The organism is Sinorhizobium sp. CCBAU 05631, from assembly GCF_002288505.1.
Taxonomy (GTDB): Bacteria; Pseudomonadota; Alphaproteobacteria; order Rhizobiales; family Rhizobiaceae; genus Sinorhizobium; species Sinorhizobium fredii_C.
Genome location: NZ_CP023063.1, coordinates 1,923,348 through 1,979,720, shown reverse-complemented (window position 1 = coordinate 1,979,720; position 56,373 = coordinate 1,923,348). Strand labels below are relative to the sequence as shown.

55 protein-coding genes, 1 tRNA gene and 3 pseudogenes (1 of these 59 cut by a window edge) are annotated in these 56,373 nt (G+C 61.3%); 40 read left to right on the top strand and 19 right to left on the bottom strand.

Annotation, left to right across the window (positions count from 1 at the left end; genetic code table 11):
* From fabI to SS05631_RS09785, 4 genes and pseudogenes are all read right to left on the bottom strand, one after another.
* Positions 1–405, bottom strand: a pseudogene (gene fabI, locus SS05631_RS09800) (enoyl-ACP reductase FabI) (it extends 380 nt beyond the left edge of the window).
* 18 nt (positions 406–423) lie between these two features.
* Positions 424–1,608 (bottom strand): acetate kinase, encoded by a 1,185-nt coding sequence (locus SS05631_RS09795; protein ID WP_037423428.1) that lies wholly within the window; start codon positions 1,606–1,608, stop codon positions 424–426.
* A 4-nt stretch (positions 1,609–1,612) separates the two neighbouring features.
* Complete coding sequence (locus SS05631_RS09790; RefSeq protein ID WP_037423430.1) at positions 1,613–2,569, bottom strand: phosphate acetyltransferase; 957 nt, start codon at positions 2,567–2,569, stop codon at positions 1,613–1,615.
* Positions 2,570–2,591: 22 nt separating this feature from the next.
* Positions 2,592–4,802: a DUF3141 domain-containing protein gene (locus SS05631_RS09785; RefSeq protein ID WP_037423432.1), complete on the bottom strand. Its 2,211-nt coding sequence runs from the start codon at positions 4,800–4,802 to the stop codon at positions 2,592–2,594.
* Between the two features lie 116 nt (positions 4,803–4,918).
* Here SS05631_RS09785 and SS05631_RS30960 point away from each other — a divergent pair, with 116 nt between their 5' ends.
* From SS05631_RS30960 to eutB, 7 genes and pseudogenes are all read left to right on the top strand, one after another.
* Entirely contained in the window at positions 4,919–5,203 is a 285-nt protein-coding gene (locus SS05631_RS30960; RefSeq protein WP_157213196.1) for a hypothetical protein, read from the top strand.
* Positions 5,204–5,299: 96 nt separating this feature from the next.
* The gene (locus SS05631_RS09780) at positions 5,300–5,971 is read left to right on the top strand and encodes a CBS domain-containing protein (RefSeq protein WP_037423485.1); all 672 of its coding nucleotides are present in this window, start codon (positions 5,300–5,302) and stop codon (positions 5,969–5,971) included.
* Positions 5,972–6,040: 69 nt separating this feature from the next.
* Positions 6,041–7,069 carry an alcohol dehydrogenase AdhP gene (gene adhP / locus SS05631_RS09775; protein ID WP_037423488.1) on the top strand — a complete coding sequence of 343 codons (1,029 nt, stop codon included), beginning with the start codon at positions 6,041–6,043 and terminating at the stop codon, positions 7,067–7,069.
* Positions 7,070–7,102: 33 nt separating this feature from the next.
* Positions 7,103–9,559, top strand: coding sequence for a phosphoketolase family protein (locus SS05631_RS09770; RefSeq protein ID WP_086022788.1), 2,457 nt, complete (start codon positions 7,103–7,105; stop codon positions 9,557–9,559).
* A 43-nt stretch (positions 9,560–9,602) separates the two neighbouring features.
* A pseudogene (locus SS05631_RS09765) lies at positions 9,603–13,474 on the top strand (glycosyl transferase).
* 2 nt (positions 13,475–13,476) lie between these two features.
* A complete protein-coding gene (locus SS05631_RS09760) occupies positions 13,477–14,796 on the top strand; it encodes a glucoamylase family protein (protein ID WP_037423435.1) in 1,320 nt (439 codons plus the stop codon).
* A gap of 35 nt (positions 14,797–14,831) precedes the next feature.
* Positions 14,832–17,183 carry an ethanolamine ammonia-lyase subunit EutB gene (eutB, locus tag SS05631_RS09755; protein ID WP_037423494.1) on the top strand — a complete coding sequence of 784 codons (2,352 nt, stop codon included), beginning with the start codon at positions 14,832–14,834 and terminating at the stop codon, positions 17,181–17,183.
* A gap of 167 nt (positions 17,184–17,350) precedes the next feature.
* Here eutB and SS05631_RS09750 read toward each other — a convergent pair.
* Positions 17,351–17,426, bottom strand: a tRNA-Lys gene (locus SS05631_RS09750).
* A 276-nt stretch (positions 17,427–17,702) separates the two neighbouring features.
* Here SS05631_RS09750 and SS05631_RS09745 point away from each other — a divergent pair.
* The 4 genes from SS05631_RS09745 to SS05631_RS09730 all read left to right on the top strand — a co-directional run bounded on the left by SS05631_RS09745 (position 17,703) and on the right by SS05631_RS09730 (position 21,720).
* Positions 17,703–18,473 (top strand): Stf0 family sulfotransferase, encoded by a 771-nt coding sequence (locus SS05631_RS09745; RefSeq protein WP_037423437.1) that lies wholly within the window; start codon positions 17,703–17,705, stop codon positions 18,471–18,473.
* Positions 18,474–18,669: 196 nt separating this feature from the next.
* The gene (locus tag SS05631_RS09740) at positions 18,670–19,677 is read left to right on the top strand and encodes a glycosyltransferase family 2 protein (RefSeq protein WP_050988333.1); all 1,008 of its coding nucleotides are present in this window, start codon (positions 18,670–18,672) and stop codon (positions 19,675–19,677) included.
* 140 nt (positions 19,678–19,817) lie between these two features.
* Positions 19,818–20,825, top strand: coding sequence for a Tim44 domain-containing protein (locus SS05631_RS09735; protein ID WP_037423438.1), 1,008 nt, complete (start codon positions 19,818–19,820; stop codon positions 20,823–20,825).
* Positions 20,826–21,003: 178 nt separating this feature from the next.
* Entirely contained in the window at positions 21,004–21,720 is a 717-nt protein-coding gene (locus SS05631_RS09730) for a pentapeptide repeat-containing protein (protein WP_037423499.1), read from the top strand.
* A 49-nt stretch (positions 21,721–21,769) separates the two neighbouring features.
* On the opposite strand, the gene SS05631_RS09725 is transcribed toward SS05631_RS09730, so the two are convergent.
* The 4 genes from SS05631_RS09725 to SS05631_RS09710 all read right to left on the bottom strand — a co-directional run bounded on the left by SS05631_RS09725 (position 21,770) and on the right by SS05631_RS09710 (position 23,788).
* The gene (locus SS05631_RS09725; protein WP_037423439.1) at positions 21,770–22,264 is read right to left on the bottom strand and encodes a hypothetical protein; all 495 of its coding nucleotides are present in this window, start codon (positions 22,262–22,264) and stop codon (positions 21,770–21,772) included.
* 48 nt (positions 22,265–22,312) lie between these two features.
* The gene (locus SS05631_RS09720; protein ID WP_037423441.1) at positions 22,313–22,576 is read right to left on the bottom strand and encodes a hypothetical protein; all 264 of its coding nucleotides are present in this window, start codon (positions 22,574–22,576) and stop codon (positions 22,313–22,315) included.
* Entirely contained in the window at positions 22,576–22,902 is a 327-nt protein-coding gene (locus SS05631_RS09715) for a hypothetical protein (protein WP_037423442.1), read from the bottom strand. The genes SS05631_RS09720 and SS05631_RS09715 overlap by 1 nt, the downstream gene beginning before the upstream one ends.
* A gap of 208 nt (positions 22,903–23,110) precedes the next feature.
* Positions 23,111–23,788 (bottom strand): helix-turn-helix transcriptional regulator, encoded by a 678-nt coding sequence (locus SS05631_RS09710; RefSeq protein ID WP_037423501.1) that lies wholly within the window; start codon positions 23,786–23,788, stop codon positions 23,111–23,113.
* Positions 23,789–24,090: 302 nt separating this feature from the next.
* Between SS05631_RS09710 and SS05631_RS09705 the strand changes: the two genes are divergently transcribed.
* The 4 genes from SS05631_RS09705 to SS05631_RS09690 all read left to right on the top strand — a co-directional run bounded on the left by SS05631_RS09705 (position 24,091) and on the right by SS05631_RS09690 (position 26,638).
* Complete coding sequence (locus tag SS05631_RS09705; protein ID WP_037423446.1) at positions 24,091–24,591, top strand: helix-turn-helix domain-containing protein; 501 nt, start codon at positions 24,091–24,093, stop codon at positions 24,589–24,591.
* A 133-nt stretch (positions 24,592–24,724) separates the two neighbouring features.
* Positions 24,725–25,333 (top strand): hypothetical protein, encoded by a 609-nt coding sequence (locus SS05631_RS09700; RefSeq protein WP_037423447.1) that lies wholly within the window; start codon positions 24,725–24,727, stop codon positions 25,331–25,333.
* 196 nt (positions 25,334–25,529) lie between these two features.
* Positions 25,530–26,024, top strand: a complete 495-nt coding sequence (locus SS05631_RS09695) for a BA14K family protein (protein ID WP_083854219.1) — start codon at positions 25,530–25,532, stop codon at positions 26,022–26,024.
* A 245-nt stretch (positions 26,025–26,269) separates the two neighbouring features.
* Positions 26,270–26,638 (top strand): BA14K family protein, encoded by a 369-nt coding sequence (locus SS05631_RS09690; RefSeq protein WP_050988334.1) that lies wholly within the window; start codon positions 26,270–26,272, stop codon positions 26,636–26,638.
* Positions 26,639–26,666: 28 nt separating this feature from the next.
* Here the strand turns inward: SS05631_RS09690 and SS05631_RS09685 are convergent, their stop codons facing one another.
* Positions 26,667–26,846, bottom strand: coding sequence for a hypothetical protein (locus tag SS05631_RS09685; RefSeq protein WP_037386694.1), 180 nt, complete (start codon positions 26,844–26,846; stop codon positions 26,667–26,669).
* Between the two features lie 196 nt (positions 26,847–27,042).
* Positions 27,043–27,237 (bottom strand): hypothetical protein, encoded by a 195-nt coding sequence (locus SS05631_RS09680; protein WP_037423450.1) that lies wholly within the window; start codon positions 27,235–27,237, stop codon positions 27,043–27,045.
* A gap of 887 nt (positions 27,238–28,124) precedes the next feature.
* On the opposite strand from SS05631_RS09680, the gene SS05631_RS09675 reads away from it, so the two are divergent.
* Complete coding sequence (locus SS05631_RS09675) at positions 28,125–28,490, top strand: hypothetical protein (protein WP_083854223.1); 366 nt, start codon at positions 28,125–28,127, stop codon at positions 28,488–28,490.
* Between the two features lie 70 nt (positions 28,491–28,560).
* Here SS05631_RS09675 and SS05631_RS09670 read toward each other — a convergent pair whose 3' ends face one another.
* Positions 28,561–28,962, bottom strand: a complete 402-nt coding sequence (locus SS05631_RS09670; RefSeq protein WP_037423452.1) for a hypothetical protein — start codon at positions 28,960–28,962, stop codon at positions 28,561–28,563.
* Positions 28,963–29,306: 344 nt separating this feature from the next.
* On the opposite strand from SS05631_RS09670, the gene SS05631_RS09665 reads away from it, so the two are divergent.
* Complete coding sequence (locus SS05631_RS09665) at positions 29,307–29,462, top strand: DUF3309 family protein (RefSeq protein WP_037423507.1); 156 nt, start codon at positions 29,307–29,309, stop codon at positions 29,460–29,462.
* Positions 29,463–29,495: 33 nt separating this feature from the next.
* Here the strand turns inward: SS05631_RS09665 and SS05631_RS09660 are convergent, their stop codons facing one another.
* Positions 29,496–29,837, bottom strand: coding sequence for a GFA family protein (locus tag SS05631_RS09660; RefSeq protein WP_037423455.1), 342 nt, complete (start codon positions 29,835–29,837; stop codon positions 29,496–29,498).
* A 159-nt stretch (positions 29,838–29,996) separates the two neighbouring features.
* Between SS05631_RS09660 and SS05631_RS09655 the strand changes: the two genes are divergently transcribed.
* From SS05631_RS09655 to SS05631_RS09595, 14 genes are all read left to right on the top strand, one after another.
* Positions 29,997–31,427 carry a terminase large subunit gene (locus SS05631_RS09655; RefSeq protein ID WP_037423457.1) on the top strand — a complete coding sequence of 477 codons (1,431 nt, stop codon included), beginning with the start codon at positions 29,997–29,999 and terminating at the stop codon, positions 31,425–31,427.
* Positions 31,427–33,481 (top strand): hypothetical protein, encoded by a 2,055-nt coding sequence (locus tag SS05631_RS09650; RefSeq protein WP_037423460.1) that lies wholly within the window; start codon positions 31,427–31,429, stop codon positions 33,479–33,481. Before SS05631_RS09655 ends, SS05631_RS09650 begins: the two co-directional genes overlap by 1 nt.
* A 528-nt stretch (positions 33,482–34,009) precedes the next feature.
* Positions 34,010–34,246 (top strand): hypothetical protein, encoded by a 237-nt coding sequence (locus SS05631_RS09645; RefSeq protein ID WP_037423463.1) that lies wholly within the window; start codon positions 34,010–34,012, stop codon positions 34,244–34,246.
* A gap of 157 nt (positions 34,247–34,403) precedes the next feature.
* A complete protein-coding gene (locus SS05631_RS09640; RefSeq protein WP_037423465.1) occupies positions 34,404–35,348 on the top strand; it encodes a hypothetical protein in 945 nt (314 codons plus the stop codon).
* A gap of 147 nt (positions 35,349–35,495) precedes the next feature.
* On the top strand, positions 35,496–36,491 hold the full coding sequence (locus SS05631_RS09635; protein ID WP_037423468.1) for a DUF5309 domain-containing protein: 996 nt from the start codon (positions 35,496–35,498) through the stop codon (positions 36,489–36,491).
* Between the two features lie 66 nt (positions 36,492–36,557).
* Entirely contained in the window at positions 36,558–36,734 is a 177-nt protein-coding gene (locus tag SS05631_RS31380; protein ID WP_172900177.1) for a hypothetical protein, read from the top strand.
* Positions 36,731–37,054 carry a hypothetical protein gene (locus SS05631_RS09630; RefSeq protein WP_037423469.1) on the top strand — a complete coding sequence of 108 codons (324 nt, stop codon included), beginning with the start codon at positions 36,731–36,733 and terminating at the stop codon, positions 37,052–37,054. Before SS05631_RS31380 ends, SS05631_RS09630 begins: the two co-directional genes overlap by 4 nt.
* Positions 37,051–37,647: a hypothetical protein gene (locus tag SS05631_RS09625; RefSeq protein ID WP_037423472.1), complete on the top strand. Its 597-nt coding sequence runs from the start codon at positions 37,051–37,053 to the stop codon at positions 37,645–37,647. The genes SS05631_RS09630 and SS05631_RS09625 overlap by 4 nt, the downstream gene beginning before the upstream one ends.
* Positions 37,644–38,246, top strand: coding sequence for a hypothetical protein (locus tag SS05631_RS09620; RefSeq protein WP_095677966.1), 603 nt, complete (start codon positions 37,644–37,646; stop codon positions 38,244–38,246). The genes SS05631_RS09625 and SS05631_RS09620 overlap by 4 nt, the downstream gene beginning before the upstream one ends.
* Positions 38,243–39,871 carry a hypothetical protein gene (locus SS05631_RS09615; RefSeq protein WP_050988335.1) on the top strand — a complete coding sequence of 543 codons (1,629 nt, stop codon included), beginning with the start codon at positions 38,243–38,245 and terminating at the stop codon, positions 39,869–39,871. Before SS05631_RS09620 ends, SS05631_RS09615 begins: the two co-directional genes overlap by 4 nt.
* Positions 39,868–40,314, top strand: coding sequence for a GNAT family N-acetyltransferase (locus tag SS05631_RS09610; RefSeq protein WP_037423512.1), 447 nt, complete (start codon positions 39,868–39,870; stop codon positions 40,312–40,314). Before SS05631_RS09615 ends, SS05631_RS09610 begins: the two co-directional genes overlap by 4 nt.
* A 7-nt stretch (positions 40,315–40,321) precedes the next feature.
* Positions 40,322–41,671, top strand: a complete 1,350-nt coding sequence (locus SS05631_RS09605) for a tail fiber domain-containing protein (RefSeq protein ID WP_037423514.1) — start codon at positions 40,322–40,324, stop codon at positions 41,669–41,671.
* A 90-nt stretch (positions 41,672–41,761) separates the two neighbouring features.
* Complete coding sequence (locus tag SS05631_RS09600) at positions 41,762–42,976, top strand: hypothetical protein (protein WP_037423517.1); 1,215 nt, start codon at positions 41,762–41,764, stop codon at positions 42,974–42,976.
* A complete protein-coding gene (locus SS05631_RS09595; RefSeq protein WP_037423520.1) occupies positions 42,976–43,446 on the top strand; it encodes a hypothetical protein in 471 nt (156 codons plus the stop codon). Before SS05631_RS09600 ends, SS05631_RS09595 begins: the two co-directional genes overlap by 1 nt.
* A 101-nt stretch (positions 43,447–43,547) precedes the next feature.
* On the opposite strand, the pseudogene SS05631_RS09590 reads toward SS05631_RS09595, so the two are convergent.
* Both SS05631_RS09590 and SS05631_RS09585 read right to left on the bottom strand, forming a co-directional pair.
* A pseudogene (locus SS05631_RS09590) lies at positions 43,548–44,548 on the bottom strand (glycosyltransferase family 2 protein).
* 57 nt (positions 44,549–44,605) lie between these two features.
* Positions 44,606–45,448 (bottom strand): glycosyltransferase family A protein, encoded by an 843-nt coding sequence (locus SS05631_RS09585; protein ID WP_083854226.1) that lies wholly within the window; start codon positions 45,446–45,448, stop codon positions 44,606–44,608.
* Between the two features lie 330 nt (positions 45,449–45,778).
* Here SS05631_RS09585 and SS05631_RS31375 point away from each other — a divergent pair, with 330 nt between their 5' ends.
* The 3 genes from SS05631_RS31375 to SS05631_RS09570 all read left to right on the top strand — a co-directional run bounded on the left by SS05631_RS31375 (position 45,779) and on the right by SS05631_RS09570 (position 47,300).
* Positions 45,779–46,597, top strand: a complete 819-nt coding sequence (locus tag SS05631_RS31375) for a membrane protein (RefSeq protein WP_037423522.1) — start codon at positions 45,779–45,781, stop codon at positions 46,595–46,597.
* 120 nt (positions 46,598–46,717) lie between these two features.
* On the top strand, positions 46,718–46,969 hold the full coding sequence (locus SS05631_RS31855; RefSeq protein WP_244412286.1) for a hypothetical protein: 252 nt from the start codon (positions 46,718–46,720) through the stop codon (positions 46,967–46,969).
* Positions 46,962–47,300 (top strand): DUF1515 family protein, encoded by a 339-nt coding sequence (locus tag SS05631_RS09570; protein WP_037423526.1) that lies wholly within the window; start codon positions 46,962–46,964, stop codon positions 47,298–47,300. The genes SS05631_RS31855 and SS05631_RS09570 overlap by 8 nt, the downstream gene beginning before the upstream one ends.
* 76 nt (positions 47,301–47,376) lie before the next feature.
* Here SS05631_RS09570 and SS05631_RS09565 read toward each other — a convergent pair whose 3' ends face one another.
* Together SS05631_RS09565 and SS05631_RS09560 are read right to left on the bottom strand one after the other, a co-directional pair.
* Complete coding sequence (locus tag SS05631_RS09565) at positions 47,377–47,667, bottom strand: hypothetical protein (protein ID WP_037423529.1); 291 nt, start codon at positions 47,665–47,667, stop codon at positions 47,377–47,379.
* A gap of 32 nt (positions 47,668–47,699) precedes the next feature.
* Positions 47,700–47,978: a membrane protein gene (locus SS05631_RS09560; RefSeq protein ID WP_037423532.1), complete on the bottom strand. Its 279-nt coding sequence runs from the start codon at positions 47,976–47,978 to the stop codon at positions 47,700–47,702.
* 333 nt (positions 47,979–48,311) lie between these two features.
* On the opposite strand from SS05631_RS09560, the gene SS05631_RS09555 reads away from it, so the two are divergent.
* From SS05631_RS09555 to SS05631_RS09540, 5 genes are all read left to right on the top strand, one after another.
* Entirely contained in the window at positions 48,312–50,087 is a 1,776-nt protein-coding gene (locus SS05631_RS09555; RefSeq protein WP_037423535.1) for an SLC13 family permease, read from the top strand.
* Positions 50,088–50,106: 19 nt separating this feature from the next.
* Entirely contained in the window at positions 50,107–50,262 is a 156-nt protein-coding gene (locus SS05631_RS30955; protein ID WP_157213197.1) for a hypothetical protein, read from the top strand.
* Positions 50,259–50,819 (top strand): DUF924 family protein, encoded by a 561-nt coding sequence (locus tag SS05631_RS09550; protein ID WP_037423538.1) that lies wholly within the window; start codon positions 50,259–50,261, stop codon positions 50,817–50,819. The genes SS05631_RS30955 and SS05631_RS09550 overlap by 4 nt, the downstream gene beginning before the upstream one ends.
* A gap of 87 nt (positions 50,820–50,906) precedes the next feature.
* Positions 50,907–51,374 carry a GFA family protein gene (locus SS05631_RS09545; protein ID WP_037423541.1) on the top strand — a complete coding sequence of 156 codons (468 nt, stop codon included), beginning with the start codon at positions 50,907–50,909 and terminating at the stop codon, positions 51,372–51,374.
* 202 nt (positions 51,375–51,576) lie between these two features.
* Positions 51,577–54,183, top strand: coding sequence for a mechanosensitive ion channel family protein (locus SS05631_RS09540; RefSeq protein ID WP_037423544.1), 2,607 nt, complete (start codon positions 51,577–51,579; stop codon positions 54,181–54,183).
* 349 nt (positions 54,184–54,532) lie between these two features.
* On the opposite strand, the gene SS05631_RS09535 is transcribed toward SS05631_RS09540, so the two are convergent.
* Entirely contained in the window at positions 54,533–55,165 is a 633-nt protein-coding gene (locus SS05631_RS09535; RefSeq protein ID WP_037423547.1) for a TerC family protein, read from the bottom strand.
* A gap of 376 nt (positions 55,166–55,541) precedes the next feature.
* On the opposite strand from SS05631_RS09535, the gene SS05631_RS09530 reads away from it, so the two are divergent.
* A complete protein-coding gene (locus SS05631_RS09530) occupies positions 55,542–55,805 on the top strand; it encodes a hypothetical protein (protein WP_037386477.1) in 264 nt (87 codons plus the stop codon).
* A 79-nt stretch (positions 55,806–55,884) separates the two neighbouring features.
* Here SS05631_RS09530 and SS05631_RS09525 read toward each other — a convergent pair whose 3' ends face one another.
* A complete protein-coding gene (locus SS05631_RS09525; RefSeq protein ID WP_037386466.1) occupies positions 55,885–56,304 on the bottom strand; it encodes a CBS domain-containing protein in 420 nt (139 codons plus the stop codon).
* Between the last annotated feature and the right edge of the window lie 69 nt (positions 56,305–56,373).

Below are 56,373 nucleotides of genomic sequence, written 5' to 3'. Positions count from 1 at the left end.
GATGCGCCATGCGGATGAAGGACCAGCAGGAGATCTCCATCGTCGTCAGGAAGCCGTCGCGGGGGACGTCGGTCACCCGCCCGCCGAGCGCATCCTTCGGCGAAAAGGCGATCGAGTGGACGAGGAAGTCGAGCTCTCCCCAGGTCTCCGCGATGCGCTCGAAGACAGCCTCGATCTGGCCGGCACGGCGACGTCCAGCGGCAGAAAGAGCGGCGCGTCGAGCTCGCGCGCCAGGGGCTCCACATGGGGCCTGGCTTTGTCGTTGAGATAGGTCACCGCGACTTCCGCCCCGAACGCATGGAATGCGCGCGCACAGCCCCAGGCAATCGAGCGGTCGTTGGCGATGCCGACGATGAGGCCCTTGCGGCCTTCGAGAAGCTTGGCCTTTACGGCGGGAATGGACATCTCGGCTTTCCTCCGAGATCAGGCGTTGGGGGCACTGATCAGCGCGAGCGTGTGGCGTGCGATCATCAGTTCCTCGTCGGTCGGAATGACATGAAGCGCGACGCGGCTCGCAGCAGTCGATATCAGCGCGGCGCCCCCCTCGTTTGCGGCTGGCTCGAGTTCGGCGCCAAGCCAGGCGAGGCGCTCGGCGATCCGTGCGCGGATCGGCGCCGAGTTCTCCCCGACACCCGCTGTGAAGACGAAAGCATCGACACCGCCGAGCGCCGCGGCGAGCATGCCGGCGCTGAGGCTGCAGCGGTGCACGAAATGGTCGATCGCGAAGGAGGCGCGCTTGTCGTCGCTCTCCAGAAGTTCGCGCATGTCGTTCGAAATGCCGGAAAGACCTTTTAGGCCGGCATCATGATAGAGGAGGTCAGACACGGCCTCGGCACTCATGCCCTTTTGCGAGATGAGGTAGAGCACGACGCCCGGGTCGAGTTGGCCTGGACGTGTTCCCATCGGCAATCCGTCGAGGGCAGTGAAGCCCATCGTACTCTCGACGCTGCGGCCGTCGCGTAGCGCGCACATCGAAGCGCCGCTGCCGAGATGCGCGACGATGACTTTGCCGCGCGCTGCGTCCGGCGCGATTTCGCGCATCCGCTCGGCGACGTATTCGTAGGAAAGGCCATGGAAGCCGTAACGCCGCACGCCCTGGTCGTAAAACGCCCGTGGCAACGCGTAACAATCGGCATGCTTCGGGTGCCCGCGGTGGAAGGCCGTATCGAAACAGGCGACCTGTGGCACGTCCGGGTTAATCTCCATGGCAAGCCGAATGGGCGCGAGATTGTTGGGCTGGTGCAGCGGCGCCAAATTCTGATAGCTGGCAAGGCGGTCGAGCACTGTCGCGTCGATCAGTACGGGCTGCGCGTAGTCGGGGCCGCCATGGACGACGCGATGGCCGATTGCGCAAAGTTCGACACCCTCAAGCGTCAGCAGCCATTCGCGTGCGGACGCGATGGCGGCCGGAAGGTCGCGAACGGCCTCCGCGGCGTAGTTCTGATCGATCAGGATTGCCCCATCGGCGCCTTTGGCATAGAGGCGCGGTCGCGAGCCGATGCCGCCGATCTGGCCGCGCACCTGCCGCGTCAGGCTCGCCCCGCCGACGCTGAAGACCTGGAACTTCAGGCTCGATGAACCGGCATTGACGACGAGGATCGCGTCCATGGCGCTAGACCGCCGCGACTTGTGCTGCACGCCGCCGGGCCGCGAAAAGCGCGGCGACGGCGCAGGAAGCGAGGCGGGTTCTGATCGAATCCGCCCGCGACGTCAGCACGATCGGCACGCGGGCGCCGAGGACGATGCCGGCTGCATCCGCATGGGAAAGGAAGGTCAGGTTCTTTGCCAGCATGTTGCCGGCCTCCAGATCCGGCACGACGATGATCTGGGCGTGGCCGGCAACCGGCGACCTGATGCCCTTGATGCGGGCCGCTTCGGGATCGATTGCGTTGTCGAAGGCGAGCGGCCCGTCGAGCAGGCCGCCGGTGATCTGGCCGCGCTCGGCCATCTTGCAGAGCGCCGCCGCTTCGATCGTCGATGGGATCTTCGCCGTGACCGTCTCCACCGCCGAAACGATCGCGACCCGCGGCTCGCCGAGGCCGATCGTCACCCAGAGATCGATCGCGTTCTGAACGATGTCGCGCTTGGCTTCGAGGTCCGGGAAGATATTGATCGCTGCGTCGGTGATGAACAGCGTCTCTGGATGACCGGGGACGTCCATGACGAAGACGTGACTGATCCGCCGATCGGTCCTGAGGCCGGTGGCGGCGGCGGCGACCTCATGCATCAGCTCGTCGGTATGCAGGCTGCCCTTCATCAGAAGTTCGCCCTTGCCCTCGCGAACGAGCGCAACCGACTTGGCAGCGGCGGCATGGCTGTGCGGCGCATCGACGATTTCCCAGCCGCCGATTTCGAGCCCATGCTCGGCCGCCACAGAACGGATCCTCACTTCCGGCCCCACGAGAACAGGTTTGATGAGCCCCGTTTCCGCCGCTTGAAGCGCACCGCGCAGCGAAGTCTCGTCGCAGGGATGAACGACAATCGTCAACGCCGACGTTTCGGCCTGTGCGGCTGCGATCAGGCGGTCGTACTTGGACGGCTCGGCCGTCAGTGCAGTGACCTCGGACACTTCGAAACCTCCAAATGGTCGATCAGGACGTCTTACGCTCGCGTGCGCTCTTGCGCGCCGCGAACGGCACCGTTTCGCTGCCGAGGCCAAAAAGCCTCTCGACGCGTTCCATACGCTCTGCGGCTGCCCCGGCAATGGCTCCGGATGCCTCCAGCACCTCACGCAGGACATCGAAGGCGGAGCGGCGTTCATCGAGGTCTTCCGGGAGCAATTTTGGGATCGCTGCGAGTGCCGCTTCCTCGTCGATCAGCAAGATGAAGTACTGCTTGCGCAACAGCGCCTTGAACTGCGGAAGCGTCAACTGGCTTGCCGTCGGGTGGGCGCGGCGCAACCGGCGGATTGCCTCGAAGCCGCGTTCGTCGGCGCCGCCGCGCGCTTTCCCGACGAACAGCAGGGCCCTGGCAAGGGCCTCGCGCAGCCCGCCCTCGGCGATCTCGGCTCTGAGCGAAGCGATCCGGGTTTTGACAAGTTCCTGGTGCAGAGGGCTCTTCGCCGGTCTGCGCGGGCGATCGGATGTGCTGTCGATGCCGAGCGCGGTCTGCAGGACCGGGGAGCCGTAGATGGCGCGGAAGGTCTCCTCCGAAAGTTGCTCTACCGTCCTTCGCCAAGCCTCAAGACCGCTGACGATCTGTTGCGACATGTTTTCCTGCAGGGCGAGGAACGGGTTCTCGGCGACTGCCGGCTTGCGGTTTTCGCGGGCATGCTCCGCGGCCGCCTGGATCCAGGCCATGAAGGGATTGCTCGACCCGAAGAGCTCGTATTGCAGGCGTAGCGGATGCGTGCGGCGCATCGCCTCGGCAAAGGTCGGCGTGACCATGGCTCGGACCGCGGGCTGCAGGAAGGTGCGGTAGAGGGCGAGATTGACCTCCGAGAGCTTCGCCGCCGCGGCAAAGCGATGTTCGTCTTCGATGTCATTTCCACCGAGGGCACGGATATCGTCCAGCGTTCGCGCTTCGCAACGCATCACCCATTCTCCGGCAACCAAGGCCCGGCCCTCGGCGACTTCGCTCGCCGGCTCAAGGACTGCCTCGTAGAGGCCGGGCGGCAGCACGTCGATCAGATCGATGTTGGACGCGAACTCGTCGTGTTCCTTCCGGGCGACCCCGGCCGAGACAAAGATGCCGAGGTGGCCGATCCTGTCGTGCACGGCGTAGACGATCGTCTGGCCGTAGGCACGGATCTCGTCGACGCTGTCGTAAAGATCGAGGATCCAATCGAGCGCCTGCTGTGGCGGCGTGATGTTGTCGCCTTTCGAGCAGAAGACGACGATCGGCGAGCGAATGTTGCGCAGGTCGATGGCGGTGCCGTCGGAGGTGCGAATTTCGCCCGCGGCGAGCTTGTTGCCGACGAAGAGTTCATCGACGATGAACTGCATCTCCTCGGCATTCAGCGTCACATGGCCGCCCCACCAACGCTCGAAGCCGAGGTAGCGCTCGGGCTCCGTGTCTATCTTCGAGTAGAGATTGTACTGCTTGCTCCAAAGGGTATTGGCGGGATTCTGGTTCTCGAAATTCTGGACCAGCCAGGCCCCGTCGAACAGGCCGCCGCCAAGATCGCCGGTGAGCGCCGTCAGCCAACTGCCGCCAAGCAGTCCGCCCGAATAGCGCATCGGATACTGCCCCCTGACGCCGGCCCAATAGGAAAGCGGCGTGCCGGCAATGATGATCGGACCGAAGAGCTCCGGGCGCAGGGATGCGAGGATCATCACCGCCCAGCCGGCCTGGCAGTTGCCGATCACGCAAGGCTTGCCGTCGGCGTCCGGATGCCGGGCCATGACCGCCTCGAGGAAAGCCGCTTCGGCGCGGGCGATGTCCTCGATCGTCTGGCCGGGGACAGGTACGGGGAGGAAGCCGATGAAATAGCAAGGGTGGCCGGCCCTCATCGCCACGCCGATCTCGCTGTCGGCCTTGAACCCGCCGATGCCGGGCCCGTGGCCGGCGCGCGGGTCGACGACGACGAACGGACGCTTCAGCGGGTCGAGGACGATGTCTTCGGGAATGCCTTCGGGCGGGATTATCCGGACGAGTGCGTAGTTGACCGGCCTATCAAGCGTCCGGCCGTCGAGGACAAGTTCCGCGTCGTAGCTCAGCACGTGCGGAGCGGTTTGCGCAGCATGTTCCTCGTACTGTTCACCACGCTGGCGCATGACATCGAGAAATAGGATGGAACGCTGCCAGGCATCGAGCGAATAGGCGAATGCGTCTGCAAAGGACGGGATGGTCGGCTGAGCCATTAGGTCTACTCCTCGGCTTGAACGGAGGGCGGTCCCAGTCTCTGATCGCACATACAGCAACGCTGCCTGTAGAGCATTGATCTCTGTCAAAATCCACGCGAACCGGATGCGGTTTCGTGGTCGCTGAGTGCGATAGGCGCACGGCAGCATTGCACCGTGGCATCCACTGGGCGACGCTGCCGGGAAACGTCTGGCAATACGCCAATATTGACGGCATCAGCTCGTTCAGAACGTCTCGATTCGCCGAGCAAGTGTTCATATTGATTGCGGTCAATGCCGGCCGGTTTTTTTTGGCTTATCGTTCGTTTGATCAATTCGGCGAGAGGCATTTTTCCGCAGAAACTCGTTTCATGCCGAATTCGTCGAACGGCGAGGATACGCCACCAGGCGGGGACTCTTGATGAGCCACGCTTGAGATCGGCGCTAGGCAGGCTGGAGGCAGAGTTAACTTAAGGGTTCGCTGATCAGAAGGGGGCCCTTACCGGAGTTTGATCGATATGCTTGTCAAGGATGTGATGACGACAAAGGTCGTCAAACTGTCGCCTGACAACAGCGTCAGACAGGCAGCCAAGCTGATGTTCGAGCATCACGTTAGCGGCATTCCCGTCGTCGACGACGAAGGGCACTTGCTCGGCGTCATCAGCGAAGGCGACCTGATCCGCCGGACGGAACTCTGCAGTGAAGCATCCGCCTTGATGGCGGACATGAGCCTTGCCCCCGATGACAGAGCCAACGACTTTGTGAGGCGGTGCTCGTGGAGAGTCGGCGACGTCATGACAGCCGATCCCGTGACCATCGACGAAGATGCGTCCCTTGCGCGTGTCGCAAGGCTCATGCAGGAACGCGGCATCAAGCGCATCCCCGTCATGCGGAATGGAGAAATGGTCGGCATCGTCAGCCGCGCCGACCTGCTGGAGGCGATTTTCGCGTCAAAGCAGGACGAAACAGCAGCCGGCGACGACGCCATTCGACGCAGCATCCTTGTTCGCCTCGGCGAGAACACCGGTCTGGAAGGATTGGATGTGACGGTCACGGTGACCGAGGGGATCGTGCACTTTTGGGGCAAGGTCGATCCGGCCGCTTGCAGGAAGGCCGCGCACGTCCTGGCTGAGAGCGTTCACGGCGTTCGGGGCGTGGTGGAGCATTTCCCAGATCCTTATACTCAATAGCTTGCCCGCCTGATCATACCGACCCCGCGAAGCGTCTCTGTACTCATGCGAGATGAAGGGGAAATGGAAATGGCACAGATGATGAAGGCGGCTGTCGTTCGGCAGTTCCGCACCCCGCTCACGATCGAGGACGTGGAGGTCCCAGCTCCTCGATCGGGGCAGATACTCGTGAAATATGAAGCAACCGGCGTGTGTCACACCGACCTGCACGCGGCGAACGGCGATTGGCCGGTAAAGCCAAGCCCGCCCTTCATTCCGGGGCATGAGGGTGTCGGCTTCGTCGCTGCTGCGGGCGCCGGCGTGAAAAGAGTAAAGGAGGGTGACCGGGTTGGCGTGCCCTGGCTCCACACCGCCTGCGGCTATTGCCCCTATTGCCGGACCGGTTGGGAAACCTTGTGCGCGTCGCAGTCGAACACCGGGTACTCGGTGAATGGCACATTCGCGGAATTCGGGCTGGCGGACCCCGACTTCGTCGGCAGCCTTCCGGATGGGTTGGAATTCGGAGCCGCTGCCCCCGTTCTCTGTGCGGGGGTGACCGTTTACAAGGGGCTGAAGGAAACGGAAGTCCGTCCGGGTGAATGGGTGGCCATTTCGGGTGTCGGCGGTCTGGGCCACATGGCGGTGCAATATGCCAAGGCGATGGGCATGCACGTCGTAGCCGCCGACATATTCGAGGACAAACTGGCCCTGGCGAGGCAACTCGGCGCCGACATCACGGTCAACGGCAAGGCAGCCGATGCCATTGAGCAGGTAGCAAAGGCCACCAACGGCGGCGTTCATGGAGCGCTCGTGACCGCGGTCTCGCCCGCCGCGATGGAACAGGCCTTCGGATTCATGCGCTCGAAGGGCACGATGGTCCTTGTCGGCCTTCCGCCCGGGATGGTTTCCCTGCCTGTGTTCGAAACAGTCCTGAAGCGCATAACCGTGCGCGGATCGATCGTCGGCACCCGCCAGGACCTGGAAGAATCGCTCCTCTTCGCGGCGGAGGGCAAGGTGACGCCGCATTACTCCTGGGAAAACCTGGAGAACATCAACGACATCTTCCATCGCATGGAAGCAGGCAAGATCGACGGCCGCATAGTCATGAGACTGCAATAGCCTTGCATGACGGATTTGGATGGGGAGGCTCAGATGGCTGAAACGGCAGTGATGAACGAAACAGCATCAGGCAAGTCACAGGCAGCGACCGCGCTGTCATCGGAGGAGCTTCGCCTGATGGACGCCTACTGGCGGGCTTCGAACTACCTCTCGGTCGGCCAGATCTACCTGCTCGACAACCCCCTGCTGCGAGAGCCGTTGAAACGCGAGCACGTAAAGCCACGTCTGCTCGGCCATTGGGGAACGTCGCCGGGCCTGAACATGCTCTACGTGCACCTCAACCGGATCATCAAGCGCGACGATCTCAACATGATCTACGTCATCGGTCCGGGGCACGGTGGGCCGTCGCTGGTGGCGCATGCCTATCTGGAGGGGACATACAGCGAATTTTATCCGGACATCGGCCAAACCACCGAGGGAATGCAGCGGCTCTTCAAGCAGTTCAGCTTTCCCGGCGGCATTCCCAGCCATGTCGCCCCGGAGACCCCCGGCAGCATTCACGAGGGCGGCGAGCTCGGATATGCGCTGAGCCACGCCTATGGCGCGGCATTCGACAACCCCGACCTGATCGTCGCTTGTGTCGTTGGCGATGGCGAGGCCGAGACAGGACCTCTCGCGACCGGTTGGCAAGGCAACAAGTTCCTGAACCCGGCGCGCGACGGCTGTGTGCTGCCGATCCTGCACTTGAACGGATACAAGATCGCCAATCCGTGTTTTCTCGCCCGGATACCTCATGATGAATTGCGGAAATTCTTCGAGGGCATGGGTTACAAGCCCTATTTCGTCGAAGGCCATGAGCCGGGTAACGTTCACCAGCAATTGGCCGGCGTGCTCGATACAGCCGTCGCCGACATTCGCGAAATCTGGGACGGCGCCCGCACCAGCGGCAATCTGAAACGCCCGGCATGGCCGATGATCGTCTTTCGCACGCCGAAAGGCTGGACCTGCCCCTCAGAGATCGATGGCAAGAAGTGTGAGGACTATTGGCGATCGCACCAGGTGCCGATGGGCGAGATGGACAAGCCGGAGCATATCCTCGTCCTCGAGCAATGGATGAAAAGCTACCGTCCGGAGGAGCTTTTCAATGACGAGGGGCGGCTGAAGCCGGAACTGGTCGCGCTGGCACCGAGCGGACGTCGTCGAATGAGCGACAACCCCCACGCCAATGGCGGGCTGCTGCTGCGCGACCTCAAGATGCCGGCATTCCGGGACTATGCCGTGGATGTTCCGCGCCCCGGAGCAACGACGGTGGAAGCCGCGCGCCTCATGGGCAAGTTCTTGCGGGACGTGATGAAGCTCAACATGGACAGCCGGAACTTCCGCCTGTTCAGCCCGGACGAAAACAACTCCAATCGATGGCAGGACGTGCTCGAGGTCACCGATCGTTGCTACATGGCCGAGATCCTTCCGGAGGACGACCACCTGTCGCCGGATGGCCGCATCATGGAGGTCCTGAGCGAGCACCAGTGCCAGGGCTGGCTGGAAGGCTATCTGCTAACGGGCCGCCATGGGTTCTTCTCCTGCTATGAAGCCTTCATCCACATCATAGATTCGATGTTCAATCAGCACGCCAAATGGCTGAAGGTGTGCAACGAGATCCCGTGGCGCAGGCCGGTCGCCTCCCTGAACTATTTCCTCAGTTCCCATGTCTGGCGGCAGGATCACAACGGGTTCAGCCATCAGGATCCCGGGTTCATCGACCACGTCGTCAACAAGAAGGCCGACGTCATTCGCGTCTACCTGCCGCCGGACGCCAATACGCTTCTTTCCGTGACCGACCATTGCCTGCGCAGCCGCAACTACATCAACGTCGTCGTTGCCGGCAAGCAGCCCGCTCCGCAATGGCTGACCATGGAGCAAGCCGTGCGGCATTGCAGCATGGGCCTCAGCATATGGGACTGGGCGAGCAACGACAGAGACGGCGAACCCGATGTCGTCATGGCCTGTTGCGGCGACGTCCCGACGCTTGAGACCTTGGCTGCGGTCCAGTTGCTGCGCGAGCACCTGCCGGAGGTGAAGGTGCGGGTCATCAATGTCGTCAACCTGATGAAGCTGCAGCCGGCGGAGGAGCACCCGCACGGGCTGTCTGACCGGGATTTCGATGGCCTTTTCACCAGGGACAAGCCGATCATCTTCGCCTTCCACGGCTATCCGTGGCTCATCCACCGGCTGACCTATCGCCGGACGAACCATGGAAATCTTCACGTGCGCGGCTACAAGGAAGAGGGCACGACGACGACGCCGTTCGATATGGTTGTCCTCAACGAGCTCGATCGCTTCCATCTCGTCAGCGACGTCATCGATCGGCTGCCGCAGCTCGGTGCACGCGCTGCCTATTTCAAGCAAGCCATTCAGGCAAAGCTGATCGAGCACCGGGAATATATCGAGAAGTATGGCGACGACATGCCGTCCATCAGCGGATGGCAATGGGGCGTCAAGGGCATGGAGCAAGTGCGGGGAGCGACATCCACGGAAGGCGACAATGCCTAGCTGCGACAGGAGCTCTGCCCGCATCGATTGAGGGATCGGTCTGATGGCCCAGTCGGTTGACAGGAAAGAAGACGTCGCTGCGGCGCATCCGGTGGGGTCGCGCCCCGACACGGCCTTGCTTTCGAACGGCCGATACAGCCTGCTCCTTACGGAGTCCGGTGCCGGATTTGCATCCTGGTGCGGCCACGATGTCACCCGTTGGCGGGAGGATGGCACGCGAGATTGCTGGGGCCAGTTCTGCTACATCCGTGATCTTGAGGACGGGAAGGTGTGGACAATCGGCCGGCAGCCGATCTGTCGGGCGGATGCCATTTACGAGCGCAGCTTTCGCGGCGACCGCGCGGAGTTTCGCTGTTCGGCCGGGGACATCGACATTTGGTGGGAGGTCTGCGTCGCAACGGATTGCGATGCCGAGGTGCGTCTGCTCCGGCTGTTCAACAGGGGCACGACGGCGAAAGAACTTGACCTGACGAGCTGTGCTGAAGTCTGCCTGAATGGCCGACGCGCCGACAGTGCGCATCCGGCCTTTGCCAAGCTCTTCGTCGAAACGTGGTTCGACGAACAAACTTCCGCATTGTTCGCCCGGCGCCGACCACGCAGCGCATCGGAGAAGCCGATCTGGGCGGTGCACGTTTCCGCAGCGAGCGCGGATGACCAGCCTGCGGTCGAGTACGAGACGGACCGCCGCAGGTTTCTTGGCCGCGGACGGACGCCATCGAACCCCAGCGCACTCGGACGTGGAAAGAGCCTGTCAGCCACGACGGGTCCCGTGCTCGACCCAATCTTCAGCCTACGCAGGAGAGTTCTTCTGAAACCCTCTGAAACGCAGCGTATCGCCTTCGCGACGGGCGCGGCTGACAGCGAGGCGGCGGTTGCAGCCATCGCAAAGCGGTTTGCAGACGTCAATGCCGCTGGCCGGGCGCTGTCAGATGCGTTTGAAACCTATGCCACGGAACTCGCGTCCTCTAAGCTCTCCCCGGAAAAGGTGGACGTCTGCAATCAACTCGCAGGAAGCCTGGCATTCTTTGATTCCGATCTTCGAGATAGCGGCGCTCTGAGACAAGAGCCGCTGAGCACTGGGAACCTGTGGTCGGTGGGGATATCCGGCGATCTCCCTATAATGCTGCTGCGCATCGACAAGACGGATGCAAACGCGCTCGTCGAGGAGGTTATCGACGCTCACGCCTTCATCACCAACCGTGGGCTTTCCTTCGACCTGGTCCTGCTCGACGAGAGCGGCGCGATCGAGGCGATGCAGTTGAGCGACAAGGCGAAGGGCCAAATGGAGAGGGCGCCTGGCGGCCCCGGAGGCGTTCACGTCCTGTCCGCGTCCGCTATTTCGAGTGCCGCAGCGGATGCCATCGCCGCCGCGGCGCGCGTCCTCCTTTGTTGCAGACGAGGATCGCTTGCCGATCAGCTCGAGCCGAAGTCGACGGCCAAGCTCTCCGCTTCGAAGCACACCGAGACGAACTTCCGTGACGCTCCCGTAAGACAAAGCGGCGCAGCCCGGACCGACTTGCATTTTTGGAACGGTCGCGGGGGATTCACCCGGGATGGGAGCGAATATGTGATCGCCACGGGCGACGGGGCAGAGACGCCGACGCCCTGGTGCAACGTCATAGCCAATCACGCATGTGGCTGCATGACCAGCGAAAGCGGCCTTGGCTACAGCTGGGCGGGCAACAGCCAATTGAACAGGCTCACGCCCTGGTCGAACGATCCGGTGTCGGATCCCCCGAGTGAGATCATCTACCTGCGCGATGAGCGAACCGGAGAGCTCTGGACGCCGACGCACTTGCCTCTTGGGCATACTTCGACGAGCACTGTTAGACATGGGCAGGGTTACAGCCTCTACGAGAGCGCCGACAGGCTGCTGCACCAGGAAATGACGGTCCATGTCCCGGTGTCGGAACCGATCAAGATCGTCCGCCTCGCCATACGCAACGAGGGAGCGGAAACGCGCACGCTTACTGCCACCTATTTCATCGAATGGGTTCTCGGTACGCTGCGTGAGAACGCTTCCGGTCGGGTGGAATGTGAGTTCGACACCCATACCGGTGCCGTTATTGCGCGGAACGTCTGGGAAAGCGATTTCTCCGGAAAACTGGCATTCGTTGCCTCGAGCGCGCCGCTGCGGTCGTTTACCTGCGACCGGCGTGAGTTTCTCGGCAGGAACGGCTCCGCATTTCTGCCGGCGGGACTGGAGGGTCCCAATCTCAGCGGCAGCGTCGGATCCCCCATCGACCCCTGCGCTGCGCTGATGGTCGAGGCGTCGGTTCCACCCGGCGAAAGCGTCGAACTGGTTTTCGTGCTCGGGCAAGCAGATAGCCTCGATGATGTCCGCCGGCTGGTTCGCGAATATGCCGCGCCAGAGAGTGCCCGAAACTCTCTGGCGATCGTCACTCGCCAATGGGACCGGCTGCTGAGCTCCGTTACGGTTCGAACGCCCGACACCGCCTTTGACCTCATGATGAACCGCTGGCTGATTTATCAGGTGTTGTGTTGCCGCGTCTGGGCTCGAACGGGCTTCTATCAGTCAGGCGGCGCATACGGATTTCGCGATCAACTCCAGGATGTGGCGCCCTGGTGCATTGCGCGCCCCATGAAGCGCGCGCCCACATCCTTCGAGCCGCTGCGCGTCAGTTCACCGAGGGGGACGTTCAACACTGGTGGCATCCTCCGTCGGGCGTCGGGGTGCGGACGCGCATGACCGATGACCTCTATTTCCTGCCCTACGTCGTCCAGCACTACGTATCGGTCACAGGGGACCACGGGCTTCTGGGCGAGCGGGTTCCTTTCATCACCTCGCCGCTGCTAGCCGACGATCAGGAGGAGAGCTTCGGCGTTCCGCAGGTGAGCGAGGAAAGCGGGACCATATATGAGCACTGCTGCCGCGCGCTGGATTGGGGTTTCCGGCTCGGCAGCCATGGGCTTCCGCTTATGGGAACGGGCGACTGGAACGACGGCATGAACAAGGTGGGCGCCGAAGGCAAGGGCGAGAGCGTCTGGAACGCCTGGTTCTTCCTGACTGTGCTCAACTCTTTTGACGCCATCGCGTCGGCAATGGGAGACGAAGAACGCGCCGCGTGGTGCCGCGAGTCCGCCGAGGCGTTGCGCACTGCCCTGGAGGCCGAGGCCTGGGACGGCGACTGGTATCGGCGTGCCTATTTCGACGACGGTACTCCCCTTGGCTCACACCTGAATGACGAGTGCCAGATCGACGCCATCCCTCAGGCATGGGCGGTGATCTCCGGTGCCGCTGATGCCGAGCGGGCTTCCAGGGCAATGCGGGCAGTCTGGGAGCAGCTCGTTCGTTCCGACGACAAGCTGATCCAGCTTTTCGATCCGCCCTTCGACAAGGGGGCGCTGCAGCCGGGTTACATAAGAGGCTATGTGCCGGGAATTCGAGAAAATGGCGGGCAATATACCCATGCGGCCGCCTGGGTTGTGTGGGCGACTGCATTGCTGGGGGATGGAGATCGGGCGTTTGAACTCTGGAGCCTGCTCAATCCCATCAACCATGCCCTTTCTCCCGAGGAAACCGAGCATTACATGGTCGAACCCTATGTGGTCAGCGCCGACGTCTATGGTGCGTTTCCGCATACGGGCCGCGGGGGCTGGACCTGGTATACGGGATCGGCCGGCTGGCTCTACCGCGTCGGCCTTGAAGCTATTCTCGGCATCCGCCGGGAGGGAGCTCGTCTTTTCGTCGAGCCGTGCATTCCGGCGCGATGGCCCGGGTACGAGGTGGACCTTCGGTATGGGGCAGCCACCTATCGGATACGGGTCAACCGCGAAGCCGAAGCTGGCGGAAGGCCGCGCCCGCTGACCCTTGACGGCAAGGACCTCGCTGAACGGTATGTTCCGCTCGTGGACGACGGACGAAACCATGACGTCCACCTGGTGGTCGGCTAGCCATGTCGCAATTGCTTTCGACCGATCCCGACCTGAACCGGATGCCGACCGATCAGGATCTCGCTCGGCTGCAGTTCACGACGCTCCTCTACTATCTGCACTGCACCAACCCGGACAACGGGCTCGTTCGTGACAAGACGCAGGCCGAGGCTCCGGCAAGCATTGCCGCGATCGGCATGGCCCTTGCCACAATCCCCGTGCTCGTGGAGCGGAGGATTATCATCCGCAAGTTCGCCTCGAAGATAGCGCGCCGAAGGCTTAGATGTCTCCTGGAGTGCGCCCAGGGACCTGATCCCGACGCGTCCGGCTACAAAGGCTTCTTCTATCATTTCCTTGATATCGAAACCGGCAGACGTGTGTGGGAGTGCGAACTGTCCACGATCGATTCAGCCTTCCTGTTCGCAGGTGCACTGACAGTCGCCGCCTATTTTGACGGAGACGCGGATGAAGAAATCGAAATTCGCCGCCTGGCAAACGCGCTCTACGAACGCGCCGACTGGAACTGGGCCTGCGATCACGGCCTGACGCTGACCCACGGCTGGAGGCCGGAGGACGGGTTCATTCCCTATCGGTGGCGCGGCTACGACGAGGGCTTGCTCCTCTACATCCTTGGCCTCGGTTCACCCGCTCATCCGCTGCCGCCGGAATCCTATGCCGCCTACACCGAGAGCTACGAGTGGCGGAACCTTTATGGCCGGGACCTGCTCTATTCGGGACCGCTGTTCACCCACCAGCTCTCGCACATGTGGATCGACTTCCGCGGCATCCGCGACGAATTCATGCGGGAGCACAACAGCGACTATTTCCAGAACAGCCGGCATGCGACCTTTGTCCAGCAGGAATACGCCATCCGCAATCCCCTGAACTTTGTCGGCTATGGCGAGCACTGCTGGGGGTTCACGGCCAGCGACGGGCCTGGCTGGACCAAGAGAAACATCGACGGCGTCGACAGGGAGTTCTTCGACTACATCGCCCGCGGCGCGCCATACGGACCGGACGACGGGACCGTATCCCCGTGGGCAGTCGTCGCTTCGCTGCCATTTGCGCCAGAGATCGTCATCCCGACCGTTTGGAACTGTGCGCGCATGAATCTCGGCATGACGCGGCTTTACGGATTCAAACCCTCGTTCAACCAGACCTATGCGGTGGAAGACAGCGAAACCGGGTGGTGGGTCAGCCCCTATCATTTCGGCATCGATCAAGGTCCCGTCGTTCTGATGATCGAAAACTACAGAACCGGATTGCTGTGGAACATCATGCGTCGCTGCGAGCCGCTGGTCGTGGGACTGAGGCGAGCCGGGTTCTCGGGCGGCTGGCTATGAGGTCGATGCAACTCAATGGGCGGAAAGGAATGGCCATGAACAAGGGCTTGCTCTTCGATCAGCATGAAGGGATTTCCAGAAGAGATCTCCTCGTGATGGCGGGAACTGCCGCCGCTACGCTCGCGAGCTATCGCCCTAGCGCCAGAGCGGCGCTTGGCGAAGGTGCTTTTGCAATTGAGGAGGTCAAGCAGGGCGAGGACGTCTTTGGCTATATCGGCAGGATTAAAGGCGGGTTTGACCAGACGGCTTACCAGCAGGTGATAGGCGCCGCGAATGCCTTCAAGGAAGGAGATGAGGCTATTGAAGTGGGGGCCGAAGATGAGACGACGCGACGGAATGCGCGCGCCCTTCTGGCAAACACGAAAATCAATGACCTCCACCAGCGCCCGCTGTTTGAGGATGATCTGCATAAATTGATCTGGCAGACGACGGACCGGGCCCAGTACGAAAAGGTCAAGGACTGGACCATGGGACAACTCAAGGAATTTCTTCTGGCCGAACCAGAGGAGAACATCAAAGGCATCATGAATGGCCTGACCAGCGACACGATCGGCTTTGTCCCGAAACTGATGAGCAACGAGGAACTGGTCTCGCTCAGCCAGAAGATCTTCAACGTAATGCCTGGCACCAGGATGGGAGCCAAAGGGTACATGGGCGCCCGGATCCAGCCCAATTCTCCGACAGACCACCCCGATGACATCGTCTGGCAGGTTTTCGATGCCTTCTCCTATGCAACCGGGGACATCGTCATCGGTACCAACCCGGTGGACAGCACGGTCGCGAGCGTCGTCGCCGTTCAACGCGCGCTCAAGGATATCGTCGATACGTTCGGGCTTGGCGAAGTGATCCCTTGGTGCGTGCTCGCACATATCGATGTCCAGGCCGAAGTCAGCGACAGTTTCCCGGGAACAGTCTCCACGATGTTCCAAAGCCTTGCTGGGACGGATGACTGCAACAAGATTTTCGACATCACGAATGAGAAAATCCTGAAATATGCGCGCGCAAAGGAGGGAGAAAGATACGGCCTCTACTTCGAAACCGGGCAGGGCTCGGAATTTACCAATGGCGCAGCAAACGGCGTCGACATGATGGTGCTCGAGTCGCGAAAATACGGCTTCAGCAGAGCGGTCGGCCTCGAACTCGCAAAGGTACAGCCGAGCGGCGCATGGCTGCATGTCAACGATGTTGCCGGTTTCATTGGACCGGAGGTCTTCAAGAGCCGCGAACAACTGGTGAGATGCTGCCTCGAAGACATGGTCATGGGCAAGCTCCATGGGCTTACTATCGGTCTGGATATCTGTACGACCCTGCACATGACGGTCAGCCTCGAAGACCTGGATTGGTGCCAGGACCAGATCATGCCGGCCAATCCCGCCTACCTGATTGCGCTGCCCACCAAGAACGACCCGATGCTGAGCTATCTCACCACGTCGTTCCAGGATCACGTCCGGATCAGGGAAAGATTTGGCTTCAAGGTCAACGATGCGATGTGGGACTTCTACAAACGGATCGGGATCGTTGGCGAAGACAACAGCTACACAGCGAATTATGGAGATCCCCTCTGGGTGTATTACCAGTATCGCCTCGCCAAAGGGGATGGGCGTTCCAAGGATGCTATTTACGTCGAGGGCGGCCGGAAGATGCGGGAAGTTGAAGCAAGAGGTGTCGACCTGGCCACGGGGCACGGGGAGAAAATCTGGGACCTCAATCCAACGCTCGCGGCCAAGGTGAAGGCCCTCTACGACGACGCCAAGCAGTCTCTATGGGCCGAGCTCACGCCGGAATTTATCGCCGCCGTACCCGACGTCGTGCCCGTCCGCACCCTGTCCAAGGACCGCAACGATTACATTGCCCACCCGAACACAGGTGAAACGCTCGGTCCCGAAGCAGTCGCGGAGATCGAAAGAATAAGAGATGCGTGGGGAGACGGCATGCCCAGGGGCCAGATCGTCATCTCGGACGGTCTGAACGCCAAAGCCATCATGGACGAAGGACATCTCGCGCCTTACCTCGAGGAAATGCGCCGGTTGCTCGCCGAGGCGGGTGTCACGATGGGCGACAAGAACATCATGGTCACCAGCGGAAGGGTGCGGGCCGGCTACCGGATTGGTGAAGTGCTTTTCGAAAATGCGGATCCCAACAGCTTCAGGGGGATTCTTCACATCATCGGTGAGCGGCCCGGAACCATGCACCACGCCTACTCGGTCTACATCACCGTCGCCAAGGGCAAGCAATGGTCCGAGAAGAAGATCGACCATGACATGACGAAGCTGGTGAGCAATGTCGCAGACACGGCCTTGGCACCAAAAGAAGCCGCCAGGGAAACCCTGACCATTATCCGTGAGATCGTCGGCAAGGACGTGAATGGCAGCCGTCGTTATGGGTAATGCCAAATCGCGCTAACGTCGATGCGAAAGCCAGCTCGGCGGCAAGGCGTTCGTCGATACGCATTCGGCGTGCCAGAGATGCAGATTTCGGGCCTCGCCAAATGCGAGCGATAGCCAGGAATATTCCGGCTATGATTTCTGTAAAGCTCTGGTTTCTTAGAAGTTTTTGGTGGGTGATCACGGGCTCGAACCGTGGACCCGCTGATTAAGAGTCAGCTGCTCTACCAACTGAGCTAATCACCCGTCCAAGACCGCGTCGCAGCGATCTGGTGGGGCGTATAATGGCGTTGGCCCGGCTTGTCCAGCACCCTCTGCAAAATTCTTGGCAAAAAATTCTTCGCCCTTCGGGACCAACGGCCCCGCAAGCGCGCTCCGCGAATTTTTCGGTGGTCGGCGTCAATGCTCCAGTTGGCGGTGCTCTCCCGCTGAAGCGGACGGTACGCTCCAAAAAAACGCCGACATTTTTGACTAGAACACGCGCCGGCTGGGGAGGCTGCACGGCGAATCGAATGGAGAATTATGCGCGGCTATCTACTTTTGACCGAGGCGAGAAGCGGCTCCAACTGGCTCGGCTCACTCATCAATGGTTCGGGGAACATGGGGCGGTCGAGCGAATGGCTGTCGCCGAAAATCCATCGTCTGGATGCCGGTTCATTGTCGTGGGAGGTGTTCTTCGACCAAATTATTAGAAAGAGTTCCAGCGATAATGGAAATTTCGGGCTGAAGATCTTCCCCAATCATCTTTTCGTCACGCGTGAAAAATACGGCATGGACTTCATTCAATATTGCCTGTCCGTGCATGACGTGGCGCTCATCTTCTTGCGGCGCAAGGATACGCTGCGCCAAGCAATCTCCTATGCCCGGGCAAGACAAACGCGCAGTTTCGCTGCTCATATCGAAAGCAAGGCCGAGCCCCAATACGATTTCGAAGAAATCGCGAAATGCTTCTTCTATATCCGCGACAGCAATAGCTTCTGGCAGAGCTATCTCGAACTCACGGGCGCGAAATTCACCGAGTTCGTCTATGAGGAGCTTGTCGCGGACCCAACTCCGTTCGTCACTTGCGTTGCGGAACATCTGAGAGTGCCTCCTCCGATTGAGCTTCAAACATCGATGGCGGTTCAGCGTGACGACCTGACCGACGAATGGGTAGCCCGGTTCAACAAGGACCGCAGATCTGCACACCTGCTGGACGCCTATGATCGCCGCGAACACATCCCCGGCAAGATCAAGAACTTCTTCAAGCTGGCGACGCGGAGTCTCGAGCCGCGCTATCCTTTCGCGTTTTGACGGGAGAGGTTCGCAATCTGGAAGCGGCGAGCGGGCAGGGTGCCGCTACGCTCCTATTCCCGTGGAGTTGAATTATCGACGCGATGCCGATAAACGCTCGCATCGTGGCAGCCGACTGGAGCGCATGGTGGGCGATCTTCATTATCCTTTTCGTCTTTCCGGCACCGGGCGGAGCCAAAGGAGCCTTCTGGACCGGTTGCTGACCCGTTACGAGACCCACAAGCTGACGGCTCGGGTGCGCAAGAGAAAACGGGCGATCGAGATCGTCTGCCTTCGGGAAGGTGGTCATCGGCCCCTCGCGAAGAATGATATTCCGCTCGTTTTCAATACGCACAACGACATAAAGCTGATGCCGTCCTTCCTGGCGCATTACAGGAAGCTTGGCGTTTCGCGCTTCATCTGTGTCGATGACGTTTCATCGGACGGGACACGCGAATACCTGCTTTCTCAAGCCGATGTCGATGTGTGGCGGTCACCCCTGCGTTACCGCGACGCTCGACGCGGCCGCGAGTGGCGCGAAGCCCTGTTCGATCGCTACGGCGGCGATCGTTGGTATCTCAATGTCGATTCCGATGAATTCCTGATCTATCAGGATTGTGAGCATCAACGTCTCGACAGGCTCATACAGGTTCTCGAACGGCGGGGCGAAAAGCGCCTCGCTGCTCCCATGATCGACATGTATCCGATCGAACCGCTGGGCTCGGCCACGTTTGGCACCGATGACCAGCGCATGCCGTGGGAAATCGCCGATCATTTCGATGGCGACGGATATGAAATCGGCTACACCAAGCGGGCGATAAGCATCACGGGCGGCCCGCGCAAACGCAAGTTCGCGCATATATTGGAGCTCATCAAATACCCGCTGATCTTCTGGGACAGGAATTGCAGCCTTAGCGTCAGCATCCACCAGCCGCTGCCGTGCGAGCGAAACTTCCTGGAGATTTGCGGGGTGCTGCTGCATTTCAAGTTCTTTTCCGACTACCGAGAGAAGATCGAGCAGGCGGTCAGCGACGGACAATATTTCGATGGGGCTGCGATCTACCGCAAGATGCTGGATGACCTGGAGAAAGCCGGCGAATTCGATTTTGCGCATGAGCATTCCGTCCGGTTCTCCGGGTCAAGGCAGCTGCTTGAACTCGGTTTCATAGCGCCTATCCCATTTGAGCGAGACGCAGCGCGGGAAGCAGCGCGGCAGATGAGGTAACGCTACAGCGCTGGGCGCTTTAGCGTTGCACCCGCGACCGCCTATAATTCGCACGAAGCTCTTAAACTCCCGCACCGCAAGCTCTATATGCCCCTTGCGTGGCCGCCTCGCGGTCGGGATTTGTAACGGGAAGCAGAAGAATGCAGCGTATTCTGTCGATAATGGCGGTTGCCCTTGTGGTCATGGTGACGGCGGTGGACTTCGCCGAGGCACGGCGGGCGGGCGGCGGCTTTGGCTCACGCGGTAGCCGGACGTTCTCGACCGCGCCGGTGACGCGCACGGCGCCCACTCCGGCCGCGCCGATCGAGCGGACTATGACGCCGCGGCAGAATGCGCCGGCCGCGACCAGCCCGACAACCCAGAATCCAGCGGCAAACCGTCCCGGCTTCTTCAGCGGTTTCGGAGGATCGATGCTCGGCGGTCTGCTCATGGGCGGACTGTTCGGCATGCTGCTCGGGCACGGGTTTGGCGGCGGCATAGGTTTCCTCGGAATGCTGCTGCAGCTTGGCCTGATCGTCCTCGTCGTGTCCTTCGCGATGCGGCTCTTTGGCCGCGGGCAGAGGCCGGCCTATTCGGCACCCTCGGCTTCAGCGTCCTCCTCACAGTCCCCTGCATCCGCTGCGGCGCCCGGATCCTTCCGCATTCCGCGGATCGGGGAGGGGCTCGGCGGGCTTGGCGCGAGCGCCGCCGCGGCTTCCGCAACGGCGTCTGCGGCCCCCACGAACGGGAAGACGGATGAGATCGGAATCGCCCAGAACGACCTCGACCGGTTCGAAGCCATGCTAAAGGAGTTGCAGGCGGCCTATGCTGCGGAAGACTACGCAGCCTTGCGCCGGCTAACGACGCCCGAAGCCATGTCCTATCTCGCCGAAGAGCTTAGCGAAAACGCGACGAAGGGCCTCAAGAACGACGTACGCGACGTTCATCTTGTCCAGGGCGATGTCGCCGAGGCTTGGCGCGAAGGCAGCAGCGACTATGCGACCGTCGCCATGCGCTACGAGAGCATCGACGTGATGCGCGACCGGGCGACCGGTCGCGTCGTCAGCGGCGATGCCGAACGCCCGACCGAAGCCGTGGAACTGTGGACCTTCCTGCGCAAGCCGGCTGGCGACTGGCAGATTTCCGCGATTCAGGCGGTCGAGGAATAGGCAAGGGCCAGGCAGACGCTGGCGGTCGTGTCCGCATTTTCTTTAGCAAGAATGGCGGCGTTCGGGATATCCGGAGCAGCGGCGGACTTTCGTCGGGGCGTGTTCGGTAATAAAATAGCATTCCTCTCAAGGAGCGGACTATATGGTCTTGTGGGCGGGGACATCGGCCGAGCATGCGATGACTTCACGCGAGGCCGTCAAACAGCGCGGCCTCATTGCATGCCTTGTCGCTTTTGCGGTGTCGGGCTTTGCCAGCGGTGCGGCGGCTGCGGATTGCAAGAGCCTGCCGGGACCGGGGGTGGACTGGCGGCAATGCAACAAGCGGCAGCTGATGCTCGGTGGCAGCAACCTCCAAGGCAGCAATCTGGTCGATACGGATTTTGCCGCCACGGATCTGAACGGCGCCGATCTTACGGCGGCGAATCTGGAAAAGGCCACATTGGTGCGTGCCTCGCTTGCCGGCGCCAGGGCCGATAAGGCGAATTTCTCCAGAGTGGAGGCCTATCGCGGTGACTTCTCCGGCATTTCTGCCGAGGGTGCGCTGTTCGTCAGTTCCGAGCTGCAGCGTGCCGATTTCACCGGCGCAAAGCTGAAGGGGGCCGACTTCGAGAAAGCTGAACTTGGCCGTGCAAACTTCGACAAGGCCGTTCTGACCGGCACGCGCTTCTCCGTTGCGAATCTCTCGCGGGCCAATTTGAGCGGAGCTCTTTTCGAGGGGCCGATCGATTTCGACCGCGCCTTCATGTTCCTGACGAGGATCGAGGGACTGGACCTGGCGGCCGCGAAGGGGCTTAGCCAGGAGCAGGTCGATCTCGCTTGCGGTGACGCCGCAACGAAGCTGCCCACTGGCCTGACTGCCCCCGCCAAATGGCCGTGCCCTCCCGATGACGACTGATGATGTTTGGTCAATCAGGCGACTGAGAAGACGCGAGCCGCGGAAGAATTCAGTTGATGCGTTTGCCGAAGGAACGCTCGGGGAACAGGCAAAACATCGGCTTGCAGCGAAGCGCGATCGCCGATCTCGCGCGTGAGGCCAGCCACCGCCGCACGGCGTCCTCGGCAGTTTCGTCGCTCGCCACCTCGATCGATCGGCCCATGAGGTCGAGGCGGCGGCCGGAATAGCCGGCATCCGCGGGATGCCTGCCGAAACGCGACGGACCGAGGTCGCTGCACCAGCGTCTTCGGTGCGGAAATGGCTTTGCGGGCCCGGCCTCGAAGAATGCCCAGACGTCGAAGTCCTTGATGCCGTTCGCGCCGTCGAGGTAGTGGAGCGCGCTTCCCTGTGCGAGAGCCAGCAGGATCAGACGGTGGCGGTGGAGGCCGGCGACCGCTGCACGATCAAAAATAGCGCAAAGTTCCCGCATGGCGGCCGAGGCGAGCATGCTCAGATCGGCCGAGGTCAGCGGTTCGTAGGACCTTTCGGTGACGTCTCCAATCACGTCTGCTCCTGCCGGTTCCCTGGACATCGCGCAACTATATCTGAATTCCTATTCCACGAGTGCGTTGGGCACGAGCCTCAGGCCACCGTTGGCTGACGGACGGCTTCCCTTTAGACCCTCCGCGGATATGTCGCCTGGAACGACCGCGGTCACCTCATATCCCAACGCCGTGGCGACCTTCTTCAGCATTTCGCGCGCCCGGAACTCGTGGCGGGCGGCAGATTCCTCTTCCGTGACGAAATAGGCGGCGCTCACGGCTTCGATGAGGTTCAAGGCAGCGAGATTGACGACGGCATATGTCTCGGCGTGCATTACAACGAGCCCCCGAATTGCTGGCGATGATTGTGTGTTCCGTGTGATTTCTGCGGTTGATCGTCTCGCCCAGCTGAAAACTGATCCTCGAGATTTCTTTCGAAGTAAGCCTCGTCGGCGATCTCTGCCGCAGGGACGGCCTCGCGCTGAAAAACGTGGCCGTCGGCGCCAAGGTGCCAGGTCAGCGAGGCGAGGCTTGAATAGGTGCAGGAGAGAAATGTCTTTAACGCCCTCTGATTTTCCGCGTCGCTCGAGCGCAGCAGATCGGCGGAGAAGAGTTCTTCCACATGGTCGTGGAGATTGGATCTTATTACGGGAATGGACATCCGGCGCTCCTGTTGTCTCAGCCGGCAGGAACCCCGCCGCCGCCGAGATGTTGTGTCGAAGACAGCATTCCGCACAACACGACTGATGTCAACATTATGCATGTTGTTTTTTGTGTTGCAGCGCGGGCGGTTGTGACAGCCTGGGCAGGATTGGACGTCCGCTTCTTGCGATATGCTGGCGTTCAGTGACGCAGGCAGGCAACGAACTTCAGGCGTTTCCGGCGAGGGCGATGTAGTGGACAGAGTGCACTGTGTGAGCCTCAAAGCGCAGTTCTTTTTGCGGGTTGAACTGCTCGAGCACCAGCTCGGAACTATTGTGCCGGACGAATTTCTTCACATAGGCGAGCAGGGCGCCGCCCTCTTCCAGGCGGATCTGGGCGATCACATAGTCGCCCTTCCTGACGCGGCGCTCGGGGTCGACGAAGCAAACTTCGCCGTCTTCGTAACGGGGAGACATGGAATCGCCGGATACCGAGACAGCATAGGCTCCTGAGATGTCTGAAAGAATAGGCGGCGCCATGACTTCGTACAACATGGTACCGTTCATCAGAAACTCACCATCTACACCGCCGACGGCTTGCCCGAAGACAGGGATTTTCTTGCCCTGTCCGACCACCTTCGCGCCCACCTCGGCGTTCGGTGGGTCGATCACTCGTGTCGAGGGGATAGAGATCGGGTCCCCGGCCTTGCCACGCATGAGCCAATAGGGATCGACGTTGAACTTGCGGGCGTAAATCTCGGCCTCGGCAAGCTCGAACTCATTCTGACCGTTCTCATGGGCGCGATAGGTCGAGGCGACGATGCCAAGGGCGTTCGCCGCATCGGAGGCGAAGCGGTAGCCCGCCCTGATGCGCGCCTGCCGTAGTCGTTCAGCTTTTTCATTCATGACATGGGGCATAACAACATGTATAACATAAATCATGTTGACATTGCAACATTCGTGGTGTCATTGATGGTTAGGTCAGACAATGGAGACGCCTATGAACAGCCCATATCCGATCTCCACAGGGGAGGACGCGATTATCCAGCGTGCCATCGAGTAACGTGGGAATCGGGCCCGGAGCGACCGACCTTCGGGCTGCAGCATTTGCCTCCTGCGGATGGCTTCGACGCGGACCTCTTTCTTGAGAAGTCGAGGATGGAACGGGCAGGGCGTCGAGCGGCGCTTGGGACGTTAGAGGAGGAAACATGACGAACTCGCAACTCGCAAGGCAACACCGGCATTATCTCGCGGTGCGCGAGCGACTGGCCGGCTCTACCGCAGCGCCAAGCCGATCGGCGGCAATAGCCGAACTCGAAATGCAGGTGGTCGAACTCGCCACCGAAAGTGCAGCAAAAACACGCCGGATCGCTGCGCTCGAGGAGGATTTGGCCGATGCGGAAGCGCGACTGCTCGCGCAGGCTCAAATGCTGCTTTCCGGCAGGCTTGCGGATGACAGCGACGGCGAAGCGAATGACGAGCAATCCTCGATCGAAGAGATCGTTGCCGCCGTCCTTGCGGATTTCCCAGGGGTGACATGGGCGGACATTATCAGCGTGCGGCGCGATCGCCGGCTGGTGAAGCCACGGCACGCCTGCATGCGGGCGGTATATGAGAAGCGCAAGGATTTGTCGCTGCCGCGGATCGGCCGCATCTTTCATCGCGACCACACGACGGTGCTTGCGGCAGTGAAAGGCGCGGCTCCCTAATCCACCTCACTTGGCACAATTTCGATCTACGACCCGTGGCCGAGGCTGACACGCTGTCGGTCCGCGCCGAGGCCGTCCTCAAGGACGGAAATCGACTGCCATTTTTCTCGTTCCGATATCGAAAGGATAAAACATGATGAGCAAGGCTCAGAAGCTCCGTGCCAAGCGAAAAGCGCAACTTGGACGTCCGCGCAAAGCAAACGCCGAGCGCTTCGCCTGCGGCAAGATCAAGCCCGGTTGGTCCAAGCGGGAGAGCGAGAAGGAGGCGATGGCGGTGGCGCTTGCGGCGCGCAAGCGCATGCACGGGCTCGAAACAAGCAGCAGCTTTGCCGGCTACACGCTGGGACGCCTGTTCCTCGACGGGCGGATCACCGAGGCGCAAAGGGAAGCGGGAGATGACTATGCGAAGGGGATGGCGCGATACTATCACCTGACCGGTATCCCCTTTCCAAGCGTCCGCGCCCAAGCGATCGACCGGGTGCGGGGACATGCCCCCGAAACGAACGAGGAGCGCCATCGTCAGATCAAGCGGGCGTCCGATAAAGTGATGCGGCTCGAAGGCGTGTTGCTCGGATGCGACGAGGGGCGACAGGTCAAGACGACCGTCTTCAACGTGTGCGTGATGGACTATGAAGGCTTGCGGATGATGCCGGAGGCGCAATTGCTGTGGCTGAAGCGTGGCTTGAACGCCCTTGTCTCCGAAAAGGGCTTGCGCGACTACGGCGAGAGAGTATCCATTTAACTAATGATAGGAAAATAAACCTACTGATGGATTTCGAGAATCGGCCGGCCGGAAACTGAGCTGTAACCAGTCCGGCCAGGCCAGGCTGGTCGAGACCGATCAACACTTCGTGATCGGTCTCTAGGTGCTGGCACAAAAACAGAATTCGGCCATTCTCTCTTTCGAAGGGATTAATATCCTACGAAAGGTGTAGGCAATGAAAAGGCTAGCAATCATTGCCCTGTCGCTGGCGACGGCGATGAGCAGCGTTCCTCCTCCCGCAGAGGCGTTTCCAACAATGCCCACGATAAGGGCTGAGACCGCCGATGTTCAGCGGGTGCAGTTTTCCTACGAACGGGGCGAACAGTTCAAAGGGCGGGGATGCCGATATCCGTGTTTTCGCGGGCGCGATTATCGGCGCGGGCACTACAGCAACCGCCACTATCGGAACGGATACCGTCGCCATCACTATCGCCATTACGATGACGACGATGACGATATAGGCGCGCTGTTCGGCGGTCTGGCGGCCGGCGCACTGATCGGCGGGCTGCTCGCGCAGCCGCGATACTATGCTCCTGCGCCACGATATTACGCCGGCGGCAATGGCCATACCCAATGGTGCTATGCACGCTATCGGTCCTATCGGGCATACGACAATACGTTCCAGCCCTACTACGGTCCGCGGCGACAGTGTGTTTCACCTTATATGTAAGGTGAGACCTGCTTAGCCCGAACTCCATGATCGCCGCCCGTCTCGTGAATTTCGAGGCGGGCTGGCTTCGGTTCTATGTTTTCCGGCCCCTAAAGGCACGCCAGGAAATGAGGGGAAGGGCGGCTGACAATCTGCTAATATCGAAGCCCGATCAAGGCTGCGCCTGGGGCGATCTCCGGCGTAGGGGCATTTCTGCGAGACTGACGGCTAGGCCTGTGAAAACATCATCAATCATCTCCCTGGCGATGTTGAGTGCGCTGGCAGTTGCTGCCCCGGTGGAGGGGCAAACATGCATCGGCATTTGCGGGGGACCTTCCAAGCATGAACTCTTTGTGGAGCGGCAATACAGGGACTTTGTCCTGCCCCGCTACCCAAGCTATGGCATGCGCTATCAAGGGCAAAGACCGGATATCAGCATCGGGCCGGGGGCGACGGTCGGCGGGCCTTTGCCCGGGGCCGCCGGGACGCGGATGCGCCCCCGCCGCGAAATCCGCCTCGACTTGAACGCCCATCTGCGCTGGTGCCTCGAGCGCTATGCCTCATACCGCTTCGACGACAACAGCTATCAGCCCTTCCGTGGCCGTCGCCGCCAGTGCAATTCGCCCTACGACTGACACGCGAAGCGAGCCGAAAAGGCGCTCGTCAGCCGCGCCTCTCAAGCAATTTCATTGCGGCCTGCGCCGCCGCTTGCGCCTGAAGCTCGCTGCCAAATTGGCCCTGGGCAGGGTAGGTCACCCCGCGATAGGTGAGCACGAAGGCCCAGCGGCCGTTCATGCGCTTTTCGACCCGGATCGTCGCAGCGGGTTTCTTGTCAGAATTCAAGGCGGACTCCCTCGCTTCCACTGCATGTTTTCTTCAATCGGAGCCGTGAAGGAAACATGCAGTATTTCCAATTGCTACAAGCGACTTTGCTCGTCCGAAAGGACGCGCGGCGCTTTAGTGCCGGCAGGTTGCGAGTACCTTGCGCATCCTTCTCAGAAACGCAAGAGCGCTGGAGGACGAGGAAACCGTGGAGTCGTTACTCTACCGCTGTGGCAGGGCCGAAGCGCTCCATGACGAACGAGGTCTGGATGGTGGGCGCATGCAGACGGCTGGTTTTTTCGAGCTTCAGGGTGACCTCCTGGACCGGCGGCGTGCGCTGCCAGGCAGTCGAGAGAAACAACGCAGCGCCGGCGATAAATCCGATGGCGACATAGATCCAATGGTTGCGCATGTGGACAACTCCTTCTCCCGCGAGGCAATGCGTTGAGGGCCTTTCTGGTTCCCGGCGCGACCGGGACGCGGGCAAAATGTTTAGCTTCTAAAAATAACCGCGGTTGGCACCGCGTCTTGGCAGTCAGTTTAAATAGCGCCGTCAGCTTCCGTGGGGGTGCTGACGGCATTCAAATGATAGTATGGCTCGCCCGGAGAGGGCATCAGTCCAGCGTCCGCAAATCGGTGCGATGCCGGGGTATTCGTTAGCGTCATGCGGTTTGAAGCATTCCTCAAGAGACCTAGGCCCAAGCCCTTTTGCATCAACCCTTCGAGGATTGAAACAGAGCCCAATGTATTATGCAAGCAGATTGTAATATACGCCTGTATAACAGCATTGGCTGAGGATAATCGGCGAGCATCACCCCGGAGAAGGCAGGGAAAAGGCGCACGCCGCGCTTCATGACTTGGCGGTGCAGGCTGCTCGCACAATTCTGTGGCTAACCGGAAAATCGAACCGAAAGCCGCGGCGCGCGGCTTGCGCGTTCAGGGTTCTCGGAGTATTCCTTAAGTCAAGGATAGGAATTTTGTCCTCCTCCTGCAGCAACAGCAGTTGATGCCGGCACTTCGACCCGGGATAGGTTGTCAGTCCAGCACTGCGTAGTTTTCTACTAATCAAAGCTTACGGCGGCCAGCGCGTGTCTAGACGCCGCGGTGCCGTATGCGGCCGGCGATGCGTCTTCGCGTCGATCCGAATCCGCATGGCGGTTCGGAAGTATTACGGTGCGTGGCTCGCTCGATGCCTGCTCTTCCAGAGAGCGGCACGCGAGCTGGCGGCATCGCCGGCCGCGATGTCGACGCCAGCGTTTTGGCGCCGCGAAAGGGATGACGAAGACGAGCGGGGTCGCAATGGTGGGTCATGAAACGCAGCCGGCTACAGAAACGGCCGACGATCTGGCGGTCGCGGAGGGACTTGCTTCGAAACAGGCTGCTGGTGGACGTGGCCGACTTGGCGGTGCATTCCTGGATGCTGTTCAGGCGGACTTCGCTGCGCACGGCGCTGGTGTGATCGCTCGCATTCGGGAGGAGAAGCCGGAGACTTACTTGAAGCTCGTTGCTGCGGTCACGCCGAAGGATTTGAGTGCAAGCACGAACGCCATGGACGAGCTTTCGAACGAACAGCTAATCGAACGGATTCGCGCGCTGGACACGGTGATACGGCCGTTGCTCGAAAAGAAGGCGCGCGCCCGGCGAAAGCCGACCTCCAAGCCCTGATCGCCAGTGCGTGAGAGGCAGCGACTAGGCGCCGCTGGGTGCGGCGCCATTATCCGTCGTGGAGCACTGATCAGCGTGCTGGAGATGCCGCAACCGCGACAGGCTCGTTGCTCGAAAAGATGATCACGGCGAACAGGAGAACTCCGGCAAAGGCGATGAGCGACGAGACGGCGACAATCGGCTCCATCGCGCTATTGCCGGAGAGCAACAGATAGAGCGACGGGATCAAGACGGCCACGCCGAATGTGTAGACGGCGTATTGAATCGTCGCCAGACGTCTTGCCGCCTTCTGCGGATTGAGCGCGTGATAGCCGCCGAAGATCGCCATCGTGACCCAGCCGAGCAGGTTGGCATGCGCGTGGGCGCCAGTGGCGGCGTGATTCCCCGAAATCGACATATGGAGCCCGATCGAGATGCCCAAGATCAAGAAGACGATGGCGGTTCTGAAATAAAGATTTGCAATAGGTGGCATTTGGATTCCTCCCCCGTGTAGCCAAGAGAACATTAGCACGCTCTCAAAATGCTGAGAATGAGCCCATAGGAGCGCCTTTTCAGCTTCTCGGCTGTTCCCGACGGTACAATTCGGACGATCCGATGTCGTTGGGCGCGTTCGATGCTCACCGCCGCGCCGCGCTCTCATGAAGGTGCGGGCTTTCCCGTACGGAACTAACAGAGACCCTTCGGCATTCCGTAAGCGTGAAACACTGGTTGCAGCGCGCCGTCCTCTTTCAGGACGCGACAAAATCGCTGCAGTAACTTGGAATGCTGCATGAAATTTTCGCCAAAATCGCGAAACGTGCAGCGGAGGATCGCGATATGCTTGGAACCGTCCTTCTTATTATTCTGGTACTGCTCCTGATCGGTGCCATTCCGGCCTGGCCCTATTCGGCCAACTGGGGGTATGGCCCTTCCGGGCTGCTCGGAGTGGTGGTCGTCATACTCCTGATCCTGTTGCTGATGGGCAGGATATGATGTGCGGCGGGTCCGATCAGGACCCGCCGGCTTTCACCAAGCCGCGCCGTCGATAAGGCGGTGCGGGATATCTTCCCAGACCGAGCGATCGAACATCCGCAGGTTCACGCCCATCTTCGTCGCGCTGCGACCGATCGGCGACCAGTGGGTGATGCAGCCGCAGATGCTGCAATGGAACATGGTAAGCGTCTTGTCGCCCTGGACATAGCCGACGAGGCGCTTCTCCTCATCGCTGACCGTAACGTCGCTCGGGGCGTAATAGCCCCAGAGCCCGCCAACCCTGCTGCAGAGCGAACAATTGCAATCACCGAGCGTTTCAGGGCGGACCGGCACGGTGATGCGAACCGACCTGCAATGGCAATGGCCTTCGATCATTTTCGAGTCTCCCCATCGGCGCCCCGTGAGCGGGCAGTCGTCGATTGAGGCATTATCGACCTTATCCGACCGCAGTCCAGCGGTGCCACCTCGGCCGACATTCCTCTGCTGACGAACGACACGCGCGCGGACCTCTATCCAGACAGGGCATCGCCACGGATGACACCCTCCAGCACATCCGCCGCGGGCGCGCCCGAGATTTCGGCGATGCTGAAAGAGCAGGCCATGCTCATGGCGGAGCTCGACCGGCGTCGAAGGACCGATATTCTGGCGCGGTACCGGCCGTACTCCAAGCAGAGGGACTTTCATTCGGCCGGAGCCAGCTATCGCGAGCGGCTGTTCATGGCGGGCAACCAGCTCGGCAAGACGCTGGCGGGAGCGGCCGAAGCGGCGATGCATCTGACGGGGCGTTACCCGGACTGGTGGCAGGGGAGGCGCTTCGAGAAGCCGATCGTCATGCTCGCCGGCTCGGAATCCTACGAGCTGACGCGCGACGGCGTGCAGCGGCTGCTCGTCGGGCCGCCGTTGACCGAGGAGGACTGGGGCACGGGCTTCATTCCGAAGGCGGCGATCCATGCGACAACCCGGCGCTCCGGCGCGTCCGGGGCACTCGACAGCGTAACGGTGCGGCATGTCTCCGGCGGCGTCTCGACGCTGCTTTTCAAGGCCTATGAGCAGGGGCGCGGCAAGTGGCAGGCGAACACGGTGGACTATGTCTGGTTCGACGAGGAGCCGCCGGAGGACGTCTATTTCGAGGGCATCACCCGCACCAATGCAACGCGCGGCTCGGTTGCCGTGACCTTCACGCCGCTCAAGGGCCTGAGCGGCGTCGTGGCGCGATATCTCATGGAAAAGTCGCCGGATCGCCAAGTGATCACCATGACGATCGATGAGGCCGAGCACTATACGGCCGAAGAACGCCAAAGGATCATCGACAGCTACCCTGCCCATGAGCGCGAAGCGCGCACCAAGGGGGTACCGGCTCTCGGCTCCGGCCGCATCTTTCCCGTGACGGAGGAGGCGATCCGCGTCGAGCCCTTCGATGTGCCGAAACATTGGGTGCAGATCGGCGGCATCGACTTCGGCTGGGACCACCCCTTCGCCGCCGCCGGCTGTGCCTGGGACCGCGACGCCGACGTCTTCTATGTGACCAAACTCTATCGCGAGCGGGAGGCGACGCCGATCATCCATGCGGCGGCGCTGAAGCCCTGGGGAGCCTGGCTGCCTTTCGCCTGGCCGCATGACGGGCTGCAGCACGACAAGGGCAGCGGCGAGCAGCTTGCCGCCCAATATCGCGCACAGGGACTGGCGCTGCTTTCCGAGCGGGCGACCTTCGACGACGGCACCAACGGTGTCGAGGCCGGGCTTTCCGACATGCTGCAAAGGATGCAGACCGGGCGCTGGAAGGTGTTTTCCACCTGTACGGAATGGTTCGAGGAATTCCGTCTCTACCACCGAAAGAATGGCAGGATTGTCAAGGAGCGCGACGACCTGATCTCCGCCTCGCGCTACGCGCTGATGATGAAGCGCTATGCGAGAGCGAACAACGGCAACGCAAACTGGAATTTCACCGCCCGAAAGGTTCTCTGATGGCCGCGATGACCGATGAACGCCTGTGCGCCCTTGTGAGCGAGCTCGTCAAGGACTGCGAAAACTATCGCGATGAGCTTGCGATCGATCGCATCAAGGCGATGGAATATTACGACGGCACGATGAAGGACGTGCCGGCCGATGCCAACCGCTCGAAAGTCGTCTCTCGCGACGTGCGCGCGGCGATCAAGAAGGTGCTGCCGTCGCTGATCCGCACCATTCTCGGCAACGACAAGGTGGTGGAATACGTCCCGGTCAATGAGGGCGACGAGGCGGCGGCAGAACAGGCGACCGACTACATCAACTATGTCGTCTTTCCCGAAAGCAATGGTTACGACGCCGTGCAGGACGCGGCGCATGATGCGCTGAAGCTCCGGAACGGCGTGATCCGCTGGTGGTATGAGAAGGAGGCCACGGTTCAGGTCTCGACCCATACGGGGCTCGACGAGGCGGCGCTGATCCAGCTTGTCGGCGACGACGCGGTGGAGGTGCTGGAGCAATCGAAAACGGTCGAAGTGCTGGAAACGCTACAGGGTCCGGTCGAGCAGCCGCTCTACAATGTGAAGATCCGCCGCCGGAGCGAGCAGGGCACGCCGCGGCTGGCCGGGGTGCCTTTGGAAGAATTCCTGATCCATCCGGATGCGATTTCGATCGAGGACAGCCCGATCACCGGCATTGCCACGCGCATGCGCCGCACGGACCTGATTGCGATGGGACACGACCGGGATCTCATCGAGAGCCTGCCGGCTTCGACCGGCGACGGCGGCTGCGACGACGAGGAATTCACCCGCCGGCGCGGTGCCTTCGAGGCCAAGGATGCGGTGCCGAAGGCGCTCGAGGAGGTGGACTATTACGAGCTCTACGTGAAGGTGGATGCCGACGACGACGGCATCGCGGAGCTTCGCCGCATCGTGCTCGCCGGCGGCACGGGCGAGGACAACCTCATCTCCAATGACGAGTGGGACGAGGTGCCCTTCGCCGACCTGATCGTCGAGCGGCGCCCGCATCAGCGCGAGGGCGGCTCGGTGACCGACGACTTGGCGGAAATCCAGCGGGTGAAGACCGTGCTGATGCGCCAGACGCTCGACAATCTCTACTGGCAGAACAACCAGCAGCCGATCGTCCAGGAGGGCGCGATCGCCAATCCGGAAAGCGTGCTCAATCCGAAATTCGGCCAGCCGATCCGCGTCAGCCAGGGCATCGATGCGCGCGCCGCACTCGGCTACACCATGGTGCCATTCGTCGCGAAGGAATCCTTCGCGATGCTCTCCTATCTCGACCAGGAGGCGACCGACCGCACCGGCATTTCGGACGCTTCGAGCGGGCTGGCGCCGGACGCGCTCACGAACATGACGGCGCGGGCGACGGCGCTGATCGAGCAGGCGGGGATCGGCCAGACGGAGCTGATGGTGCGCACCTTCGCGCACGGGCTGAGGCGCGTCTTCAAGGGCCTGCTTCGGCTCGTCATCAAGCACCAGGACCGGCCGCGCATGGTGAGGCTGCGCGGCCAATGGGTGAGCTTCGACCCCCGCCACTGGAACGCCGGGATGGACGCGACGGTGAATGCCGGGCTCGGCGCCGGGACCCGCGAGCGCGACATGATGATGGTGCAGATGGTCCAGCAGCTTCAGGAAAAACTGCTGATGACACTCGGGCCGGACAACCCCTATGTCTCGCCGGACAACCTTTATAACGGCATCGCCAAATCGGTGGAGGCCGCGGGGCTGAAATCGCCCGACCTCTATTTTTCGAAGCCCTCGCCGGAGGAGATCCAGCGGCGGATGCAGGCGAGCGCCAACCAGCCGAACCCGGAAATGCAGAAGCTTGAGATGCGGGCACACGTGGACGCCGAGAAGGCGCGGCTTTCAGCCGAAAACAACCGGCGGAAGCTGGAGATCGAGCGCGAGCTGACGCTTGCCGAACTCCAGCAGAACGGCGCCCTGAAGCGCTACCAGATCGACGCCGAGCTGAACCTAAAGCGCCAGCAGAGCCTGGCGGAGGCAGTGAGCGGCGAGCCGGTAACGTCGGTCCATATCGGAGGACGAACAGGATGAAAGTTGGGGGGTTGAAACCCGCTACGCCTCAGAATATGCCTACTGCATGAAAAATGTTCGCTACCTTTGCTTGTTCTTTGCAACGCTCCCTTTCATCCTTGCATCTTGCAGCGAATCGACTGTGCCCGCACGTGCAGCGGTCAAGGCCCAAGCGCTGGCAACCAAAACGGCGGGCAAGCCGAGTCCCCGACAATGCTCGACACCGGCCCAAGTCTGCCCCTATGGCACCGGTTCCGCCGGTGAGCCATGCTCCTGTTGGGCAACCGACGGCACGCCGGATGTAGGCGTTACGACGCTAGGCGCGAAGGTTTCCCCCGAGACGCGTGACTAAAAGCTGATCGGAGGCACCTTTCGTCGGGGTGCCCGCTCGTCTTTGGGAAAATCGACGACGGCTCTTTTTGGCTCGCATCCTCGCGCAGCCGAGGGTGTCTGCACCACTCCTTTCCGAGCAACTGGTAGAGAATCAACATACTGCCGTGTGCCTGCTCGGTTGGTCCGTCGGGCTGCTCGCAAGAAAGAGCACTGGATATGAAGGCAGAAGAAAAAAAGGCGGCTGCGCGAGCGCTTCTCGACAATCCGCTGTTCGAGCGCTTGATGGAGGAGTTGGAGGCGGCGGCCATCAACGGCTGCATCAACGCGAATCTCACGGACCACGAAGCGCGCGCCGCCTTCGCGGCAGAAGCTCGGGCAGTCCGCAACTTCCGCGCAAGGCTGAAGTTCTTCGCGGAGCAAGCCAAATCCGAAGGCATGAACGCCCCGGTGTGAAGGTGTGCACCGCGCGGCAGGCCTGCCTTCCTGAAGCGCCTCATTGTCAAACTGATTCATGAAATCGGGGCGGCATCTGAAATCTCCCCAAATTTCTCGGTGCGGGAGTGCGCGAAAGCGGCACCTCCGCTCCGAATCTCTCTCAAGAGGTCTTTCCATGATGAACGATAGTGCCAACCCGCCTTCCGGCGGGAGCAAAGCCGTTGTCGACTCGCATGAGCTCCCAAGTATCGACAACCTCGACTTCTGGGAGCCGCACAAGGCGAACCCGCACGACGAGGAAGAGCGGCACGGCGAGGGGGCCGTAGACGACGAGCGAGACGAGGCCCACGTCGAAGGCGAAGAGCCAACCCTTCCTGATGAGGAGGAGGCAACGAATGAAGCCGAGAACATGATCGTCACGCTCAAGGGCGGGGAAGAGGTTCCGCTCAAGGAATTGAAGCTCGGCTACATGCGGGACCGCGACTATCGCCATAAGACTCAGGATCTCGCCAAGCGGGGGCGGGCCTTGGAAAGCATGAGCAGCAGGGTCGCCGCAACTGCCAGTGCCGTTGCGGAACTGGTTGCGGCCCAAATCCCCTTGGAGCCGCCGGAGGAACTGCGGGTCCACAATCCGGATGCCTATCAGCGACAGTGGGCGCTACACCAGGCCGGGCGGGAACAGCTTGCGCGGGTGATGGCCCTGGGCGAAGAACCGGCGGACGTTGCGGCGGAGCTTCAGGCCGCGGCGAGCGAGGAGAGGCTGAAGGCAGAAAATGCCAAACTCCTCGAGGCTTTCCCGCAGACCGGGCATGACGAGGGTCGGCAGGCCTTCTTCGCCGAAGCCTTCGAGGCGGCGAAGGACCTCGGCTTTTCCGACGAGGAGGTGCGCGAGGTCGTCGATCATCGGCTGTTCAAGCTCGCGCATTACGCTCGCCTCGGCCTGCTTGCGGAACGGTCGCGGGCAAAGGCCTTGCAGAAGGTGGCCGCGGCGCCTACCGCCGCGCCGCGCATGAAAGCAAAGAACCAGGCGCAGCGGCAGCAGCGCGAAAGCCGCGAGGCAATGCAGCGACTTGCAAGAACGGGATCGATCCGCGACGCGATGGCGATCGATTTCGAGTAATTCGACAAGCGTTGGCCGAGCGGCAAGCGTTCACGAAGCGCTGCTCAGCGATCGCTCGCATGCACCTTCATTCGACACAGTGACCGCCTTCCATGTGCCTGTCCGGGCGCGTGGCGACGGATCACGTCACCACATAAGGACCATCAAATGGCAGTTCTCACCAATACCTTTCAGACAACGCAGGCCGTCGGCAACCGCGAGGAGCTTTCCGACGTGGTGTCGCGGATCACTCCAGAAGATACCCCCATCTATTCACTGATCGAAAAGGGCAAGTGCACGACCTATCACCCGGAATGGGAGACGGACGAACTTGCCGCGCCCGGCGCAAATATCCGTGAAGAAGGCGAGGAATACGCCTTCGGCGCGATCACTCCGCCGATGCGGCTTGGTAACTACACCCAGATCATGCGCAAGGACTGGATTATCTCCGCGACGCAGGAGGTGACGGCTGAGGCTGGTAACGTGCAGAAGCGGAAATACCAGAAGCTAAAGAAGGGCGTCGAAATTCGCAAGGACGTGGAGTTCGCGATCGTCGATACTAACGCAACGGTCGCCGGCAGTACCCGTGAATTCGGGTCGCTCAGCACTTGGACAATTAGCAACGTCTCTCGCGGTGCCGGTGGCGCAAATGGCGGCTTTAACGTTGGCACCGGTCTGACTGTGGCGCCGACCGAAGGGACGCAGCGTCCCTTTACCAAGGCCATCCTCGATGCTGTGATGCAGCAGGGCTATCAGAACGGCGCCAATTTCCGTCACGTCTCCGTCTCTCCGTATGTGAAATCCGTCTTCGTCACCTTCATGTCCGACAGCAACGTAGCGCCTTTCCGCTATGCGGTGTCGCAAAGCGGTGAGCGCAACACCATTGTCGCGACGGCGGACTATTACGAAGGCCCGTTCGGCACGGTGATGATCCACCCGAACCGGGTCCAGGCGGTGAACGGCGGGGTCGCCCGCGACGCCTTCTTCATCGACACCGACATGCTCTCCTTCCTGTGGCTGCGCCAGATCCAGGAGGATCGCGACGTTGCCAAAACTGGCGATGCGGACAAGGGCGTCATCATCGGCGAGGGCACGCTGAAGGTGCACAACGAGAGGGGCCTGGGCGTTGCCGCTGACCTCTTCGGACTGAGTTCCGCCAGCTAGTTCCAGGTTCCCAATTTCGACGCAAGCGCACCAACTGCGCGTCGGTCCCTGTCTCGGGAGAAATGAATGACAGACACAAAGACCACCACGGTACCCGTTAAACTTCTCTATGATACCTGGGCGATTGACGAGGAACGGATTCCAGCCGGCACCGTACTCGACTTGCCGGTCAAGGCGGCGAAAATCCTGATCGCCCAGGGCAAAGCCGAACGCAACGATCCTCTTCCAGGTGAAGAGGGATGATTGTACGCGACGGCGACTGGAAACTCTTCGACTATGATTTTCACACCGGCCGCTCCGTCTGGGTGATGGACGATGGCGACAGGACCCATTGGCGGACGGATTACCCGGTCGAAAACCTCGTCCGCCAGAACCAGTTCACGCGTCATGCGACCGCCGGCAACGCCTTCGGCGAGTGGACCAAGGTCGCCTCGATGCCGCTGAACCTGGCGCATTCCGAAAACCTCGTCCGGGCGCATTCCGAAGGCGACGACCGCTATGTGAAGCGGTGGCTCAACAACGGCGACAACCGCGCCTGGCGCAGTTTCGAGGGACATCTATGACCATATTCGATTATGCGTCGCTCCTCGTCGACGCCGGCGACTACTCCGGCCGCGATGACGTCGCGCATCTTTTCCCGCGCTTCCTCGCGCTTGCCGAGCTCAAGCTCAACCGCGTGATGCGCGTTGCCGACATGGAGAAGACGGTGGCGGTGCCGCTGACGGAAGGCGAAGGCAGCCTGCCGGCGGATTTCCTGGAGGCGCGGCAGGTGCTTGCCGCCAGCGGCCGGGCGCTTCGGGCGCTGCCGCTGCAGGAACTCAGCAATCACGTGACCTCCGACGGTGCTCCGATCGGCTACGCGATCGTCGGCAGCGCCATCAAGGTGCGGCCGAAGCGCGGCGAGAACATCCACCTGACCTATTACGCGAAAATCCCGCCGCTGACGGCCGGTGCGCCAGGGAGCTGGCTGATCGAAAGGGCGCCGGACGTCTATCTCTACGCGCTCGTCGAGGAGATAGACATCTGGGAGCGGGACGCAGCCAAGGCGGGTGCGGCCGAGGCGCTGAAGCGACAGGCGATGGCCGGGCTCGGGCTTGCCGACGAGCGGCTGCGCTTCGGTAATGCTGCAATCTCCATCGGAGGGCTGACGCCATGACGCTTCTGACCGTGATCAACGAGGTCGCGGACATCGTTTCGCTCGACCGCTTCGACAGCGTTTACGGCACGAACGATCCGAATGCGCAGACGATGGTGGCGCTGGCCGAGGAGGCGGGCGCGGAGATTGCGCGGCGCGCCGACTGGAAGGGGATGCTGAGGACGCATGCCGTCTCCGCTTCGCCGGAGCTCCTGCCTGCCAACTATCAGCGGCTGGCGCCCGGCGGGGCGGTGCGGGCGGCTGACGGCCACTTCTTCCGACCTATTACCAACGGCGCGCAATGGGCGGTGATCGTCGGCATCGCCTCGGCAGAGCCCTACTGCCACCTCCGCGGCAGGGAGATGCATTTTTCGCCGGCCGCTTTCGCCGCCGGTGCGACGATCGAATACGTCTCGAAAAACTGGGTACTCGGCGATCCTTACGAGGAGCGGGATACCTTCCGGGCCGACGACGACACGACGCTCATTCCCGAGCGGCTGCTGAAGAAGGGGCTGATCTGGCGCTGGAAGCGCCAGAAGGGCCTCTCCTTCGAAGACAACCTCGCAGAGTTCGAGGCGGATCTCCTGCAGGAGATCAACGCGGACAGGGGAACATCATGATGACAGTTCGCACGAATACAGTTCGGCCGGGCCGCCTAGCGCAGACCAACCGGGGGCAGGCGAGTATCGGCCGGCCGCAGGCCTCGCAATCGGTCACATTCCCGGCTCCGAAAGAGGGGCTCGTCACGACCGCTGACATGGCATCGCAGACCCCAGGCTCGGCTACGGTGCTCACGAACTTCCTGCCGACGCTTGCCGGCTGCAGGATCCGCGGTGGCTCGCGCAAGGTCGGGCTTGCGGCCGGCGGCGGCGCCATCCGCAGCGCCTTCAAATACAAGTTCGGCAGCAACGAAAAGCTGTTCATGGCGACGGAGAGCGCGATCTACGATATGACCGGGCCGGCCGCTCCGCCGGCAACGACTGCGGCGGCGGTGGGCGGGCTTTCCGGCGGCGACTGGTGCGCCTTCCAACACACGACCGCCGGCGGCTCGTTTCTCGTCTGCCTCAATGGCGCCGACACGCGCCGCATCTATGACGGCACCACCTGGACGACGACGCCGACGATCACATTTTCCGACTCGACCACCATGGCGCAGCTCAACTACGGCTGGCTGTTCAAGAACCGCGAATTCTTCCTGAAAAACGCGACGCTCGACGCCTACTACCTGCCGGTGAACGCGATCGGCGGCGCGGCGGCCGTGTTTCCGCTTGGCGGGGTGATGAAGAAGGGCGGGTCGCTCATCACCGGCTTTTCCTGGTCGCTCGAAAGCGGCGACGGGCTTTCCGATCTCTGCGTCTTCGTCTCGACGGAAGGGGAGATCGCCGTCTATGCAGGCTCTGACCCCTCCAGCGCCAGCGACTTCGCGTTGAAGGGCGTCTACCAGATCGGCAAGCCGCTTGGAAAGAACGCCTGGATCCGCGTTGGGGGTGACGTGCTGATTGCGACTTCGGACGGGCTGACGCCGATGTTGCAGGTGTTTCAGCGCGACCGGCAGGCTCTGATCCAGGTCTCGGTCTCGCGGTCGATCGAGGACGACTGGCGGCGGGCGGCGAACGCCACCGGCTCCGGCTGGACACTGAAACCGTGGGCCGAACAGAACCTGGTCTTCATCGCCTTTCCCGAGAACAGCGTCGTCAGCGACAAGACCTTTGTCCTGAATGTGCTCAGCGGGCGCTGGGCGACGATCAGCAACTGGCGGGCCAACTGCTTCGAGACGCTGCAGGGCGGACTCTTCTTCGGCTCGCGCGAGGGCTATTGCTGGCAGGGCGACACCGGCGGCACCGACGACGGGCTGACCTTCGCGGCCACCTATCTCTCGCAGTTCGCGCCGGTCGGACAGTTCGGTCAGCGGACGGCGGCGACGATGGCACATATGTATTTCCGCGCCAAGACGAAGCCAAAGGTGCAGCTCTTCGCCCGCGCCGACTTCGACCGGAGGGTGCCGCCCTTCGCCCGGGTGACGGAGGGGGATGCGGGTTCGCCGGAATGGGATGTCGGCCTCTGGGATGTGGCGCGCTGGGACGGCGTGTCGGAGGCGCTGCGCTACGATTTTCGCCAGAATGTGCGGGCGAGCGGCGACATGCTGGCCGTCGGTTGCGTGATCACCTCAGGCGGCGCGGTGAAACTCGACATCGAAGTGGACCTCGCGACGTTGCAAGTAGCAGCGGGGGAGGCGAGCGCTTGAACATCATTTGGGGCGGGGCGGGCGACCCTGCAACCAATCAGGCGATCGCCGCTTTTGTTGCCGACCGGATCGACGGCTGCGAGAGGGGCTTTGCCGACTTTACGGCGCTCGGCGTGACGGAGGAGGGCAGGCTCCTCGCCGGCGTCGTCTTTCACAACTATTCGCCCGAAGCGGGCGTCATCGAGCTTTCGGCCGCGGCCACCAGCAAACGCTGGCTGACGCGGCCGGTGCTGAAGGCCATGTTCGGCTATCCATTCGACGAGATCGGCTGCCAGATGGCGGTGCTGCGCGTCTCGGAAGAGAACCGCGGCATGGTCTCGATCGCCCGCCGCTTCGGGTTCACGAGCTACCGCATCCCCCGCCTTCGCGGGCGGGAAGAGGCGGAAATCATCTTCACTCTGACAGACAACGACTGGCGGGCACATCCCGTCAATCGAAGGTAGGTGTGCTATCGGAAAGTCAAAAGCTCCCACGCCCCCCGATCCGAAGGCGACGGCGGCGGCACAGACCGCCACCAATATCGGCACTGCCGTTGCCAACGGATATATGGGCAATGTCAACCAGGTGACGCCGGACGGCAACCTCAGCTACAGCTACACGACGCAGAAATGGACCGATCCACTGAGCGGCAACGTCTATGATCTGCCCGTGGCGACGGCGACGCAGAAGCTTTCGGAGATGCAGCAGAAGATCAAGGATCAGAACGATGTGGCGAGCCTCAACTTAGCGACGCTCGCCACATCGCAATCGAGCCGGCTGAACGATCTGCTCGGCAAGCCGATGAACATATCGAAAGCTCCGGCCGCCGGTGACCCTTCGAAGCTGAGGTTGCCGCAATACCAGCAGTTTGCTGCTGGGCCCAAGCTTCAGACCTCCATCGGCAATGCCGGCGACATCACGCGCAGCTACGAGACGGATTTCGATACTTCGACATACGAGAACGCGCTGATGGCCCGGCTCAATCCGCAGCTCGAGCGCGACCGCGCGGCGCTGGAGACGCGGCTTGCCAATCAGGGCCTGCAGCCGGGGTCTGAGGCCTATAACCGGGCGATCGACGAGGCGAACCGGACGTCGAACGACGCCCGCATCGCCGCCGTGCTCAATGCCGGCCAGGAGCAGACGCGGCTTGCCAACGTCGCGAACCAGAAGGCGAGCTTCGAGAATGCGGCGCAGGCGCAGGCCTACGGACAGGCATTGCAGAACGCCGATTTCGGCAACAACGCAAACCAGCAGATGTACCAGAACGGCCAATCGGCGACGGCGGCCAACAATGCGCTCCAGGACCAGAGCTTCAACGCTCAGCAGGCGCAGATCAATGCCCAGAACACCGCCCGCTCGAACTATCTCAACGAGCAATATGCGAGCCGCAACCAGCCGATCAACGAGATCGCGGCGCTGCTTTCAGGCGCACAGGTGACGAGCCCGAATTTCGTGCAGACGCAGGGGCAGTCGATCCAGCCGGTCGATTATGCCGGGTTGGTGCAGCAGAACTACCAGAACCAGATGGCGGCCTATAACGCCCGCCAGCAGGCGGGCGGCAATTTGCTCGACTCCCTGCTGGGCTTTCTTCCGAAGTCCGACCGCCGCGCCAAGAAGAACATCGAGAAGGTCGGCAGGCTCAAGGGCCACAACCTCTATGAGTTCCAATACAAGGGCGAACCCACCTCCGGGCCGAAGCATATCGGCGTGATGGCGCAGGAGGTGGAAAAGACCCGGCCAGAGGCGGTGCTGCGCGGGGCCGACGGTATGCGCCGGGTGGATTATGGCCGGCTTTTCGCGGCGGGGAGGGGGCGGAAGTAAAGGCAGCCGCGGCAAGGTGCGGAGGTGGCGGGCGCCATTCCAATCCATGTTCCATTCGTTTCGCGGGCCTCCCATCGGGGGTCTTTTTTCATGGAGGCTATCTTGCCAAGAACAGGCGGAGTCTATTCCCCACCGGCCGGCACCAAGGGGGTGCCAAACACCACGATCCAGAGCGTCCCCTACAATGCGCTGATCGACGACCTGACGGCCGACGCCAATGCGGCGCGGCCGATCACCGCGGGCGGAACGGGCGCCACAAGCGCCAGCGCCGCCCGCGCAGCTCTCGGCGCGCAGGCTGCGAGCGCGGCGCTCGCCTCGATTGCCGGACTTGCAACCGGCGCCGACAAAATGATCTACACGACCGCGGCGGACGCCTATACGACGACCGCTTTGACGCCGTTTGCGCGCACACTTCTGGACGATGCGACTGCCGGAGCCGCCCTTACGACGTTGGGCGTCTCAGCTTTTGCGCAGACTGTGCTGGACGATGGCGACGCTGCCGCGGCAAGGGCAACGCTCGGTGCCAACAACGCATCGAATCTTACGACGGGTACGATACCCTCAGCGCGGATCGATGGCGCCTATGTCGACTTCACGCAGATTGCCGTAACAACGGATGGCGAAGCCATCAAACTCGTGGGCTCGGCGACGGGCGACCCCTATGTCGGGTTCTGGAAGGCGGCGGCGCGCCAGGGCTATTTTCAGCATCGCGACGGCACGGCGAATGGCGACGGTCTTCGCGTTGCCAACGACGTGACCGGCGACTATCTGTACCTTTCGAATGTGAACAGCACCGATGCGTTGAAATTCTACGACAGCTCCGTTGCGGCGCATAACACCGTCTGGCATTCGGGCAACCTCGCTGCTGCAGACGTCAACGCGCTCTATGGCTACACGCCTGCAAGCAATGCGGTACAGGTGATCGCCGGCAGCGGGCTTACCGGCGGCGGCGCGATTTCGGCAAACCGCACGCTGACGCTGGGCACGCCATCCGACATCACCAACTCAACCACCAATTCAGTTAGCGGGACGAGCCATACGCATGCGCTGGGGTTTGTAGCGGCGGAGGTCTCCACGGCGACCAGCAGCAGTACGACGAGTTTTCCGTTGGGGCACGTGATCAGTTGTTATTCGGCCGCGGGGATAGCAAGACGCGCCCCCATGGCTCCATGCCTATATAGCGCCGACACGATGCAATACGTCGCAAGCGGCACCTCTGGGGCAGGTACTTCCTTGTCAGGGACGTGGCGATCTTGTGGTGTTGTGGGCGGTACCGGTCGTTACATTTTGCAAAGGGTAGCTTAATGCAATTAAACCAAGTGCATTCTGTCAGGGCGACGCAGAACCAAGATGTCTACGAGCTGTCGTGTAATATTACGGACATCACTGGAGCTAGCTATGACACCATCTATTTGAGCCGCCCGGAGGATCCCTACGGTCTCAATCCATCTATCCGGAAATGGCTGCAGGAAAATCTGGACGCAACGATTGAGCCGTATGTTCCGCCGACGAGTGAGCAGATACGGGCCTGGATGCCGCCTCTGACTGCGCGGCAATTGCGGCTTGGCCTGCTCGCAAGTGGGATTTCGGTGCGCCAGGTCTCGGTGGCGATCGGCGCTATGCCGGCCGGCGCAGACAAGGATCGAGCGCAGATAGAGTGGGAATATGCGAGCACCTTTAACCGCACCCATCACCTGATTGGCGCTATTGGCGCAGTCCTCGGGCTCCCGCTTGAGCAGATCGACACAATGTGGGAGGCGGCAGCTTTCTTATAAACTGCGGCTGGATTGATTCACTTAGGGTCGGCCACCAGTCCGCCGCCATCCCCGCGAGTGCATTACCATCCCGCGGCGCCAAAAGCCGTTCCAGCCCTCAGTCACAGGCTCGAGTAGCCCCAATTCCGTGTGGGGCCAATCCGCTCATCGTCCGGATCAAATTCAATCGTTGGCATAAATCCCAGCTCAATCAATTGTTCCGGACCATAAAATCGGATCGTCGATTCTGCAGCAAATTCGATAGCGCCAGACTTATCGATCTCTCTCTTGAGCGCTTGATAATGTTGCGAACTATTATAGTGCTGCTTATTTGTAACGGCTTCGGCGATCTTTTCTCTGTAGTTCGTGAAGAACTTGAAGTGCAGCAACACGCCCCTATCGGCGAAAAATTTCGAGTGTAAGGGAGCGGACGATGGATACTGCTACCAAAGTAGCAATCCTTGTCCCAGTATATAAGCGGGTATTTAATCAGCTCATTCTCCTCGTTGAAGAGCCGCTTTCTTGGGCCTCCTTTTACGCTTATCCCGCGTTTAAGAAATTCTACTTCATAGCCGTCGCGATCGATATTGTCGACGGTATGCCACGGCATGTTGCCGTTTCCGCTCTTCGCATCAGCAGATGGATAAAAATCCAGCATAGGTGCTGGAAGTCTCTTGATGTCGTGCTCGTCGAGCACTGCTATCAGCGCTTTGAGCGGTTCGCGGAGGCATTGGTCGTAGATTAGGAGTTCGTCGGAATCGACGTTCACGTACCAGCGATTGTAGCCATAACGCTCGAACAACGCTTCGCGCCACCGGCGCCCTCGTCGAGCTGCTTCAAAACGAATCGGAGATGTCCAGACGTCGACGTCCGGCTGGTCCATCAAATGATCACGGGTCCCATCCGTCGAAACGTCATCAAGGCAAATAAACCGAGTGACGCCAAGCTTCCGATAGTGGCTTAGGAATGCCGGGACGAGCGCCATTTCATTGTGTGTGACGAATACGAGCGGTAGATCCGCGGCGTCCAGCGGACGCACGGCCTTTACCGGGGAAATGGGGACTTTCTCGCCGTTCCTGCGCTCCCTAGTGGTGACCCGCCAACTGTCGTAAAAAGTTTGCAGACGAGCAACGATATTCCTATGCGGAAAAGAAAAATTACGCTCAAAGGGATATCTCATCTATAAAACCCAGAAAAGCTTGTATCGCGTCTTTCGCCGTGCATCGTTCCAGCACATCCTGAAAAACTTTAATCTTGTCATTAAGCTTACTTTTGGAAGTTTTCTTGTTAACTTGTAACATCCCAATGTGTATTTCAGCCTTTGATCTAGCTTCTCACGGAAGCTCTTTGCGCCATAACGTTGCTCTGACCCAGAACCCTCTGTAAAGTCGTATGTTGGTCCTTCGACGTACGCCACTAGATCCAGAACTACTAGTTCTGAGACGACGTAGGATGAGAAACACCAAGGATTACCGAGTTCGTACCAGCGTGCCATCAGCATGTCTTTTGCGCTGGCTCTGTACAAGCCGTAGATCCACTCAGCCGGGAAAGTAAGGTTTCTTGGGACGTGGCCAGATGCATACGCTCTTGTGAAATCAAATACGGCTTTATCAGGATACTTGATTCTGCTCCCGTTCGGTCCAACCAGTTTTGTAGAGCATGCTGCAAGTAATTTCTGGGGATCCTGATCAAGTGCTCCGACCAGGCGCGCTAAAAAATCCGGAGAGGAATGGTCATCGCATGCACGAAGACAGAAATATTCTCCACGAGTTGCGCCGAGTTGGACAGCGCGAGCGAAGTTCACTAGCGCACTTACATGCTGTTCTGTTCGGACAATAGAGAAACGACTATCCATTTTGCAAAATTGCTCAGCGACCCGGAGTGTGTCGTCTGTCGATTTATTATCGAGAATAATCGCTTCGAAATCTCTAAATGTCTGATCAGCGATGCACTGTAGACTGCTGCTGAGAGTTCTTTCGCCATTGTAAACGGGAAAGACGACCACGACTTTAGTTTTGGCCATTTATATTGTCTCGGGATTGGAATTGTGTTGCTCATACAGAATGTTGCCACCACCCGCAACAGGACACATCCGCACCAGCATCACCCACGACATCCGGTTGCCCCGGTCATGACGTCCGTCCCACGGCATGCACTGAACCCCCGGCTTCGGAGATAAACTGTGGGATGTGCCGGCCGAGAAAGCCGCTTGCCTGAAACAAGGACCCTATCCACGAAAAGATGCCCCGCCTCAACAAAAAGGCATCCCTACAGCAACTCGCGCGGAAAGAGAATACGCCAGTCTCAATCCATAAGGGATAGATCATCCTTTCCCCAGCAAAGGCAATCCACCATGACCCACACCATGCCTCCCGGCGCGGCGCTTCTGCTTGGCTTCATCCGCGAAGCGGAAGTCGGCAGAAGGGATCGCGCCTCCTATGAGGTGATCTATGCACACAGACAGAACTGCCTGAAGAAGCCGCTGACCGCCATGACGCTTGGCGAGGTGATCGCCGCCCAGAAGACCTGGTCGAAGTCGCATGGATCGAGTGCGGCCGGCGGCTACCAATTCATGCGCGCGACGCTGATTGGGCTGCTCCGGGACGTTCCGTGGTTGGAGGAGGACCAGTTCTTCGAGCCCGGCTTGCAGGACAGGCTGGGGCTTCATCTCCTGAACCGCAGGGGCTTTGCAAGCTTCCTTGCCGGCGAGATTACCCTGGCCGAGTTCGGCCGGCGGCTGGCGATGGAATGGGCATCGCTTCCGGTGCTTGCGGAGAGCGACGGCGACCGGCGGCGCGTGAAACGCGGCCAGTCCTATTACGCCGGAGACGGGCTCAACAGGGCGCTGGTGAAGCCGGACAAGGTCGAGGCGGTGCTTCGCCAGGTGTTTTCCGCCGCTCGACCAGCGGATGCGACGCCGGGGCCAGCGGAGGACGTGCCGGCCGCGATCGCGCGGCCCGAAGGACGGCGCAAACCCGTTGCCCGTTCGGGGCGGTTCTGGACATGGCTGCTGACCGCCGGCGGAACGATCATCACGGCGCTCAAGGAATTGAACCTCGTGGCGCTCGACTGGCGGGTGCAGCTTGCCATCCTGACGACGATCGTCGGCTTCGCGGTCTACGCAATCTCATCGATGCCGGCGGTCCGCGATGCCTTGGGGCTCGGGCGATGAGTTTTCCCTGGAGCAGGTTTCTGGGCGGCATGCTTGTGCTTGCCGCCCTCTCCTGGGCTGGGCTGGAAATCCGCGAGAACGGTGCTCAGGCGGTCCGCAATTCAATCGAAAGGCAAAACAATGAAGCGGCGAACGGCGCTGATGCGAAGCGCCTTGACTATGACGCCTGCTCTCATTCTGGCGGGTTGTGGAACTTCGGCGCCGGCAAATGTGAGCGGCCTGCGCGGCGTGGTCGGCACTGACCTCGTCGGTGCTCGCGGCGCGACGGCGGCAGACCAGCGCAGGATTGACAGGACGGTGGTCGGCCTTTGTGCCGCTTCGGTCTGGGCAAAGAGCGAATGCACGAGACACGGGGAGCTCCGCGATGGTTGACGCCACGGTCCACCAACAGCTTGGGACATTGATTGCCGAGGTGAAGAACCTGCGGGAGGATTTCCGCCGTGCGGAGGACAGGTCCGACGCCGGGCGAAACTCCATGGATCGGCGCATGGACGAACTCGTCGAACGGGTTGGAACGCTCGAGACGTCGATGACGCTCGTCAAGGACGAGATCGCCGAGATGAAGCCGGTGACCGAGGACGTCCGCAAATGGAAGCTGATAGGCATGGGAGCGCTTGGCGTCATCGGCATCGGCGGCGCGGCACTCGGCGTCACCTTCGCGGATGCGGCCCGGCGGGCGATCATGCTGATCAGGGCAGCGTAGCTTATGTGCGGTGCGCAACCCCCGGCGCCTTCGGGAAGCTGGCCATCGTCGCCCGGTCCGAACGCCCGTCTTCGCGTCAGTCGTCGTCGAAAAGCAGGAAATCCCGATAACGCCGGCTGACCAGCCGCAGCGAGCGATCCGGCTCGATTACGTAGGTCTCGTAAACGCGACGGCCGAACGGACCAATGAACTGGTGCGGCACGATGCTGCCGACCGGCGCCTTGGTGAGTTTCGTGCGCGGCTGGCCGCCGTAAGTGATGCTGCCGGGAATGGGTTCAAGGTAGGGCGAGTAGCCGACCGAGGATGTCGTCATCTCGCAGCCGGCAAGCAAGAGGGCCGTGCAGAGCGTGGGAAGTGTGTGTTTCATGGCAATCTCCGAATTGCAGAGTTCCTGCCGAGTCAGTCGAAGATATCGTAGTCGATGCGCCGGCTCGTCAGCCGCAGCGAGCGATCCGGCTCGATTATATAGGTTTCCGAGACGCGGCGCCCGAAATCGTCGAAGAAGCGATGCGGCACGGTGCTGCCGACAGGCGCCTTGGTGAGCTTTGTGCGCGGCTGGCCGCCATAGGTGATGCTGCCGGGGATCGGCTCCAGATTGGGACCATAGCCGACGGTCTGTGTCGAACTGCAAGCGCCGAGCATCAAAGCTGCGAAAATCGCGGAAAGGGCACTCCGCATGGCGATGTTCTCCGCTCGGGCGCGACGCCGCTGCAAAGCCGGCATCTGCAGGAGCTTCTTGCACGTTTAACTGGTGCATCATTGTATTCCCGAAGCCGCAACGATCAAAGAGCGGAACGCGTTTCTGCGGATTTCTGGTGAAACACGATATTTCGGTTCAAATTCTTGAACATTTCGGTTGCGCAGAACGGGAGGTTTGAATGATTTAGGGCAGCCGGATACGCAATCAGCGACGTTCCGGGGGGAGCGTGGACCTTTTCAGGCGATGACGCGTTGCCGCCCTGCGGGCGTCCTTGTTGGCATGTCGCGACCAGACCGCCGCAGGTGTTTTGCATGACTGTCGAACAGTCTCTTTCGTTTCTCGTCATTGGCACGATGATGGTCTTCTTCATCTGGGACCGCTTCCGCTATGACGTCGTAGCCTGTTCGGCGCTGATGCTCGCGGTCGCCGTCGGCATCGTACCCTACGACCACGCCTTCGACGGCTTCAGCGACGATATCGTGATCATCGTCGGCAGCGCGCTGATCGTCAGCGCCGGCGTCGCGCGATCCGGCATCGTCGATGCGGCGATCCAGCGCTTCCTTCCGGAGCTCAATTCGGTGAGGGCACAGCTCGCGCTGCTGGTGGTAACCGTTACGGTCCTTTCGTCCTTCATCAAGAACATCGGCGCGCTTGCCATCATGATGCCGGTCGCCTTCCAATTCGCCCGGCGCTCGAACGTGCAGCCTTCGGTCTTCCTGATGCCCATGGCCTTCGGCGCGCTGATCGGCGGGCTCATGACGCAGGTGGGCACCTCACCGAACGTTGTCGTATCGCGTATGCGGCAGGAACTGACCGGTGAAAGCTTCAGCATGTTCGATTTCACGCCTGTCGGCGCCTCGCTGGCGTTGGTCGGGGCGATTTTTCTGCTCTTTGCCTATCGGCTCGTTCCGGAGCGAAAAAGCCAGCAGGTCTCGGTGCAGCACGCGATCGAAATCACCGATTATACGTCCGAGGCTATGGCGGCCCCCGGTTCCCCGGCGATCGGCAAGTCGCTCAGCAACCTCGTGAAGCTCGGCGACGGCGGCGCCGTCGTCATCGCCATCTTCCGTCGCGGCACTCACCTGGCGCCGCTCCCCGACGTGGTCATCGAGGCCGATGACATTCTGCTGCTTGAAGGCGGCCCTGCTGCGCTGGACCGCATCGTTTCCCAGGCGAAACTGAAAATCTCTGGCGATCGATCGCCAACGTCCACCGAGACGGCGAGGGCGGAGATTGAGGCGATCGAAGCGGTGATTGCCAGCGGCTCGCCGCTGGTCGGAATGTCTGCGGAGCGGCTCGCCCTGTTTCACAATCACAATATCAACCTGCTTGCCGTGAGCCGCCAAGGCGAACGGCTGAAGCAGCGCCTCGGTAGCATAAGGCTGCGGGCCGGCGACATCGTCGTCTTGCAGGGCCGGCGTGCGGAACTGCCGGCGTTCCTTCAGGATTTCAGTTGCTTGCCGCTCGCCCAGCGGGACATCCTGCTCGGGACCACCCGACGTGCCCCCGTGCCGCTGATCGTGTTGGCGACGGCCATGGGCGCGACGGCGGTCGGCATTCTGCCGGTGCAGGTTGCTTTCTTTGCCGCAGCGCTTGCCATGGTGGTCTTTCGCGTCATTCCGCTGCGGGAGGTTTATCGGGCCGTCGACGGGCCGATCCTCGTCATGCTGGCGGCGCTGATCCCGGTCAGCGACACGTTGCGCACGACCGGCGGCTCAGACCTGATAGCGGGCTGGTTGAGCGGCATAGCGGTCAACCTGCCTCCGGCCGGCGCGCTCATGCTCATCCTCGTGGCGGCCATGGCTGTGACTCCGTTTCTCAACAATGCCGCCACGGTGCTCGTCATGGCGCCGATCGCCGCGAGCTTCGCATCGGCGCTGGACTACAGGCCTGATGCCTTCCTGATGGCGGTGGCGATCGGCGCCGGTTCCGACTTCCTGACGCCGATCGGCCACCAGTGCAACACGCTGGTGATGGGGCCAGGCGGCTATCGCTTCGGCGACTATCCGCGGCTCGGCCTGCCGCTCTCCATCGTCATCATCCTCGTCGCCGTGCCGATGCTGATGTGGGTCTGGCCGCTTAGATAAGGAAAGATCCTCGCTGATCTTGTTGCCTCTGTCCGGCGACCGCTCGCCTTCGGGCCTGTGGAGTGCGCTAGCAGAGGCGGCGCTGAAGAGTGAATGGGCGGCATTGAAGATCGACGGTGGAAACCGCAAGATCGGCTCCTATCTGAAGAGCGAGTCACGAGAGGCGGTCACATGAACGATGGGGCGGAAATTTGCACGCCGGAAGAGGTGCTGGACTTCTGGTTCACGGAGCTTTCCTATGACCACTGGTTCACGCCGAGCACCGAACTCGATCGTCAGTGCGTGCAACGCTTTCAGGCATCGCATCTGGCACTTTCACGGAAGCTCGACGATGGCTGGCGCCAGACGCCGGGCAATCGGCTCGCCGCGATCATCCTGTTCGATCAGTTGCCGCGCAACATGTATCGAGGCTCGCCACTCGCCTATGCGACCGACTGCCTCGCGTTGCGCGAGGCAAAGCTCGCCATAGGGGCCAGTGCCGATATTGCGGTGCCGGCGGAATGGCGTCCGTTTTTCTACATGCCGTTCGAACACTCCGAGAACCTCACCGATCAGACGATGTCGGTGAAGCTGTTTACCGCGCTCGGCGACCCCGGCTATCTCGACTATGCCATTCGCCACCGGGAGGTGATCGAACGGTTCGGGCGCTTTCCGCATCGCAACGCGATCCTGGGGCGCACTTCGACGCCGGCCGAAGAGGACTATCTCGCGCAACCGGGGGCGGGCTTCTAGGACCACTCGAACCAATACAGGTCAACTGCGCCGCTTGTGGTCTCAACAGACGCAAGGACAGCGGACATCACGCAAGGGAGAAACGCCATGAGCATGAAAAGGCTGCCGTGGGAGGGCGGGTGCCGCTGCGGACGGGTGCGCATCGAGGTCAGCGCTCCGCCGCTTGTCACCATGGCCTGCCATTGCACGGGGTGCCAGCGCATGACGGCGAGCGCTTACTCATTAAGCGTCGCGGTCCCGAGCGAGGGCTTCGCGGTAACCAAGGGAGACCCGGTGATCGGCGGACTGCACGGCGCGACGCGCCACTATTTTTGCCCGCACTGCATGAGCTGGATGTTCACCCGCCCCGAAGGGATGGATTGGTTCGTGAACCTTCGTGCGACGATGCTCGATGACGCCAGCTGGTTCGCGCCTTTCATCGAGACCTGGACAAGCGAGAAATTGCCATGGGCGGCCACGCCCGCCGTCCATAGTTACGAAACGATCCCGGCGATGGAGGAGTATGAGGGCCTGCTGCAAGGATATGCGGAATGGGCCGGGAAGCCCGACTCGTAGAACGTCGCGTTGTCTGCGGAAGAACGCCTCGTCTCGGACTTGGGTGCCGTGAAACAATTGTGAATTGGCGCCGATTCACGTAGAAATTCATCGCTCCGGGGCGGCTTTTGCATCTTTTTGCCGTCTTGCCTATGCACAGGAGACGAGCTGATCGCTCAGGCGATTTCGTCTGTGTGGCTCCCGGATTTCGAAGGATATCGAATTGCATTCCGCTGCGAAATTGACCGTTCTCTCGATTGCCATTTCGTTCGTATTGCTGACGCTCGCCGGGGGCGGCACGGCGACGGCCCAGCAGGCGGCGCAACCGCGACAGGCCGCGCCTTCGACGCCGACGCCTGCGCAGCCGCCCCAACCGAGTCCGGAAGCGCAGTCCGCGCCACCCGCTCCGGCGGCCCAAGGCGAAGCCGACGAGGCCCCGGCAAATGCTTCACCCTTGCTGCAGCAGGCGGAAGACCAGCTCGACCAGGCTGACCGAGAGCTCAAGCGGCTGGCCGATCGTGTCGGCGCCGCTGCCGATGACGATACGTTGCTTGCCGAACTCAAGGTCCAGGTCGACGAGCTGTCGAAGCAGATCATCTCGGCATCGGTGGCGACGCGGTCGCGTCTCGACGAAATCAAGGCGCGGCTTGCCGAGTTGGGCGATCCGCCGGGCGAGGGCCAGCCGCCCGAGGCGGCAATCGTCACCGAGGAGCGAAAGCGCCTGCTGGCCGAGCGCGGCGCCATCAACGCTCTGACCGGGAGAGCGGAAAATCTTTCCGTTGAGGCCAGGAAGCTCGCCAACGGCATCACTGCCACCCGCCGCGCGCTGTTCTCCAACACCCTGCTGAAGCGCACCGAGGTTTCCGTGGCGATGTTGAGCGAGGCGATCACGACCACCGCTGACGAGAGCAGGGCATTGTGGCGCAGCGTCAGCAGCTGGCTGACGTTTGCGTGGAACTACAAGCGCATTCCCTTCTTGACCGCGATCTTTCTTTCGCTCTGCGGGGCGATGATTTTTCTCGTCGGGGGCTATAGGCTTTTCTCGCCGTTCATTTTGCAGCACGAGGAGCAGGACGAGCCCACTTATTTCCGGCAGCTTTCGCTGGCCTTCTGGTCCACGCTTATTCCGACGATGGCGCTCATCGCCTTCGCAACCTCGAGCTATTTCTTCCTGAGCAGCTTCAATGTCTTGCGGCCGGACATAGCACCGATCATTGCGGTTACGCTTGGCATGGGTGTTGCCGTCTTCTTCGTCACCAGGCTGGCGAGTGCCGTGCTGTCGCCAGCGCGCTCGAGCTGGCGTCTCGTGCGCGTTTCGGATCGCGGTGCGCGCATGCTGATGGCGCCGATCTTTGCCATGGCGCTGGTCAACGGCCTCGACTACTTGCTCGGAAGCATCAGCGATTCCCTTGGTTCGCCGGTCCTGCTGACCGTCGCCAAGAGCTTTCTCGCATCGATCATCATCGGGCTGATATTGATGTCGATGGCATGGATCCGCCCGACGCTCAGGCAGGACGAGCCGTTTGACGCACCCGGTCGTCCGTGGCCGCGGTTCATTTCCGTGTCGCTGCTGTTGTTGGGAGCAGGGCTGATTGCAATAGCCCTTGCCGGGTATGTCGGCCTGGCGCGGTTCATTGCCACGCAGATCATCGTTACCGGCGCCATCCTGGTGACGATGTATATCGGCATTCTCACCGGTCGATCGGTCTCCAAACAGGGCGCCTTCGCGGAAACGGTCGGGGGACGCTATCTCGAACGTCGCTTCAAACTGGAACAGGTGGGGCTCGACCAGATCGGCCTTGTCGCCGGCCTCGGCATATATGCGCTCGTCGCGCTGTTTTTCATCCCGCTGATCCTGCTGCAATGGGGCTTCCAAATCGCGGATATCGAATCCTGGGTCTATCGGTTCGTTACCGAGATCCGGATCGGAACGATTACGATCTCGCTGGTCGGCCTTCTTGCGGGCGTGCTCTTCTTCGCGATCGGCTTTGTCGTCACCCGTTGGGTGCAGCGCTGGATCGACGGCAACGTCATGGCGCGTAGCCGTGTCGATGCCGGCGTGCGCAATTCCATCCGCACCGGCATCGGCTATATCGGCGTCGGCCTTGCCGGCCTCATCGGCCTGTCGGCGGCGGGCATCGATCTTTCAAGCCTCGCTCTCGTCGCCGGTGCTCTCTCGCTCGGCGTCGGTTTCGGCCTGCAGAACATCGTCTCGAATTTCGTCTCGGGCTTGATCCTGCTCGTCGAGCGGCCCTTCAAGGTCGGCGACTGGATCGTCAGCGGCACGACCGAGGGCTTCGTCCGGCGCATTTCCGTCCGCGCGACCGAGATCGAAACCTTCCAGCACCAGTCGATCATGATGCCGAACTCGCTGCTCATCAACGCATCGGTCGGCAACTGGACGCACCGAAACAAGCTTGGTCGCTCCGAAATTACCATCACGCTCAGCTATGCCAGCGATCCGCGCCGGGTCATCGAGCTGCTGCACGAAATCGCCGCCGCCCATCCGATGGTCCTCAAGAATCCGGCGCCGAATGTCGGCTTCACGGCCTTCGGCGACGAGCGCATGACTTTCGAATTGCGCATCTATGTCGCCGACGTGCTGACGGCGGGCAACGTCCGCAACGACATCCGTGTCTCGATCTACGAGCGTTTCCGCGACGAGGAGATCGGCGCCCCATTCCCTGTGAGGGTAGAGGACACGACGCCGGAGGAGGCGACGCCATCCGACATCGAGCTACCAGCGGCTGAGGAAGACAAAACCGAGATTCAGGCGGAGGAGAGCGAGACGCGCCGCCGGTCCTTCGGTGCGCGCAGCAGCAGCCGCTAACGCGAATGAATTTCGAAGCTTCGGTAGCAATTCGAAGTGCTACAGCGCCCCGCAGTAAACGACGGTGGCACGCCCTCATGTGCTTGTCACAGCGACGGCGCGTCGGCAGCGCAGAAGATTTTTCAGCCCAAGGACTTGGGCTGCTGGATTCCTGTGACAAGCACAGGAATGAGGGAGAAGAGCAGTGGGTACGGCAGACGACAAGGCGTATTCATGCTGCTGTCGTGCACTGTGGCGTCTGAGGATGCACGGCGCCGTGTAGGCCCCTTGCAGATGCTCTTCGGCGCCGCAAGGTTATCGCTGCAGTGCCGGAACCGGCGCGTCCACGCGCCGGTTCCGGCACATGCTGTCAGGCCCCGGCCATGGCCTGGGCGACCGGCGCGACGTGTGGCCATACCTCCAAGGCGCCGCGATAGATCATATCGAGAGCGACGTAGAGAATGATCGCCAGACCGACATAGGCGATCCAATGGTAGCGGGCGAGCAGCTTGGCGATGAAGGTTGCCGCAACGCCCATCAACGCGATGGAGAGCATGAGCCCGAAGACGAGGACGGTCGGATGCTCGCGTGCGGCGCCCGCGACGGCAAGCACGTTGTCGAGCGACATCGACACGTCTGCCACGACGATCTGGGTCGCGGCCTGTCTGAATGTCTTCCTCGGTGCGTTGGCGTCGTCCAATCCAAGCTCTTCATGGCCGCCTGAACGAATCTCCCGCCACATCTTCCAGCAGACCCAAAGCAGGAGAATGCCGCCGGCGAGGAGAAGGCCGATGATGGCCAGAAGCTGGACCGTGAAGGCCGCAAGCACGATGCGAAGCACGGTCGCCGCGATAATGCCGACGAGAATGGCCTTCTTGCGTTGCTCTATCGGCAGGCCCGCTGCCGCGAGGCCGATCACGACGGCGTTGTCCCCGGCAAGCACGAGGTCGATGACGATAACTTGCATAAGCGCCAATAGTCCGGCGGACGTGAAAATCTCCATAAGCGGTAATCCTTGTATACCCTGATCCCCGAAAACGCCGGGCCGGCGTCGCAAACGCATAGACCGTCAACAATCGCGGGATCAAGGGGCAGGGGAGATCTCGTCCAAAGATATTGCGGAGATCGGCAAATTGCCGCCGCGTCCGGCTCCGGTCCCCGTGTCGAAGAACACGATACAAGCTGCCGGCCTTCGTCCTTCTGAACGGCAGCTCAACGCGCCATTCAGCGCCTATTCAGCAGTTCTCTCATAAAAAGCATGCAATTCAACCGGCCATTGTCTGGGTTGGCGTGGGCTGAAGGGGGGCCGGTAGTTTTTGCCACGGGGCGAAAGGGTGACCGGCCGAAGGGGGCGGCGCGCGGGTAGCGCGCCGATGGCGATGAAGACAGTTGTTGCTGCCTTGCTTTGCGGCATGTTTGCCGCTGGCGTCGCGAATGCTGCAATGGTGACCAACAAGGATGGCGAATCCGCCATATTGGTGATCGTCGAGGGAGAAAGCCGGATAGAGGTGGTCGTCGATTCCGGCGCTACGGAAATGATTTGCCCGAGCGGCTGCTTCGTGACCGCGCCGAGTGGCGACCATATTGGCCTTCAAGGCGACGAGACCATCGAAATCGTCAACGGCTCCGTTGTGGTGAAGTAGCTGAACAGCCGGTCGCGTGAAGGCGGCGGGACCGTGGTGCCCCGCCGCTCCTTAATGCTGGACAATTGTGTCCAATGGCTCAGGCGTGGTGAGCGCTGACTGCCTTGACCAATTCGCCTGCCAATTGCTGGCTGGTGCAGTGGGAAATGTCGCCCAGCGACAGCATGCCGACCATGCGCTTGTCATCGTTGATCACCGGCAGCCGCCGGATCTTCTTCGACTCCATCAGGTGAATGGCGTCTTCGACGGATTCATTGGTGCGGCAATAGACGATCTCCCTGGTCATAACGTCGCGAGCCGTCAGCGAGGAGACGTCGCGGCCGTTCGCCAATGCACGCAGAGTGAGATCGCGATCGGTTACCATTCCGATCAAGCGATCGTTCTCGCCGACCGGCAGCGCGCCGATGTCTTCCTCCTTCATGATCCGCGCGATGGTTCGCAGATCCGCTTCCGGGCCGATCCAACGAACACCGGAATGCATCGCTTCTTCGGTTCTCATCATATCCTCCCTTGCTATACTCAGCCGCATTACACGCCTGAAACATGGCCAATCGTTGGAATCCGGTGT

Bases quoted from the DNA above. Each gene is read 5' to 3' on its own strand.
- SS05631_RS09795 (WP_037423428.1), bottom strand. From the start codon at position 1,608: ATGGACGCGATCCTCGTCGTCAATGCCGGTTCATCGAGCCTGAAGTTC.
- SS05631_RS09785 (WP_037423432.1), bottom strand. From the start codon at position 4,802: ATGGCTCAGCCGACCATCCCGTCCTTTGCAGACGCATTCGCCTATTCG.
- SS05631_RS09780 (WP_037423485.1), top strand. From the start codon at position 5,300: ATGCTTGTCAAGGATGTGATGACGACAAAGGTCGTCAAACTGTCGCCT.
- adhP (WP_037423488.1), top strand. From the start codon at position 6,041: ATGGCACAGATGATGAAGGCGGCTGTCGTTCGGCAGTTCCGCACCCCG.
- SS05631_RS09770 (WP_086022788.1), top strand. From the start codon at position 7,103: ATGGCTGAAACGGCAGTGATGAACGAAACAGCATCAGGCAAGTCACAG.
- SS05631_RS09760 (WP_037423435.1), top strand. From the start codon at position 13,477: ATGTCGCAATTGCTTTCGACCGATCCCGACCTGAACCGGATGCCGACC.
- eutB (WP_037423494.1), top strand. From the start codon at position 14,832: ATGAACAAGGGCTTGCTCTTCGATCAGCATGAAGGGATTTCCAGAAGA.
- SS05631_RS09745 (WP_037423437.1), top strand. From the start codon at position 17,703: ATGCGCGGCTATCTACTTTTGACCGAGGCGAGAAGCGGCTCCAACTGG.
- SS05631_RS09735 (WP_037423438.1), top strand. From the start codon at position 19,818: ATGCAGCGTATTCTGTCGATAATGGCGGTTGCCCTTGTGGTCATGGTG.
- SS05631_RS09730 (WP_037423499.1), top strand. From the start codon at position 21,004: ATGACTTCACGCGAGGCCGTCAAACAGCGCGGCCTCATTGCATGCCTT.
- SS05631_RS09720 (WP_037423441.1), bottom strand. From the start codon at position 22,576: ATGCACGCCGAGACATATGCCGTCGTCAATCTCGCTGCCTTGAACCTC.
- SS05631_RS09715 (WP_037423442.1), bottom strand. From the start codon at position 22,902: ATGTCCATTCCCGTAATAAGATCCAATCTCCACGACCATGTGGAAGAA.
- SS05631_RS09710 (WP_037423501.1), bottom strand. From the start codon at position 23,788: ATGAATGAAAAAGCTGAACGACTACGGCAGGCGCGCATCAGGGCGGGC.
- SS05631_RS09705 (WP_037423446.1), top strand. From the start codon at position 24,091: ATGACGAACTCGCAACTCGCAAGGCAACACCGGCATTATCTCGCGGTG.
- SS05631_RS09700 (WP_037423447.1), top strand. From the start codon at position 24,725: ATGATGAGCAAGGCTCAGAAGCTCCGTGCCAAGCGAAAAGCGCAACTT.
- SS05631_RS09695 (WP_083854219.1), top strand. From the start codon at position 25,530: ATGAAAAGGCTAGCAATCATTGCCCTGTCGCTGGCGACGGCGATGAGC.
- SS05631_RS09690 (WP_050988334.1), top strand. From the start codon at position 26,270: ATGTTGAGTGCGCTGGCAGTTGCTGCCCCGGTGGAGGGGCAAACATGC.
- SS05631_RS09680 (WP_037423450.1), bottom strand. From the start codon at position 27,237: ATGCGCAACCATTGGATCTATGTCGCCATCGGATTTATCGCCGGCGCT.
- SS05631_RS09675 (WP_083854223.1), top strand. From the start codon at position 28,125: ATGGTGGGTCATGAAACGCAGCCGGCTACAGAAACGGCCGACGATCTG.
- SS05631_RS09670 (WP_037423452.1), bottom strand. From the start codon at position 28,962: ATGCCACCTATTGCAAATCTTTATTTCAGAACCGCCATCGTCTTCTTG.
- SS05631_RS09665 (WP_037423507.1), top strand. From the start codon at position 29,307: ATGCTTGGAACCGTCCTTCTTATTATTCTGGTACTGCTCCTGATCGGT.
- SS05631_RS09660 (WP_037423455.1), bottom strand. From the start codon at position 29,837: ATGATCGAAGGCCATTGCCATTGCAGGTCGGTTCGCATCACCGTGCCG.
- SS05631_RS09655 (WP_037423457.1), top strand. From the start codon at position 29,997: ATGACACCCTCCAGCACATCCGCCGCGGGCGCGCCCGAGATTTCGGCG.
- SS05631_RS09650 (WP_037423460.1), top strand. From the start codon at position 31,427: ATGGCCGCGATGACCGATGAACGCCTGTGCGCCCTTGTGAGCGAGCTC.
- SS05631_RS09645 (WP_037423463.1), top strand. From the start codon at position 34,010: ATGAAGGCAGAAGAAAAAAAGGCGGCTGCGCGAGCGCTTCTCGACAAT.
- SS05631_RS09640 (WP_037423465.1), top strand. From the start codon at position 34,404: ATGATGAACGATAGTGCCAACCCGCCTTCCGGCGGGAGCAAAGCCGTT.
- SS05631_RS09635 (WP_037423468.1), top strand. From the start codon at position 35,496: ATGGCAGTTCTCACCAATACCTTTCAGACAACGCAGGCCGTCGGCAAC.
- SS05631_RS31380 (WP_172900177.1), top strand. From the start codon at position 36,558: ATGACAGACACAAAGACCACCACGGTACCCGTTAAACTTCTCTATGAT.
- SS05631_RS09630 (WP_037423469.1), top strand. From the start codon at position 36,731: ATGATTGTACGCGACGGCGACTGGAAACTCTTCGACTATGATTTTCAC.
- SS05631_RS09625 (WP_037423472.1), top strand. From the start codon at position 37,051: ATGACCATATTCGATTATGCGTCGCTCCTCGTCGACGCCGGCGACTAC.
- SS05631_RS09620 (WP_095677966.1), top strand. From the start codon at position 37,644: ATGACGCTTCTGACCGTGATCAACGAGGTCGCGGACATCGTTTCGCTC.
- SS05631_RS09615 (WP_050988335.1), top strand. From the start codon at position 38,243: ATGATGACAGTTCGCACGAATACAGTTCGGCCGGGCCGCCTAGCGCAG.
- SS05631_RS09600 (WP_037423517.1), top strand. From the start codon at position 41,762: ATGGAGGCTATCTTGCCAAGAACAGGCGGAGTCTATTCCCCACCGGCC.
- SS05631_RS09595 (WP_037423520.1), top strand. From the start codon at position 42,976: ATGCAATTAAACCAAGTGCATTCTGTCAGGGCGACGCAGAACCAAGAT.
- SS05631_RS09585 (WP_083854226.1), bottom strand. From the start codon at position 45,448: ATGGCCAAAACTAAAGTCGTGGTCGTCTTTCCCGTTTACAATGGCGAA.
- SS05631_RS31375 (WP_037423522.1), top strand. From the start codon at position 45,779: ATGACCCACACCATGCCTCCCGGCGCGGCGCTTCTGCTTGGCTTCATC.
- SS05631_RS31855 (WP_244412286.1), top strand. From the start codon at position 46,718: ATGAAGCGGCGAACGGCGCTGATGCGAAGCGCCTTGACTATGACGCCT.
- SS05631_RS09570 (WP_037423526.1), top strand. From the start codon at position 46,962: ATGGTTGACGCCACGGTCCACCAACAGCTTGGGACATTGATTGCCGAG.
- SS05631_RS09565 (WP_037423529.1), bottom strand. From the start codon at position 47,667: ATGAAACACACACTTCCCACGCTCTGCACGGCCCTCTTGCTTGCCGGC.
- SS05631_RS09560 (WP_037423532.1), bottom strand. From the start codon at position 47,978: ATGCGGAGTGCCCTTTCCGCGATTTTCGCAGCTTTGATGCTCGGCGCT.
- SS05631_RS09555 (WP_037423535.1), top strand. From the start codon at position 48,312: ATGACTGTCGAACAGTCTCTTTCGTTTCTCGTCATTGGCACGATGATG.
- SS05631_RS09550 (WP_037423538.1), top strand. From the start codon at position 50,259: ATGAACGATGGGGCGGAAATTTGCACGCCGGAAGAGGTGCTGGACTTC.
- SS05631_RS09545 (WP_037423541.1), top strand. From the start codon at position 50,907: ATGAGCATGAAAAGGCTGCCGTGGGAGGGCGGGTGCCGCTGCGGACGG.
- SS05631_RS09535 (WP_037423547.1), bottom strand. From the start codon at position 55,165: ATGGAGATTTTCACGTCCGCCGGACTATTGGCGCTTATGCAAGTTATC.
- SS05631_RS09530 (WP_037386477.1), top strand. From the start codon at position 55,542: ATGAAGACAGTTGTTGCTGCCTTGCTTTGCGGCATGTTTGCCGCTGGC.
- SS05631_RS09525 (WP_037386466.1), bottom strand. From the start codon at position 56,304: ATGAGAACCGAAGAAGCGATGCATTCCGGTGTTCGTTGGATCGGCCCG.